The organism is Bacillus sp. z50 (assembly GCF_058313585.1).
The window spans coordinates 1,153,430-1,211,100 of the sequence record NZ_JBZFQL010000001.1; the positions used below are offsets into that span (position 1 = coordinate 1,153,430).

General features: G+C 38.6%; 60 protein-coding genes and 2 other annotated features (1 of these 62 cut by a window edge). Of the genes, 5 read left to right on the plus strand and 55 right to left on the minus strand.

What is annotated here, in order from left to right:
* The 6 genes from AC4G3N_RS05515 to AC4G3N_RS05540 form a co-directional block, all read right to left on the minus strand.
* Positions 1–1,474, minus strand: partial view of a RelA/SpoT family protein gene (locus AC4G3N_RS05515; protein ID WP_066105445.1) — the 5' portion only. 722 nt of this gene lie to the left of the window's left edge; 1,474 of the gene's 2,196 nt are visible here — the first part of the coding sequence; it begins with the start codon at positions 1,472–1,474; its stop codon lies off the left edge, out of view.
* A 215-nt stretch (positions 1,475–1,689) separates the two neighbouring features.
* The gene (locus AC4G3N_RS05520; RefSeq protein ID WP_066105448.1) at positions 1,690–2,202 is read right to left on the minus strand and encodes an adenine phosphoribosyltransferase; all 513 of its coding nucleotides are present in this window, start codon (positions 2,200–2,202) and stop codon (positions 1,690–1,692) included.
* The gene (gene recJ, locus AC4G3N_RS05525) at positions 2,193–4,562 is read right to left on the minus strand and encodes a single-stranded-DNA-specific exonuclease RecJ (RefSeq protein ID WP_491089851.1); all 2,370 of its coding nucleotides are present in this window, start codon (positions 4,560–4,562) and stop codon (positions 2,193–2,195) included. Before recJ ends, AC4G3N_RS05520 begins: the two co-directional genes overlap by 10 nt.
* Positions 4,563–4,629: 67 nt before the next feature.
* Positions 4,630–4,920 (minus strand): LapA family protein, encoded by a 291-nt coding sequence (locus AC4G3N_RS05530; RefSeq protein ID WP_066105454.1) that lies wholly within the window; start codon positions 4,918–4,920, stop codon positions 4,630–4,632.
* 262 nt (positions 4,921–5,182) lie between these two features.
* A complete protein-coding gene (gene secDF, locus AC4G3N_RS05535; protein WP_066105457.1) occupies positions 5,183–7,450 on the minus strand; it encodes a protein translocase subunit SecDF in 2,268 nt (755 codons plus the stop codon).
* 236 nt (positions 7,451–7,686) lie between these two features.
* Entirely contained in the window at positions 7,687–7,995 is a 309-nt protein-coding gene (locus AC4G3N_RS05540) for a post-transcriptional regulator (RefSeq protein ID WP_139063839.1), read from the minus strand.
* 131 nt (positions 7,996–8,126) lie between these two features.
* Between AC4G3N_RS05540 and spoVB the strand changes: the two genes are divergently transcribed.
* Complete coding sequence (gene spoVB / locus AC4G3N_RS05545; RefSeq protein WP_066105462.1) at positions 8,127–9,692, plus strand: stage V sporulation protein B; 1,566 nt, start codon at positions 8,127–8,129, stop codon at positions 9,690–9,692.
* A 7-nt stretch (positions 9,693–9,699) separates the two neighbouring features.
* Here the strand turns inward: spoVB and AC4G3N_RS05550 are convergent, their stop codons facing one another.
* Positions 9,700–10,350 carry a DUF421 domain-containing protein gene (locus AC4G3N_RS05550; RefSeq protein WP_066105465.1) on the minus strand — a complete coding sequence of 217 codons (651 nt, stop codon included), beginning with the start codon at positions 10,348–10,350 and terminating at the stop codon, positions 9,700–9,702.
* 148 nt (positions 10,351–10,498) lie between these two features.
* Between AC4G3N_RS05550 and AC4G3N_RS05555 the strand changes: the two genes are divergently transcribed.
* Positions 10,499–10,891 carry a TIGR04086 family membrane protein gene (locus AC4G3N_RS05555; protein WP_306821561.1) on the plus strand — a complete coding sequence of 131 codons (393 nt, stop codon included), beginning with the start codon at positions 10,499–10,501 and terminating at the stop codon, positions 10,889–10,891.
* A gap of 33 nt (positions 10,892–10,924) precedes the next feature.
* On the opposite strand, the gene yajC is transcribed toward AC4G3N_RS05555, so the two are convergent.
* The 10 genes from yajC to safA all read right to left on the minus strand — a co-directional run bounded on the left by yajC (position 10,925) and on the right by safA (position 19,964).
* Positions 10,925–11,215, minus strand: coding sequence for a preprotein translocase subunit YajC (gene yajC / locus AC4G3N_RS05560; protein WP_066105468.1), 291 nt, complete (start codon positions 11,213–11,215; stop codon positions 10,925–10,927).
* 37 nt (positions 11,216–11,252) lie between these two features.
* Positions 11,253–12,392 (minus strand): tRNA guanosine(34) transglycosylase Tgt, encoded by a 1,140-nt coding sequence (gene tgt, locus AC4G3N_RS05565; protein ID WP_139892612.1) that lies wholly within the window; start codon positions 12,390–12,392, stop codon positions 11,253–11,255.
* 23 nt (positions 12,393–12,415) lie between these two features.
* Positions 12,416–13,444 (minus strand): tRNA preQ1(34) S-adenosylmethionine ribosyltransferase-isomerase QueA, encoded by a 1,029-nt coding sequence (queA, locus tag AC4G3N_RS05570; RefSeq protein ID WP_066105476.1) that lies wholly within the window; start codon positions 13,442–13,444, stop codon positions 12,416–12,418.
* Positions 13,445–13,532: 88 nt separating this feature from the next.
* Positions 13,533–13,739 carry a DUF2905 domain-containing protein gene (locus AC4G3N_RS05575; protein ID WP_066105478.1) on the minus strand — a complete coding sequence of 69 codons (207 nt, stop codon included), beginning with the start codon at positions 13,737–13,739 and terminating at the stop codon, positions 13,533–13,535.
* Positions 13,736–14,722 (minus strand): Holliday junction branch migration DNA helicase RuvB, encoded by a 987-nt coding sequence (gene ruvB / locus AC4G3N_RS05580; protein ID WP_373925499.1) that lies wholly within the window; start codon positions 14,720–14,722, stop codon positions 13,736–13,738. The genes AC4G3N_RS05575 and ruvB overlap by 4 nt, the downstream gene beginning before the upstream one ends.
* 27 nt (positions 14,723–14,749) lie before the next feature.
* Positions 14,750–15,361, minus strand: coding sequence for a Holliday junction branch migration protein RuvA (gene ruvA, locus AC4G3N_RS05585; protein WP_066105483.1), 612 nt, complete (start codon positions 15,359–15,361; stop codon positions 14,750–14,752).
* Between the two features lie 148 nt (positions 15,362–15,509).
* Entirely contained in the window at positions 15,510–16,058 is a 549-nt protein-coding gene (locus AC4G3N_RS05590; protein ID WP_066105486.1) for an intercompartmental signaling factor BofC, read from the minus strand.
* Between the two features lie 297 nt (positions 16,059–16,355).
* Complete coding sequence (locus AC4G3N_RS05595) at positions 16,356–17,054, minus strand: metallophosphoesterase family protein (protein ID WP_491089852.1); 699 nt, start codon at positions 17,052–17,054, stop codon at positions 16,356–16,358.
* 226 nt (positions 17,055–17,280) lie between these two features.
* Positions 17,281–18,249, minus strand: coding sequence for a phosphotransferase (locus AC4G3N_RS05600; RefSeq protein WP_491089853.1), 969 nt, complete (start codon positions 18,247–18,249; stop codon positions 17,281–17,283).
* Positions 18,246–19,964: a SafA/ExsA family spore coat assembly protein gene (gene safA / locus AC4G3N_RS05605; RefSeq protein ID WP_491089854.1), complete on the minus strand. Its 1,719-nt coding sequence runs from the start codon at positions 19,962–19,964 to the stop codon at positions 18,246–18,248. Before safA ends, AC4G3N_RS05600 begins: the two co-directional genes overlap by 4 nt.
* A 170-nt stretch (positions 19,965–20,134) precedes the next feature.
* Between safA and AC4G3N_RS05610 the strand changes: the two genes are divergently transcribed.
* Entirely contained in the window at positions 20,135–20,674 is a 540-nt protein-coding gene (locus AC4G3N_RS05610) for a transcription repressor NadR (RefSeq protein ID WP_491089855.1), read from the plus strand.
* Positions 20,675–20,771: 97 nt separating this feature from the next.
* On the opposite strand, the gene pheA is transcribed toward AC4G3N_RS05610, so the two are convergent.
* The 26 genes from pheA to AC4G3N_RS05740 form a co-directional block, all read right to left on the minus strand.
* Positions 20,772–21,614, minus strand: a complete 843-nt coding sequence (gene pheA / locus AC4G3N_RS05615) for a prephenate dehydratase (RefSeq protein ID WP_491089881.1) — start codon at positions 21,612–21,614, stop codon at positions 20,772–20,774.
* A gap of 60 nt (positions 21,615–21,674) precedes the next feature.
* Entirely contained in the window at positions 21,675–22,127 is a 453-nt protein-coding gene (locus AC4G3N_RS05620) for an ACT domain-containing protein (protein WP_490996561.1), read from the minus strand.
* Positions 22,128–22,167: 40 nt separating this feature from the next.
* A complete protein-coding gene (gene obgE, locus AC4G3N_RS05625) occupies positions 22,168–23,457 on the minus strand; it encodes a GTPase ObgE (protein WP_491089856.1) in 1,290 nt (429 codons plus the stop codon).
* Positions 23,458–23,499: 42 nt separating this feature from the next.
* Positions 23,500–24,030, minus strand: a complete 531-nt coding sequence (locus AC4G3N_RS05630; protein WP_066105512.1) for a Spo0B domain-containing protein — start codon at positions 24,028–24,030, stop codon at positions 23,500–23,502.
* Positions 24,031–24,254: 224 nt separating this feature from the next.
* Entirely contained in the window at positions 24,255–24,545 is a 291-nt protein-coding gene (gene rpmA / locus AC4G3N_RS05635; RefSeq protein ID WP_066105513.1) for a 50S ribosomal protein L27, read from the minus strand.
* Between the two features lie 15 nt (positions 24,546–24,560).
* Positions 24,561–24,884, minus strand: a complete 324-nt coding sequence (locus AC4G3N_RS05640) for a ribosomal-processing cysteine protease Prp (protein ID WP_066105516.1) — start codon at positions 24,882–24,884, stop codon at positions 24,561–24,563.
* 10 nt (positions 24,885–24,894) lie between these two features.
* Positions 24,895–25,203, minus strand: coding sequence for a 50S ribosomal protein L21 (gene rplU / locus AC4G3N_RS05645; RefSeq protein WP_066105519.1), 309 nt, complete (start codon positions 25,201–25,203; stop codon positions 24,895–24,897).
* A 13-nt stretch (positions 25,204–25,216) separates the two neighbouring features.
* Positions 25,217–25,289, minus strand: a sequence feature (ribosomal protein L21 leader region).
* 51 nt (positions 25,290–25,340) lie between these two features.
* Positions 25,341–26,834 carry a ribonuclease E/G gene (locus AC4G3N_RS05650; protein ID WP_491089858.1) on the minus strand — a complete coding sequence of 498 codons (1,494 nt, stop codon included), beginning with the start codon at positions 26,832–26,834 and terminating at the stop codon, positions 25,341–25,343.
* Between the two features lie 57 nt (positions 26,835–26,891).
* On the minus strand, positions 26,892–27,758 hold the full coding sequence (locus AC4G3N_RS05655) for a M50 family metallopeptidase (RefSeq protein WP_491089859.1): 867 nt from the start codon (positions 27,756–27,758) through the stop codon (positions 26,892–26,894).
* The gene (locus tag AC4G3N_RS05660) at positions 27,751–28,542 is read right to left on the minus strand and encodes a peptidoglycan DD-metalloendopeptidase family protein (protein ID WP_491089860.1); all 792 of its coding nucleotides are present in this window, start codon (positions 28,540–28,542) and stop codon (positions 27,751–27,753) included. The genes AC4G3N_RS05655 and AC4G3N_RS05660 overlap by 8 nt, the downstream gene beginning before the upstream one ends.
* 119 nt (positions 28,543–28,661) lie before the next feature.
* Positions 28,662–29,465, minus strand: a complete 804-nt coding sequence (gene minD / locus AC4G3N_RS05665) for a septum site-determining protein MinD (protein WP_066105532.1) — start codon at positions 29,463–29,465, stop codon at positions 28,662–28,664.
* A 2-nt stretch (positions 29,466–29,467) separates the two neighbouring features.
* Complete coding sequence (gene minC / locus AC4G3N_RS05670; RefSeq protein WP_491089862.1) at positions 29,468–30,151, minus strand: septum site-determining protein MinC; 684 nt, start codon at positions 30,149–30,151, stop codon at positions 29,468–29,470.
* Between the two features lie 75 nt (positions 30,152–30,226).
* Positions 30,227–30,742: a rod shape-determining protein MreD gene (gene mreD / locus AC4G3N_RS05675; RefSeq protein ID WP_491089863.1), complete on the minus strand. Its 516-nt coding sequence runs from the start codon at positions 30,740–30,742 to the stop codon at positions 30,227–30,229.
* Positions 30,739–31,611: a rod shape-determining protein MreC gene (gene mreC, locus AC4G3N_RS05680; RefSeq protein WP_066105543.1), complete on the minus strand. Its 873-nt coding sequence runs from the start codon at positions 31,609–31,611 to the stop codon at positions 30,739–30,741. The genes mreD and mreC overlap by 4 nt, the downstream gene beginning before the upstream one ends.
* A gap of 55 nt (positions 31,612–31,666) precedes the next feature.
* Positions 31,667–32,683 (minus strand): rod shape-determining protein, encoded by a 1,017-nt coding sequence (locus AC4G3N_RS05685; RefSeq protein ID WP_066105546.1) that lies wholly within the window; start codon positions 32,681–32,683, stop codon positions 31,667–31,669.
* A gap of 162 nt (positions 32,684–32,845) precedes the next feature.
* On the minus strand, positions 32,846–33,535 hold the full coding sequence (radC, locus tag AC4G3N_RS05690) for a RadC family protein (RefSeq protein WP_139892620.1): 690 nt from the start codon (positions 33,533–33,535) through the stop codon (positions 32,846–32,848).
* 37 nt (positions 33,536–33,572) lie between these two features.
* Positions 33,573–34,181, minus strand: a complete 609-nt coding sequence (locus AC4G3N_RS05695) for a Maf family protein (protein ID WP_257469172.1) — start codon at positions 34,179–34,181, stop codon at positions 33,573–33,575.
* A 120-nt stretch (positions 34,182–34,301) separates the two neighbouring features.
* Positions 34,302–35,255: a hypothetical protein gene (locus AC4G3N_RS05700; RefSeq protein WP_139892622.1), complete on the minus strand. Its 954-nt coding sequence runs from the start codon at positions 35,253–35,255 to the stop codon at positions 34,302–34,304.
* A gap of 95 nt (positions 35,256–35,350) precedes the next feature.
* The gene (locus tag AC4G3N_RS05705; RefSeq protein WP_077248077.1) at positions 35,351–35,821 is read right to left on the minus strand and encodes a type II secretion system protein; all 471 of its coding nucleotides are present in this window, start codon (positions 35,819–35,821) and stop codon (positions 35,351–35,353) included.
* A gap of 94 nt (positions 35,822–35,915) precedes the next feature.
* Positions 35,916–36,416: a hypothetical protein gene (locus tag AC4G3N_RS05710; RefSeq protein ID WP_066105558.1), complete on the minus strand. Its 501-nt coding sequence runs from the start codon at positions 36,414–36,416 to the stop codon at positions 35,916–35,918.
* A gap of 31 nt (positions 36,417–36,447) precedes the next feature.
* Positions 36,448–36,954, minus strand: a complete 507-nt coding sequence (locus tag AC4G3N_RS05715; RefSeq protein WP_077248078.1) for a type IV pilus biogenesis protein PilM — start codon at positions 36,952–36,954, stop codon at positions 36,448–36,450.
* A 245-nt stretch (positions 36,955–37,199) separates the two neighbouring features.
* On the minus strand, positions 37,200–37,409 hold the full coding sequence (locus AC4G3N_RS05720; protein WP_077248080.1) for a type IV pilus biogenesis protein PilM: 210 nt from the start codon (positions 37,407–37,409) through the stop codon (positions 37,200–37,202).
* A 24-nt stretch (positions 37,410–37,433) separates the two neighbouring features.
* Positions 37,434–38,183 carry a prepilin peptidase gene (locus tag AC4G3N_RS05725; RefSeq protein ID WP_066105695.1) on the minus strand — a complete coding sequence of 250 codons (750 nt, stop codon included), beginning with the start codon at positions 38,181–38,183 and terminating at the stop codon, positions 37,434–37,436.
* A 608-nt stretch (positions 38,184–38,791) separates the two neighbouring features.
* Positions 38,792–40,513 (minus strand): sensor domain-containing diguanylate cyclase, encoded by a 1,722-nt coding sequence (locus AC4G3N_RS05730; RefSeq protein WP_180350012.1) that lies wholly within the window; start codon positions 40,511–40,513, stop codon positions 38,792–38,794.
* Between the two features lie 138 nt (positions 40,514–40,651).
* Positions 40,652–41,962, minus strand: coding sequence for a bifunctional folylpolyglutamate synthase/dihydrofolate synthase (locus AC4G3N_RS05735; protein WP_148630217.1), 1,311 nt, complete (start codon positions 41,960–41,962; stop codon positions 40,652–40,654).
* Between the two features lie 97 nt (positions 41,963–42,059).
* Positions 42,060–44,711 carry a valine--tRNA ligase gene (locus tag AC4G3N_RS05740; protein WP_139892626.1) on the minus strand — a complete coding sequence of 884 codons (2,652 nt, stop codon included), beginning with the start codon at positions 44,709–44,711 and terminating at the stop codon, positions 42,060–42,062.
* Positions 44,712–44,778: 67 nt separating this feature from the next.
* Positions 44,779–45,013, minus strand: a binding site (T-box leader).
* Positions 45,014–45,234: 221 nt separating this feature from the next.
* Between AC4G3N_RS05740 and AC4G3N_RS05745 the strand changes: the two genes are divergently transcribed.
* On the plus strand, positions 45,235–45,426 hold the full coding sequence (locus AC4G3N_RS05745) for a YszA family small membrane protein (RefSeq protein WP_066105566.1): 192 nt from the start codon (positions 45,235–45,237) through the stop codon (positions 45,424–45,426).
* Positions 45,427–45,515: 89 nt separating this feature from the next.
* On the opposite strand, the gene ysxE is transcribed toward AC4G3N_RS05745, so the two are convergent.
* From ysxE to hemA, 8 genes are all read right to left on the minus strand, one after another.
* Positions 45,516–46,538: a spore coat protein YsxE gene (ysxE, locus tag AC4G3N_RS05750; protein WP_140461961.1), complete on the minus strand. Its 1,023-nt coding sequence runs from the start codon at positions 46,536–46,538 to the stop codon at positions 45,516–45,518.
* 186 nt (positions 46,539–46,724) lie between these two features.
* Entirely contained in the window at positions 46,725–48,218 is a 1,494-nt protein-coding gene (locus AC4G3N_RS05755) for a LysM peptidoglycan-binding domain-containing protein (RefSeq protein WP_139892628.1), read from the minus strand.
* 271 nt (positions 48,219–48,489) lie between these two features.
* Positions 48,490–49,779 (minus strand): glutamate-1-semialdehyde 2,1-aminomutase, encoded by a 1,290-nt coding sequence (gene hemL / locus AC4G3N_RS05760; RefSeq protein ID WP_066105575.1) that lies wholly within the window; start codon positions 49,777–49,779, stop codon positions 48,490–48,492.
* 27 nt (positions 49,780–49,806) lie between these two features.
* A complete protein-coding gene (gene hemB, locus AC4G3N_RS05765) occupies positions 49,807–50,796 on the minus strand; it encodes a porphobilinogen synthase (protein WP_066105578.1) in 990 nt (329 codons plus the stop codon).
* A 17-nt stretch (positions 50,797–50,813) separates the two neighbouring features.
* Positions 50,814–51,593 carry a uroporphyrinogen-III synthase gene (locus AC4G3N_RS05770; protein ID WP_139892629.1) on the minus strand — a complete coding sequence of 260 codons (780 nt, stop codon included), beginning with the start codon at positions 51,591–51,593 and terminating at the stop codon, positions 50,814–50,816.
* The gene (hemC, locus tag AC4G3N_RS05775; protein WP_066105588.1) at positions 51,594–52,526 is read right to left on the minus strand and encodes a hydroxymethylbilane synthase; all 933 of its coding nucleotides are present in this window, start codon (positions 52,524–52,526) and stop codon (positions 51,594–51,596) included.
* Positions 52,527–52,539: 13 nt separating this feature from the next.
* Positions 52,540–53,370, minus strand: a complete 831-nt coding sequence (locus AC4G3N_RS05780) for a cytochrome C assembly family protein (RefSeq protein ID WP_066105591.1) — start codon at positions 53,368–53,370, stop codon at positions 52,540–52,542.
* A gap of 15 nt (positions 53,371–53,385) precedes the next feature.
* Positions 53,386–54,750 carry a glutamyl-tRNA reductase gene (hemA, locus tag AC4G3N_RS05785; RefSeq protein ID WP_066105594.1) on the minus strand — a complete coding sequence of 455 codons (1,365 nt, stop codon included), beginning with the start codon at positions 54,748–54,750 and terminating at the stop codon, positions 53,386–53,388.
* Positions 54,751–55,033: 283 nt separating this feature from the next.
* Here hemA and AC4G3N_RS05790 point away from each other — a divergent pair, with 283 nt between their 5' ends.
* The gene (locus tag AC4G3N_RS05790; protein ID WP_491089864.1) at positions 55,034–55,513 is read left to right on the plus strand and encodes a hypothetical protein; all 480 of its coding nucleotides are present in this window, start codon (positions 55,034–55,036) and stop codon (positions 55,511–55,513) included.
* Positions 55,514–55,810: 297 nt separating this feature from the next.
* On the opposite strand, the gene AC4G3N_RS05795 is transcribed toward AC4G3N_RS05790, so the two are convergent.
* The 4 genes from AC4G3N_RS05795 to AC4G3N_RS05810 all read right to left on the minus strand — a co-directional run bounded on the left by AC4G3N_RS05795 (position 55,811) and on the right by AC4G3N_RS05810 (position 57,670).
* Positions 55,811–56,047, minus strand: coding sequence for a DUF3953 domain-containing protein (locus tag AC4G3N_RS05795; protein ID WP_491089865.1), 237 nt, complete (start codon positions 56,045–56,047; stop codon positions 55,811–55,813).
* Between the two features lie 138 nt (positions 56,048–56,185).
* Entirely contained in the window at positions 56,186–56,374 is a 189-nt protein-coding gene (locus AC4G3N_RS05800) for a hypothetical protein (RefSeq protein ID WP_491089866.1), read from the minus strand.
* Between the two features lie 183 nt (positions 56,375–56,557).
* A complete protein-coding gene (locus tag AC4G3N_RS05805) occupies positions 56,558–56,926 on the minus strand; it encodes a hypothetical protein (protein ID WP_491089867.1) in 369 nt (122 codons plus the stop codon).
* 174 nt (positions 56,927–57,100) lie between these two features.
* On the minus strand, positions 57,101–57,670 hold the full coding sequence (locus AC4G3N_RS05810; protein WP_491089868.1) for a hypothetical protein: 570 nt from the start codon (positions 57,668–57,670) through the stop codon (positions 57,101–57,103).
* Position 57,671: the final 1 nt, after the last annotated feature.

Sequence of the window (57,671 nt, forward strand, 5' to 3'; positions counted from 1 at the left end):
TTTCAATATTTTCTTCTCTGCGTTGCTTTTTAAAGAATTGTCGTATTTTATTTCGCGCTTGTGAAGTTTTTGCCAGCTTCAGCCAATCCTGACTTGGGCCATAGGAATGTTTAGATGTTAATATTTCAATAATATCGCCGGTTTTCAGCACATAATCAAGCGTAACCATTTTGCCGTTTACTTTAGCGCCAATCGTTTTATTGCCGATTTCTGAGTGGACGCGGTAGGCAAAATCAATCGGTACAGATCCTTTTGGCAGCTCATACACATCACCTTTTGGTGAAAAAACAAATACCATATCCGCAAATAAATCCAGTTTGAGAGATTCCATAAATTCCTCTGCATTGGTAGAGGCATCCTGGAATTCAACAATCTCTCTGAACCAATCCAGCTTTTTATCCATTCGTTGTGTCGATGTTAGATCTTTGCCTTCTTTATAAGCCCAGTGTGCCGCAATCCCGAATTCAGCTGTTCGGTGCATTTCTGTCGTACGAATCTGTACTTCCAAAGGTTCACCCTTTGGACCAATAATGGTCGTATGAAGAGATTGATACATATTTGCTTTCGGCATAGCTATATAATCCTTGAAACGACCAGGCATTGGCTTCCAGCATGTATGAATGATACCAAGAACTGCATAGCAATCTTTAATACTATTTACAATAATACGGACTGCCGTTAAATCATAAATCTCTTCAAACTGTTTATTTTGAAGAGCCATTTTCCGATAGATACTGTATATATGCTTTGGTCGTCCAAATATATCAGCCTGAATAGAAACTTCCTTCAGCTTTTCCTTCATTCGGTCGGTGACATCTGATAGATACTCTTCTCGCTCCGCCCTCTTCTTTTTCATCAAATTTACAATTCGATAATATTGCTGAGGATTTAAATAGCGGAGAGCTGTATCTTCAAGTTCCCATTTAATCGTTGAAATACCGAGTCTATGCGCAAGCGGTGCAAATATTTCGAGCGTTTCATTCGCAATCCTACGCTGTTTTTCAACAGGTAAATGCTTCAGAGTACGCATATTATGCAGCCTGTCAGCTAATTTAATCATGATTACACGAATATCCTTAGCCATTGCGATAAACATTTTACGGTGATTCTCAGCTTGCTGCTCTTCCTTTGACTTATATTTAATTTTTCCCAGCTTTGTTACACCGTCAACCAAAAGGGCTACTTCTTCGTTAAAGGTTTCCTTAATGTCTTCCAGTGTTACGGAAGTATCTTCTACAACGTCATGCAAAAATCCGCCCGCTACTGTAAATGTATCCATCTCTAAGCCCGCCAGGATGGCAGCAACTTGAATTGGATGGATAATATACGGCTCACCGGATTTACGATATTGCTCCTTGTGAGCTTCTTTGGCGAATTCATACGCTTTTTCTAAGAATGCCACATCTTTATCATTCATATAGTTTCTTGCTTTATCAAAGACCTGCTCAGCGGTATAAATTTGCTCATTTGCCATGAAATCACCTTTTACTCCGTATTTCCACGTTTTTTGCTTATCGTTATCTATGTTAAACCATATAGGTTAATCGTTAAAAAGAGGATTGTTTCTATTATCATCAAAAAAAGTTTTCTTGTAAAGTAACGAACAAGATTTAATCTGTTGTTTCGCTATTATTCGCAATTTGATAATATAAAAAGCGCTCTAATAATTAGAACGCCATTACTATATGCTTAATATTCCATTAATGTGAGTATATCATAGCCGGCAAGTTTTTTCCTGCCCTCAAGGTACGTTAACTCAACTAAAAAAGCTAATCCTGCTACAACTCCGCCAAGCTCTTCAACCAATTTAATAGTCGCTTCCATTGTTCCGCCTGTAGCCAATAGGTCATCAGTAATCAATACTCTCTGACCTGGTTTGATTGCATCTTTATGAATGGTTAACACATCTTTACCGTATTCCAAACCGTATTCAACTTTAAAGGTTTCTCTAGGCAGCTTGCCTTCTTTACGCACTGGCGCAAAGCCAACTTCCATTGCATAAGCTACAGGGCAGCCGATAATGAATCCACGTGCTTCCGGTCCTACAATAATATCAATTTCTTTCTCTTTAGCAAACTTTACAATTTGATCTGTTGCATATTTATATGCCTTCCCGTTATCCATAAGTGGGGTAATATCTTTAAATTTAATCCCTGGCTTAGGCCAATCCTCTACGATCGCTATATATTGTTTTAAATCCATTGCTCAGTTTCCTCCTTGTTTTCCATGTGGGATCGAATCAACTTGCCAAGGTAATCATAAAGCTGATTGAATGAAGCGTATAGAAGCTCTTGTTCCAACGCCATTCTTGCTTGTCTTTCTTGATAGGTCTTAGATTCTTGGAGATCCCGTTTCATACTGGTCCTTACCAAATCAATGAGTCCGTTATTTATTGTAACAAACTCGAGCTCAAAAAACACCTTTGTCATAAAATCAATATTTTCTTTTGACCAGCCTTTATGAATATTCAGCATGGAACGCAGTTCTTTATATGAAATAGGTCCTTTTTTTGCCAACAAGGCATAATACCATTTAAATTGGTCTCTTGTTGGAAACGCTGAGAAATAATCATTTTGAGTGGTACGAAAGTAAACATACACTCTTTTAGGCAATTTTCCAATAAAAAGTGCTTCAAATATATCTTTTTGTGAAGGTAAATCTGCTAAAACTACATGATAGCCGTCTAAAGTTTCCTGTTGAGCTGCTTCTAAAGAGGTAATATGGATAATTTGATCATTCTCTTTAGTAAATTCCGTCAGCCACACCCTACTCTCTTCCTGAAATAAGATGATTTTGCGTGGAGACGGCACTGTCTGAACATGTATTTTCCCCTTATCGCTGCGACAATCAAATAACTGCCACCCTGGTACAGAAAGATCCTGTAAAAACAATTGGGGCTTTTTTATATTATTCCATTCATTTATCGCCAATTCCCCAATTACAGATACCTTGGCCTGCGGAGATAAATGATCAAGGAACTCTCCTAATCCAAACCCAATGGTATCTAACCCAGCATCATTTTGTTCGAGCTGAAGTTTAAGATGAGTTTTATCTGCCCCAATTTTCCTGGAAGTTGTTATTGAGGCATCCTCAATCAAAATCCGCGGTTTTGGGTTTTGCATCCCGTACGGTGCAAGCTGAGACATTTGCTGAATAAGCGTTAATGAAATTTCATCAATCGCAACTAAGCTATCTATCTCAGTAACAGGCTGGAAATCTTCTTCTGTTAGAATTTCATTAGCCTGATTGATCAATCGTTGTCTCAATTCCTCAACATCTTCTATTTTCAATGTCATACCAGCAGCCATAGGATGGCCCCCAAAATGAGGCAGCAGTTCTCTGTTTAAAGATAAGTTTTGAAAAAGATCAAATCCTGGAATACTGCGTGCAGAACCCTTTGCTGTTCCTTTCTCACGATCAATACTTAATACGATCGTCGGACGATAATACTTTTCTACAAGCTTACTGGCTACAATCCCTACTACACCAGTATTCCATCCTTCACGGGCAATAATTAGGACCGGATTGGTTTCAGGTGGATAGTTATTCTCCAATTCCTCAATCGCTTCCTGGGTCATTTCTTTTACGATTGATTGCCGCTCTTTATTCAATAAATCTATTTCGTCGGCTATCGAATCAGCTTCTTCCTGACTTTCTGTAAGTAAAAGCTCTACAGCTGGATCTGCCGATTCCAATCTTCCTACAGCATTTATTCTCGGTGCCAATCCAAATCCAATGGAATCCTCATTTAAGGAATCGCGCTGAATACCTGCTTTTTGACAAAGGGCAAGGATTCCCGGTCTCGTTGATTTCTTTAATGCCTGAATCCCTTTAATCGCAATTAATCTATTTTCATCATGAAGAGGAACCAAGTCAGCTACTGTTCCAATTGCAGCAATGCCAATCAACTCATCAGGCAACTCACCAAGTAAAGCATGGGCCAATTTCATTGCCACACCTGCACCTGCCAACTCTGAAAACGGATAAGTTTCACCCGGCTTTTTGGGATGAAGGATAGCTAATGCCTGCGGTAACTCAGGACCCGGTTCATGATGGTCCGTCACAATATAATCCATTCCCAATTCTTTCGCCACTTGAGCCTCATGAATGGCCGAAATGCCACAGTCTACTGTGATAAGTAACGTAGTTCCCTGTTCTTTTATGAATCGAAAAGCCTCTTCATTTGGGCCATAGCCTTCTGTAAAGCGATTTGGAATATACCATGACACATGTTCTGCTCCCATTATTTTAAGCGTGAGCATTAAGATGGTCGTACTGCTGACCCCATCGGCATCATAGTCTCCGAATATAGTAATCTTTTCGTTGTTTTTTACAGCTTTCACAATCCGTCTCACAGCTTCTTCCATACCTGATAGTAAAAACGGATCATAGAAATCCTGCTGGGCTGCATACAAAAAAGACCGCGCTTCTTCTACGGTCTTTATTCCTCTGTTGACCAATAATGTAGCCACAATACGAGGCTGTTCAAGTTCTTGCATGAATAGATTTATAATGGTTTCATCAGCTTTTTTTAAAAGCCAACGTGTTTTTGATTGTAACATATTGTCACCCCTGACCTATCTATTATAAAAAATATCTATCAAAGGTTCAATGAGTGATTCTAAATATTTATGATTTTGGGTGAGTGTTAAGATCATTGTCAGCCAATTCATTATAAGCGATCCGTTCATTTGTTAGTTCTTTTATCTGCTTAGTCAGAGAGATAATACGGACTGCCATTACAGAACCAACAATGATTCCACCCATGGCAACAGATCCTAAAATAACCAAAATCAAGGGCCAATGAGCCGTTCCAAATACATAATTAACATCCACCTTATCCACATTAACAACAGCAAAAATAGCAACGATAAGAGCAAATACTATCCCAAGAATCACGTACCACTGAAGTTTTTTCATATTCCTACTCCTTTATAAAGTATTATGAAAAATTTTAATAAATCATGTATATAGTCTTAATCCCCTTATCTTACAAAGAAAAAACGTACTCCATGTTTGTTAGTCTATTGTTTACCTTTACTAGATCTTGCATACACAGCAAAAAAAGCACACAAAATAATCAGTTATAACACATAAAGTCTTTTTGTGAACTGGTGTAAGCTACCATAAAAACAGCCCGCTTCTCAAGAAAAAGAACCGGGCTGTTTTGTATGAAACATCATTAAACTTGTGGTTGATCGTTGTTTACGCGCTTTTCTTTATATGTTTTGATAACACCTTTCTTCTTCAGCTCTTTGCCTTTTAGGATTCCATAAATAGGGGCTGCAAGCAGAATAGAAGAATACATACCAGTTACCAAACCGATTAATAGAGCAAGGTTAAAATTAAAGATTGATTCGCTTCCAAGGAACATCATCGCCAACACAGTAACTAACACAGTTAGAACAGTATTGATAGACCTGACCATTGTTTGGCGAACACTGATATTGATAATCTCATTAATTTCTTCCTGAGTCTTAATGCGTTTTTTCATTTGCATATTCTCACGAATACGGTCAAACGTAACGATTGTATCATTGATCGAATACCCAATGATGGTTAATACAGCGGCTATAAAGGTTAAATCCACTTCGATTCTAAAAATACTAAATATCGTTATTATCATAAACGCATCGTGCAGGAGCGCCAATATAGAAGGTAGAGCCATTCTCCACTCAAAGCGTAGGGTCGCATAAATAACAATACCAATTGAAGCAATCGCTACCGCAATCAGCGCATTTTTGGCTAACTCCTTACCTATTGTCGGGGATACCGTACTTATATTCGGATTATGCCCATACTTGGAATCAAAGTAATTGTTTAGCTCTGCAATTTCATCTTTTGAAAAGACATCTTTCGTCCGCACAACAGCCGACTTGTTACCCTCACCTGCCATAACGATATCTTGCGAATCAATTTCGTTTTCAGTAAGATCTTTTTGGATTTCATCTACTGATAGTTCTTTATCAGCATTGATTTGAATTCTGGACCCACTGGAAAAATCGATACCTGTATTTAAACCATTTACAAATAAGGATCCTACTCCAATTATGGTTAATATAATAGAAAAGATAAAGAATTTCTTTGCAGGCTTAATGAAATCCCATTTATCAAACTTCGTAGGTAAATATTTATCCTTTTTAAATTCGTTTAAATCATGAATGTCGCTTTTCTTAACCCCAAACCAGCCTGGGCGATTGTTAAGGAAGTTACTGTTCACCCATAAGGACATAATCAATCTTGTACCATACACAGCCGTTATAAAGCTGACTAATATACTGACAATCAAACTGGTCGCAAAGCCTTTGACTGAACTGGTTCCAAAATAAAACAGAACAGCTGCTGCAAGTAAAGTGGTAATATTGGCATCCATTATTGTAGACAAGGAGTGCTTATTCCCCTCTTTATAGGCTGCCTTAATGGAACGTCCTTTACGAATTTCGTCCCGGATCCGTTCATTTGTAATAATGTTCGCATCGACCGCCATCCCCACCCCAAGTATGAGGGCTGCTATACCTGGCAATGTAAGAACAGCATTCATCCAATCAAATACGAGAATGATTAAATAAATATAGGCAGACAATGAGACAACTGCAATCGCGCCTGGGAATCGGTAATAAGCAACCATAAAGATAAAGATAGCCAGGATCCCAACAATTCCAGCTAATAGCGTTTTATTTAATGCTTCTTCACCGAATTTAGCACCTACAGATGTTGAATAGATCTCATTCAGTTTAACCGGCAGGGCACCTGCATTTAAAATTTCAGCGAGGTCTTTAGCCTCTTCTACAGTAAAGTCACCTGAAATAACGGCTGTATCTGAATTGATCACTTGATTCACGTTTGGTGCTGAAATAAATTTAGGATCTTCTTTTGTGATTTCTTCTTTATAGGAATCTTTTCCTTCTTCAAAATCCAGCCAAATAGCTAGTTGATTCTCTGGCGCCATGGCTAAAATATCCCTTGTAACTTGTCCAAATTTATCTGCATCTTTTAATTGGACCTGTACAATAGGTTGATTGGTTTGGCTATCAAAAGATTGGCTGGCTCCTCCTTCTTTTAAATCCCCGCCATCCATTCTTACTTTATCGTTCACATCACGGAAAGTTAGATTGGCTTGCGTTGATAGAAGTTCCCTTGCTTTCTCCTGATCATCTACGCCTGCTAGCTGTACACGGATCCGATTATTGCCTTCAACTTGAATGCTCGGTTCACTGACACCGAGAACATTAATTCTTCGGTCCAATGCGCTGGCAGTAGCCGCCATTGCTTTTTCATCAATTTTTTGTCCATCTTTTGCTGGCTCCACTTTATAAAGAACTTCAAACCCGCCCTGTAAATCAAGGCCCAGCTTAATGTTTTGCATGATATTAGATGTTGTACCAACAAAGGTAACTCCTAATACGATTACAATAAGGAAGAAAGCCAGGATTCTACTTCTCTTAACCATTATGTAAATAGCCCCCTAATCATAATATCCCGATTGAAGCAGCATGGAAGGACGCTACTTTAATAAAACGTGATTATCCGATTTACTCGGTTCCTATGTTTTATTCCAGTTGTTTCAATCTTTTAAAATTTGATTTTACCGTTCTTATTATGAAAGATAGAATACAAAGTGTCAATTTGATTTCATATGAATTGGAAATTAATGCATGGATATATACCGCTTATATTTCTATAAAATCATGAAAATAAATCTTTGAATTCTTCAAGCCCTGAAGCCATATTTTTCTTCATAGCCTCACCTTCTTTTAATGCCTCTATTGTCGCATAATTCATATAATGTGCCACTTTGACACTCATAATATCTTGAAAAATTTCATATGCCCTTATTTCAGGATTAGGTTTCTTCCATTTTTTATTCGTTAAATACATCCAAATATCGTTTCCCTGAACCTCCGGATAACCTAACAATTGAAATTCTTCTTGTTTACTTTTTAAAGCTGGTAACATTTCTGAACGAAATTTCTCATACGGATGCTGTCTGTCCAATTTAATCGTCCTCCAACCCTCATTTTTCATAGATATTCACTTTTTCTGTGAAGCTTGTCATGGTTAGTCCATTTGCATGCATATAGATAATTGTATATGATTGCTGCTTGTTTGAGAAGGAGGGGAATTGAATGTCCAAGTTTATAAGGGGAACTGTTATCTTATTGATTGCAGGATTCATTACGAAGATCTTAGGATTTATTAATCGAATTGTGATTGCCCGCTTTATCGGTGAAGAGGGCGTCGGTCTATATATGATGGCATTGCCATCATTATATCTAGTGATTGCAATCGTTCAGCTTGGAATGCCCATTGCAATCTCAAAATTTGTGGCAGAGGCAGCAGCAAAAGGGGATCATCATAAAACAAAGAAAATACTGGTTGTGTCCTTATGTGTGACCGGAAGTCTTTCTCTAATTTTCACCCCATTACTATTTATGTTTGCTCCATACTTATCAACTCATGTATTCACAGACTCCAGAACTTTACTGCCTTTATTGGCGATTGCACCAATTGTACCAATAACGGCTGTTTCAGCTGTCTTGCGCGGATACTTTCAAGGGAAACAAAATATGAAGCCCTATGCGATTTCAAATATTATTGAACAAATTGTACGTATTTCAATGATAGCCGCATTGACGAAAGCCTTTTTGCCCTATGGAATTGAATATGCAGCTGCCGGTGCCATGGTAGCCTCAGTCATTGGAGAAATTGCCTCTTTGCTATATTTAATGTTGATGTTTAAATTTAAAAAGAGTTTCAGAATGAGAAAACAATTTTTCAACTATGTTTCATCTGGTAAAGATACATTAAAGGAGCTTTTATCCATTGCCATTCCTACTACAGGAAGCAGGATGATCGGATCTATTACTTGGTTTTTTGAACCGATTGTTGTGGCAAGGAGTCTTTTGGCAGCAGGGGTTGCGACTGGCGTCGCTACTGCACAATATGGTGAACTGGCAGGGTATGCCGTACCATTACTTATGCTTCCTTCCTTTATCACCCATTCACTGGGTACATCATTAGTCCCTGCTGTCAGTGAAGCCTATTATAAAGGAAATATCAAACAAGTGATTCACCGGCTGCAGCAGTCGCTCCGATTTGCTTTTTTAAGTGGCTCCCTAGCCGTGGTCACTCTATATGTACTTGCTGAACCAGTCATGCAGGTCATGTATCATAATGACCATGCCAGCATATATGTACGATTTATGGCACCCTTTTTTCTGCTCTTCTTTTTTCAAGGTCCTCTTCAGGCTACGTTGCAGGCTCTTAATATGGCCAGAGCGGCTATGTTTAACAGTCTAATTGGATCAATAACAAAAATCATCTTAATCCTCACACTCGTAACACAGCCGAATATCGGGATTATGGGAGCTGCTATTGCCATCTGTGTATCTACTGTGCTTGTTACTCTTTTACATTTCGCTACTGTTATGAAGAAAATCCACTTAACCATTTACTTGCATGAATACATCATGGCTCTTGTCGTCATGTCCATCTCCGGATTAATCGGACACATGCTCTATGAACAATGGTTAATCGGAATCCCTATGATTCAGCGTTTGATTATTTCGATAGCCGTTATCGTAATTGTTTTCGCAATCGGTTGTTTATTGACAGGCTTAATACGAAAAAAGGAAATCAGGAGAGTTCCTATTATTGGCCCTCTATTATCCAAGATTGCATTATTTCCATAACAATGAACTACTCACTGTTATTAATATATAGGTCGTCATCTTCTAAACTGCAAAACAGAATTTGTTTTACGTCTGTATAACCTTTTTTAGCTAATTCCTGAATTAGCCAGCTCTCTGATTTTCCAATCTCTCTAAGATTTTGCTTTTGTATCACTCCATCTTGAATGAGAGCAAAGATTGGACCTGGCTGTTTATTTTTTTTAATTGATTTTTTCTTGTAAATCGATAATTTCCCGGAAGGCTCAAAAATGGCAAATTCAACATCACTCATTTTTTCTACTTCTTCATCGCGTAACTGTATAAGCAAATCATCAAAATTATAACGCAGCATTCTCATTGCATTTTTGTCAATTTTTCCATTATGTATAATAATAGATGGCTTTCCATCAATCAGTTTGCGGATGAATGGCACTTTAAGTGATATAAAGGCAAGTATAATTTGAATAATGGATATGACTGCTATCGGCAAAATCGCTTTCCACATACTATCATCAGGATTTTCAATAGCTATAACAGCTATATCCGCCATCATCATAAAAACGACTAAATCTAGAAGACTTAGCTCTCCTATTTCCCGTTTCCCCATGATCCGAAAAACCAACAAAATAATAACATATAAAAGGCTAGTACGCCCTATAATTTCCAAATATTCAAGCAACCTATATTCCCTCCAATCAAATACATCTGTTAGTTTGCTGTTAAATAGAAAAAAATAGTCATTTGATTGACTGGTTGTACAAAAATACATTCTAAATAAAAATAAACAGAATAAATTATTTATAGAGATCCAATAGAAGATAAGGAGGTTGACCATAATCGAAACAAAAAACATAGGTTCTGCCATTTTGTACGGAGTTGTAACCATCTTTATTATGGCTGCTTTGTTCAGCTTATTATTTTCTTTGCTACTTAGATTCACCAGCATTTCTGAATCTTCTCTAACGTATATCATCATGGCTCTCTCTTTTTTAACTTTGTTTATTGGGGGATTTATATCCGGTGGAAAGGGGAAAAAACAAGGATGGCTGCTCGGAGGCAGTACAGGCCTAATCTATACTTTAATTGTTTTCCTCTATCAATATCTGGGGCTTGAGACCGTATTTACATCCACGCAGCTAATCTATAATGGCTGTTTTATTATCACGGCTATGATGGGTGGAGTACTGGGGGTAAATATGAACGGCGGATCACGAAACTAAAAAAACCTAGCCATTCGGCTAGGTTTTTTCATATTAATCTTCTTTCGTTGTTGTTACTGGACTTTCTTTTTTCTCAACTACTTGAGAAACAGATCTTCTATCAAATGTTAGACGAGAACCGTCTGGACTCTTGATAATTACTGTACCTTCATTAATAGAATCAACAGTTCCGTGAAGACCGCCGATCGTCACGACTTTATCTCCTCTTTGTAAGGCAGCTTGCATTTGTTCAGTTGCTTTTTGTCTCTTTTGCTGAGGACGGATTAAGATAAAGTAGAAAAACACCAACAGCAAAATCGGTAGCAAAAATTGGGATAATACCATATTATTTTCACTCCTTTCATTACATTAGTAAGAATGGTTAGAAGTTTTTTGCATTTGGTTTATTGAACCCATAATTCTCAAAAAATTCTTCCCTAAAGTCTCCAAGCCGGTCTTCCCTGATGGCTTGTCGAACTTGCTCCATTAAGTTTAGCAGAAAATATAGATTATGATAAGAGGTTAAGCGAATTCCGAATGTTTCGTCACATCTAATAAGGTGGCGAATATACGCTCTTGAATATGTTTTACAAACATGACAGTCACAATTCGGATCCAATGGACCAAAATCCATAGAATATTTGGCATTCTTAACGACTAGTCTTCCTTCAGAAGTCATCAGTGTACCGTTACGGGCAATTCTCGTTGGCAATACGCAGTCAAACATATCAACTCCACGGATTGCTCCATCAATTAGGGAGTCCGGAGAACCAACACCCATTAAATAACGTGGTTTATTGGACGGCAATAACGGAGTAGTGAATTCAAGAGCACGATTCATGACATCCTTCGGCTCCCCTACACTTAATCCGCCAATAGCATATCCCGGAAAATCCAAAGATACTAAATCGCTGGCACTTTGGCGGCGAAGATCTTCATATTCTCCACCCTGTACGATTCCAAATAGCCCTTGATCATTTGGTCTTTCATGCGCATTCAGACAGCGCTCTGCCCATCTGGATGTTCTCTCAACGGATTTTTTCATATATTCATGTGTTGCTGGATATGGAGGGCATTCATCAAATGCCATCATAATGTCAGATCCTAAAATATTTTGGATTTCCATAGCCTTTTCAGGAGATAAAAATAATTTATCACCGTTTAAATGGTTACGGAAATGCACGCCCTCTTCTTCAATTTTTCTGAATTGACTCAGACTGAAAACCTGGAAACCGCCGGAATCAGTTAAAATTGCACGATCCCAGTTCATAAATTTGTGTAACCCACCTGCAGCCTTAATGACCTCTGTACCTGGTCGCAGCCACAAATGATACGTATTGCCTAATATAATATTGGCACCCATTTGTTTCAATTCTTCTGGTGACATCGTTTTAACTGTAGCCAAAGTTCCTACAGGCATAAACGCGGGTGTTTCAAAAGTTCCATGAGGTGTATGAACCCTTCCCAGTCGGGCTCCTGTCTGTTTACATGTTTTAATTAATTCATAACGGATTGCTGTCAATCGTGATACTCCTCTCAAAAATCTTACTTAATAAACATTGCGTCGCCAAAGCTGAAAAATCTATATTTTTCACGAACGGCAGTATTATATGCATTTAATACATGTTCACGCCCAGCAAGAGCGCTAATCAACATAATCAACGTGGACTTAGGAAGATGGAAATTCGTAATCATTCCATCAATAGCTTTAAATTCAAATCCAGGATAGATAAAAATATTAGTCCATCCACTTGCCTCAGCAAAGCTTCCATTGTGATCGCGGGCAATCGTTTCAAGAGTACGTGTGGAGGTAGTTCCCACCGAGAATATATTACCACCCTCTGCTCTAACCCGATTTAATAGCTGAGCTGTTTCAGCATTCATTTGATAAAACTCAGAATGCATATCATGCCCTTCAATTGTATCGGATGAGACAGGTCGGAAGGTTCCAAGTCCAACATGAAGCGTGATAAAAGCTAAATGTACACCCATTTCTTTAATCTCTGCAAGCAGTTCTTCCGTAAAATGCAGTCCGGCTGTAGGGGCAGCTGCTGAACCTTCTTCCCGTGCATATACAGTTTGATAGCGGTCTTTGTCCGATAACCGCTCTTTAATATACGGAGGCAAAGGCATTTCGCCAAGTTCCTCTAATACTTCATAAAAGATTCCGTCATATTTAAATTCAAATTCCCTGCCGCCATGCTCCATCTCTTTTACACAAACAGCTGTAAGCTGGCCGTCACCAAACACAACCTCTGTTCCAACGCGAATACGTTTCGCTGGTTTGGCAAGCGTTTCCCATACGTCCCCTTTAATTTGCTTCAAAAGAAGAAGCTCTATATGAGCACCTGTATCCTTCTTCTCGCCGTGCAACCTGGCCGGCAATACCTTTGTATCGTTTAGAACGAGGCAATCTCCAGGTTTCAAGAATTCTTTAATATGCTTAAATTGCGTATGATTCACATCACCTGTCTCTTTATCAAGGACCATCAATCTGCTTTCTTCGCGTTTTTCAAGCGGAGTTTGCGCAATTAATTCCTCAGGCAGATGAAAATCAAATAAATCTACTTTCATGGTGACACTTCCATTTCTTTAACTAGTAATCATGCAGCACACTCAAATGGCGGAATTTACATCTCTATCTATGACGACAACATTTAATTCATTTAAAACGGCTGATGATATAAAAAAATACTGATAATAAGATACTGACAATAATAGACGTCATAATAGGAAAATAAAATGTAGTATTTCCTTTTTTTAATAAAATATCACCCGGAAGCCGTCCAATTTTAATGAATTGCATTAAAAAACCAACCACAAAAATGGCCACACCTATCATCATAATCGTTTTTGGTAAATGATTCATGAATTTGGCACTTCCAAATTGAAATGGCGATACACATGTTCAGTCACAATCCGGCCGCGAGGGGTACGCTGCATAAATCCAATCTGCATCAAATAGGGCTCATACACATCCTCTATCGTTCCGGATTCTTCCCCAATTGTAGCTGCAATCGTATCCAGCCCTACAGGTCCGCCTTTAAACTTCTCTATAATTCCAAGCAATAACTTTCTATCAATCTGGTCAAGTCCAACCTTATCAACCTGCATTAATTCCAAAGCATAATCAGCTAAACCAAACTGAATATCTCCGTCGCCACGTACCTGTGCAAAGTCACGCACTCTTCTAAGCAATCTATTTGCAATCCTTGGCGTGCCCCTGGACCTGCGGGCAATTTCGCTCGCCGCTGATTCCTCAATAGCCGTATCCAGTACCTGGGCTGTACGTGTCACAATTTCCCGCAGCTGTGACTCAGTATAATACTCCAACCTGGATATGACACCGAAACGGTCACGTAATGGTGCTGATAAAGCACCTGCTCTTGTTGTGGCTCCCACAAGGGTGAAAGGAGGCAAATCCAATCGAACAGAACGCGCTCCCGGTCCTTTACCGATTACGATATCGAGGCAAAAATCCTCCATCGCTGGATACAATACCTCCTCAACAGATTTTGGCAGTCGATGGATTTCATCAATAAATAAAACCTCACCAGGCTGAAGAGAACTTAAGATAGCAGCTAAATCGCCAGGGCGTTCAATAGCAGGTCCAGATGTAGTCCGAATTTCCACTCCCATTTCATTCGCAATGATTGTGGCCAATGTCGTTTTACCAAGTCCCGGTGGGCCATACAGCAGCACATGGTCAAGCGCCTCTTCTCTCATTTTGGCTGCTTCAATAAATACACGTAAATTCTCTTTTACTTTATCCTGCCCAATATATTGTTCAAGTGAATGGGGTCTCAGACTATATTCAAACGTCTCATCCTGATTTTGTGCATGCAGGTCCATGATTCGCTCTTCCAAGTTGTCCACCTCCTATTTCAACATAAGCTGTAATGCACCTTTTATATATTCTTCCGTTGTTTTCTCCTCTTTTTCAAGCTTCGGCACCAATTTCTTAACTTCTTTCTCGGAGTAACCAAGTGCCTGCAAAGCAAGCAATGCTTCTTCCAATGCAATATTCTTGGTGGAGTAGCTCAATTCTTTTCCATCTGCTGTTTGGAATAAATCAGGGAATGCATCTGGAGAAACATCTTCAAGCTTCCCTTTTAGGTCAAGGATCATTTGTCTTGCGGTTTTCTTTCCAATGCCCGGAAATTTAACAAGAAACTTCTCATCCTCAGATTCAATGGCTTCCACAACCTGATCGACTCTTCCACTCGCGAGTACAGCAAGCGCACCTTTTGGCCCGATACCTGTGACATTTAATAATTTTATAAACAGTTTCTTTTCTTCTCTTGAACTAAAACCGTACAGTGCCTGTAAGTCTTCACGTACATAGTGATGTACGTATATTTTCTTTTCCTCGTTCGTTCCGGAAAATACAAATGGATTTGGCGCATGAATTAAATAACCAATCCCGTTATTCTCGACTACTATATATTCAGGACAGACATAGTCTATCCGACCTTTTATAAAATCGTACAACGTTTACCTCTCCTCTAATTCGACTGTAAACCATTGTACCATACTACATTTAACCATTATACACTACCAGCACAAATGTTTGATTTTTTGATTTTTAAGAAAACAGCCAAAAGAGCTGTCGCAGGCAAACGATCAGCTCTTTTATAAATTATTGAAGCGTTTTAGACGTCGGTGTTGAATAAGATTTATAAACTTCCAAGAACTTAAGATATCTTTCTTTATTTACGATTCTAACACCATTCTGCAATTCAGATTTTTCAGTGGATTCCAGCTTCTTTAAATCAATTTGATAGAAAGATTGAATGATTTGATCCCTGGCAGGCTTGCCGTTAAAAATAGTAATCGTTCCATCAGATTTAATCCCAAAATACCCATTTCCCTTTAATAAGGGAGAAATATCATCAACATACGTTTGGAATACAAGCTGCTGATCGTTTTGGTCCACCAATAGCCACTTATCATATTTTCTCCAAAAATCATCCATGGAAATAATCGTTTCCTCGATTTTTTCTTCACTCATCTCTCCATCCAAATATACTCGCTGAAGAATGACTGTTCGCTGGATTGGAGCAATTCCAAGGACCGGACTATCCTGACCGGCATCGTTTCTAACCGCAACACCTACGTGATCATTCATACCTGGAATGACTATTAAACAAAACAAACAAGCCACCAGGAAAAAGTACCGTCCATTCATCTAACCCACCTCACTAAGATGTAAATCAACTCTCCACCAGTATCCCCAAAAAATTGAAATTAATACGAAAAGCTGAGGCGACTGTTCAGGAGCGACAAGCATAAGTAAGAGGCACGCAGGGGACGTCCCTTCCCCGAAGTGGCTATACTTATGACTCGAGGGCCTAGGAGCCGAAGCTGGATCTCACGAAAAGCTGAGACGACTGCACTAAGGACCAAGGACTAAGAACGCCACGTCCTGCAGCAAAATCTTTGTGACTATTGTTTTCTAGAGAGCGGTCCGCTCTTTGTTTATATGTTACCGAATGACATCTTCGTAAGTTACTTGACCTTCTTTTATTCTAATTACATAACCTCTTAACAAATCTATTTCATGAGAGCAAGCGCAATTAAATACATAGGTGTCACCTAATTTGTCCGCTCCAAAATCTTCATGAATATGACCACCTAAATAAATGAGGGGGTTCAGGTTCTCTATCTCCATGCGTAACGACTGGCTTCCCACTCGCTCCCCTCCTGTTATTCTGTCCTGTTTCTCGAATAGCGGAGTATGAGCCACGATAACCAACGGTTCTTTACTTTTTAGTTGTAAGGTGTTTATTTGCTTACGAAATGCTGTTTTCAGTTGATCCTCAGAAAGCTCTCGATTTGTGAAAAAAGGTGTTTCCTTGATATATTCAAAGCCCGTAAAGTGAATACCCATATGCTCAACGACTTTACCGTGTAAATTTATGCCGCTCTTTATTTCCGAGTCTACCCAGTCATCGTTTCCTAACACATAATATATTGGAATATCCAAATGTTTAAAAAGACTCGAGATTTCTTGGGCAGATTCCTCCTGGATTGCTTTAAACATCTCAAAAGTGACACTAAATGGTTTTGGATATAAGTCACCCGGGAGAATTAACACATCAACATCTTTTTCTCTTATGACTTCTATGATATGTTTATAGATGTTTCTGTTACCGTGTATATCAGCGACCGAAAGTATATTCATATTGATTCGTTCTCCTCTATCTATTCTAATCATTTGGTTTATTATACTGATTTCAGCTGATTACTGCGGTCTTTTCTGCTCATATTCATTAGTAAGTATCCTTAGCCTTCAGACAGATATTGCTTCTTTCCAAGCTCATGACAAAAAAGATGAACATCCACGACGCTCATCTTTCAATTATCTATTGGTTATTTCACTATTCCTTGCATTTTTGCACGATTAATTTTTACAAAAGCCTTATCTTCGACTTCAATTCTCTAAAAAAATAGATTCTCTTCGGTAAATCTTCCACGGTAATATCCCAAAGGGAGTCGAGACGACGGTTGGAACCCCATAATTGATCACGGCAGATGCGATTCCATTCTCTATAAATATCTGTTGGAAAACCAAGCCCAATCAAAAAGAATGGATTATCCCGATATTTTTTAAACTGAGGAAAAGTAAGAATCTCTTTCAATGAGCAATTATTAAAAATTAGCAATCTGTTGGCATACTGCAAATAATCTATCATAGGCGGTGCTTCAGCCATCAAATCAAAATCAATAAGGAGAAGCTCACCATCATCTTTTCTAAAAAAATTGTGATGCGCCAGGTCGCCGTGAATGATAACAGGATCTTCATCCACTTCCTCAAGCTCGTATGGACCCAGCTTATCCAATGCCCATTCTCCCATTCTTAAATATTCGGTCAGCATCGAGTCAGGAATAACTCTATTGAGCATATTTCTATTAGATGTAAATTCTTCGAATCGTTCTCTCCATTTTGACACTTGTGAAAAAGTGTATTTTTTCACTGTCAAATCATTGATTATTGTAGCAGAGGCCTCATGCATCTTATTTAACAATGTCAAACCTTCTAATCGCTCCGAATAATTTTCATACGTAAAGCTTCTTGGATGCTTCGTTAAATATTCTATAAAACCGATTGATTTACCTTTGCATTCAAACGGCTTAATTTCATCGGAAAACACATAAGATCCATTGAACCCTGCTTTTCGCAGCTTTTTTAAAAATTCGAGTTGCATGAGTAATCTTGTTTGATTTACAAATTGTTTGGCGATAAATATACCCTTATTTGTACTAACCTTAATCAACCTTGGTTTGATAGCTTTCATCTCATAAACTACGATATTTTGTTGACTTAAATAAGCAAGGAGGCAGTCTTTTAGACTGCCTCCCTCCTGCTCCCTCATCATGATTGACCTTCTTGCTCACTGCTCTCTTCCTGTGTCCTTGGCATATCAAATGCTGCCGGCTCGATATGCGGTATCACATGCTGGCCATTGGGATTGTAGGAAGGAGATCCTGGTTCAAACTGCTGACCCCCATACCTTTGATGAAATTGGGAATCCTGAAAAAATGGTTGTTGAGCAGCCTGCTGATACATAGGGTTAGTCATGCCTTGTTGCCCAAACTGCCCCATTGGTTGGCTCATACCTTGCTGTTCTAATTGATTCATTGACTGACTCATGCCTTGGTGGTCATATTGATCCATTTGCTGACCCATTCCTTGGTGATCATACTGGCCCATTTGCTGACCTGTACCTTGTTGGTCATACTGACCCATTGAATGACCCATTCCTTGGTGGTCATACTGACCCATTGAATGACCCATTCCTTGGTGGTCATACTGGCCCATTGAATAACTCATGCCTTGTTGATCATGCTGACCCATTGAATGACCCATTCCTTGTTGATCATGCTGACCCATTGAATGACCCATTCCTTGGTGGTCATACTGGCCCATTGAATGACTCATACCTTGGTGGTCATATTGATTCATTGGCTGGTAAAATGTCCCCTGTGTTCCTGTATCAGAACAGCCGCAGCCTTTCGGTATATATCCATCAAACGGAATATATTGCTGTTGCTGCTGCTTATGATGATGATAATCCATCATATGGTTTGACGATTCCATCCCATAATGGGAAGATTCATGGCCATGATGCCCAAACCCAGGTTGTTGAAAGTATCCCTGTGTTCCTTGTACAGGGTAATGACCATGTGATGACATGCTTCCCCCTTGATGCTGAGGGTAGTACCCTCCCTTGTTACCCATAAAATGGGATGAATCGTGATACCCATGGTGAAAGGTAGAACTATCTCCGAAATCGTCATCATAACCCCAGTAAGGCTGCTGCATATACGGTTGCTGATAAGCCGGTCCAGTCATATATGACTGATTAAAATAAGGCGTTGGATAGGCCATGCATGGATGCATCATAACTGGCGGGCAGCATGGATCATAATATGGAATCATAGGCGGACAATATTCCGGCATATACTGCGGCATTGGTTGCGGTTTTGGCATTGGCATTGGCTGTGGCTTCGGCATTGGTTTTTCCATTTTCTTCGGCTTTTCTTTTATGACTGGCTTCTCTTTGACTTTAGGTATCTCCTTAATAATAGGCATAGGAGGAGGTGTTTGCATTTCCATTTTGGCCATATTCATTAAATAATAGTTGTTGATATCAATTTCTGGTACAACAGGTTTTACAATGGCCTGTGGGGCGACATACGGCATTTTAGGCTTTTCTTTAACAGGCTTTTCTTTTTTAATATCCATCGGTTGAATTGGCATCTCCTTCACTGCTGGTGGTGGTGGTGACACAATCGGCATTTCTTTCGGTTTACTCGGAACTGTTTCGGTCTCTGCTTTTATACTTTCCTTCACATTTGAACTCCCACCTGAAATAGGAACTTCCTTTACGGTTCCAAAATTAATCTTTGTATTGCCTCCTTTTTTTACAGATGGAGACGTATTATCTGGTATTTTAATTTTCATGCCAGGCATCAGCATATCCGGATTGCTGAGCTGTGAATTCATTTTCTTTAATGTTTCAAAATTTACTCCATATTTCTTAGCAATCTTCCATAATGTGTCGCCCTTTTGGACGATGTGTATTTTCACGCATAATCCCTCCCTACGCATATGTCCATATATACTATGATTGATTGGGCAGATTGCTATTGATTCAAGAAAATTTATGCGGAATTATTCTTGTTTATGATGGAAATCCCTCTATGTTACAATAAAGACAACCAGTATTTTAAAATAACACCTAAGCAAGGGGGGCATAAGTGATGATCCAGAAAAAATATACAACAGAGGAACGGCGTAAATACATCCTATCCATTTTAAAAGAACGTCATGAACCGATTACAGGAAGTGAGCTCTCTGTTATTTGCTCAGTCAGCCGCCAAATTATAGTTGGAGATATTACCTTGCTTAAAGCACGGAATGAACCAATCATTGCCACGCCAAGTGGGTACATTTATATACATCAAATCGATCCAAAATTGGAACGGAAAACAAGGATTATAGCGAGTCTCCATACACCTGAACAAGCGGAAGAGGAACTAATGCTTTTAGTGGACTGCGGTGTTACGGTGAAGGATGTAAAAGTGGAACATCCTATGTACGGTGACTTAACAGCATCCATTATGGTCAGCACCAGACAGGATGTCCGGCAGTTTATCGCCAACCTAAAAAATACAAATGCCTCTCTCTTGTCCCAGTTAACCAATGGTTTACATCTTCATACCATTGAAGCTGCAAGTGAAGCGGAGCTTGAGCAAGCAGTACAAGCATTAAGAAATGCAGGTTTTTTGAAAGAATAAAAAGATATGCTGCGCAACTTTAATTATGTGAAAGAACAATATAAATAGGACCCCTGCTGAATATAGCAGGGGTCCTTCGTTTAATCTTAAGTGATAATTAATAACTATAATAACTGCCCATAACCGTGACTTGGCAACCCAAGGCTTCCATTTCAGCAATGGCGCCAGGCAACAGAATATCATCCATCTTTTGTTCGATATCGATAATGAAGAAATAGTTGCCAAGTCCTGTTTTTAATGGTCTGGACTCGATTTTGGAAAGGTTAAGCTTCCTCCACGAAAAGGCTGATAACACTTGATGGAGAGCTCCGGCATGGTCAGCTGGAAGCAATACCATAATCGTTGTTTTTTCTCCTTTTTGTTGAATAGGAATCATATTTTCCGATAACGGCTTATGGCCCAGAACGACAAATCGTGTATGGTTATGAGAATAATCATGTATATCCCATTTTACAATCGAAAGTCCATATTCTTCAGCAGCCATTTCATTTGCAATCGCTGCTGTCAACTCATCCGGATGCTCTTGAATATAGTGAGCGGCTGCAGCAGTGGAGGTAATACTTTCACATCGTACGCCTTTCATATCTCCATGCAGGAATTTGTGACATTGGGCTATCGCATGACTGTGCGAAATAATCCGATTAATCCTGGTTAACTCATTGACATGAGAAGGATGAACCATTAAATGCTGGCGAATAGGGGCGGAAAACTCTGCAACTATCGGAATCGGGACTTCATGAATCAAATAATCCAGTGTGATATTGACTGATCCCTCCAAAGCATTTTCTAATGGAACAACCGCATAATCAACCAGCTTAGCTTCCACAGCATCTATACATTCAGGAATTGTCATAAATGCCTGCCTTTGTCCATAAGGAAATAATTTTGATGCTGCCAAATCACAAAATGTAGCTTTTGGCCCTAGATAGGCAATACGTATGTCCACAGTGTTCTCCCCCTGCTCTAAACCTCTCTGTTTCTCTATCTATGTATTTATTTTTCAAGCTCCTGAGCCTAATATTTCAACCTTATCCACGAATTCAAGCCTTTTTAAACGGTTTATAAATTCGTTCATTTCCATATGCATCTCACCTGTATTTAACGATAAGGTTACATTTGCACGTCCCTGAATCGGAATAGTTTGATGGATGGTCAGCACGTTGCATCCCGAAGATGCAACGATACCGAGTAATTCAGAAAGCGTGCCTGACCTGTCTTCCAAATGGAAAAATAGCGTAATAATTTTTTCTTTTACAACTGAATGAAAAGGAAAAACTGTATCTCTGTACTTATAAAAAGCACTTCTGCTTAAATCGACGCTTTTGACAGCCTCCCAAACAGAAACAGCCTTTCCTCTTTCAATCATTTCTTTAGCCTGCAAAGTTTTCTGCATCGCCTCAGGCAATACATCTTCCCTGACTAAATAAAATTTCTTATCAGCTTTATTATGCAAGCAAGTTCACCCTCTTTTGAACCATCCTTAAACTTTATGCTTAATCTACAAACTCAAATTCATATTCCATTAAACGAACTATATCTCCGTCAACTGCTCCGCGCTGTCTAAGAGCTTCATCCACACCCATTGCTCTAAGCTGGCGGGCAAAGCGTTTAATAGATTCATCACGGCTGAAGTCTGTCATCTTGAATATTTTTTCAAGCTTATCGCCAGTAACAACAAAGGTACCGTCCGACTCTCTTGTAATAGTGAATTCTGCTTTCTCTGCCTCATGTTTATAGAGAACACGGTGGACACCGCTTGTCTCTTCTTCATGCTCAAGTGGGAATTCCGGAGTTTCCTCAATTTTATCGGCCACAGCAAACAGTAATTCACGCAAGCCTTCATGAGTAACCGATGAAATCGGGAAGACTGGTACATCATCTTCTAGCTGCTCTTTAAAAGCCTTTAAATTCTCTTCAGAATCAGGCATATCCATTTTACTTGCTGCGATAATTTGCGGCCTTTCCGTTAGGCGTAAATTATACTCTTCAAGTTCCTTATTAATTGTCACATAATCTTCATAAGGATCACGGCCTTCCTGACCGGACATATCAATGACATGGACGATTACACGCGTACGCTCAATATGGCGCAGGAATTGATGTCCAAGCCCAACACCTTCATGAGCCCCTTCAATCAGTCCAGGTAAATCAGCCATAACGAAGCTGCGTCCATCACCAGTTTCAACCACACCTAGATTAGGGACAATCGTAGTGAAATGGTACTCAGCAATCTTTGGCTTTGCAGCTGAAACAGACGATAGCAATGTGGATTTACCTACACTCGGAAATCCAACCAAGCCTACATCTGCCAGTAATTTCAATTCCATAATTATATCACGTTCAACCCCTGGTTCACCCTTCTCAGATAGTTCAGGAGCTGGGTTTGCAGGTGTAGCAAAACGAGTATTACCACGTCCGCCTCGTCCGCCCTTTGCAATAATGGCACGCTGGCCGTGTTCGGTTAAATCTGCAATAATTTCACCAGTATTGGCATCTGAAACAACTGTGCCCGGAGGAACTTTGACAATCATGTCAGCTGAATTCTTACCATGCTGATTTTTAGACATTCCATGTTCCCCTCGGGGTGCTTTAAAATGCCTTTTATATCGGAAATCCATTAGTGTGCGAAGTCCTTCTTCTACTTCAAATACAACATTTGCTCCATGGCCTCCGTCTCCACCGGCCGGACCGCCCTTAGGTACATACTTTTCTCTTCGGAAAGCGACCATTCCATTGCCGCCATCTCCACCTTTAACGTAAATCTTGACTTGATCCACAAACATGGGTGGTAACACCTACTTTCTGCTTTTGCAACTCTTTGATTGTTATCTTACCGTTATTTCAAAATAAAAAGAATTAATATCCTCTGTAATGCCCGATATTTTTAAAGGCTCTTTTACCTGAAACATTTTTATTAATTCTTCTTTATTGTTTACTGGTCCCTGAAAATCAAAACCAATCTTTAATGAATCCTCATCTGTTTTGCTGAGCAGGATGGTTAAATGCAGGATATCTAGTGCTTCTATTTGCCTATTCACTTCATTGAAAAACTTCTTCATCCAATTGGTTATCAATTCATCCAATTCCGGATAGCCTTTTATATCATCCATAATTTCATATGTAATATGGAATTTGTAATGAAGCCACTTACCTGTCAATAAAAGTTCGGAAAGCATCGGCATATTCATATTTGAAATTTTTGCTTCCTGTTGTGCTTCAATAATGATTTCATCTACAAGACCAGATACTCTATCCATTTTACCTAATGCCATATTTCCTTTAATCAGCTGTATTTTGTTTAACCAATCATGACGTGCATGCCTCAGTAATTCTACAGTCGTCCATTTTGTTTCCATCTTAATACATTCTCCTGTCGGATTGGAATAATGAGGTCCTGGAAAAATCGCAAATCATCTATTACAGTATAACAAATTTAGCGAAGTTTCAGGAGAGGAATATATTCGCCAGCAGTAAATAACTTGGGGTACATACGGAAGTATAATGGTTTTAACCAAAAAACTCATATCTAAAAAAGAAAACTCCAACCAACAAGGTTAGAGCTTCTTTTGACTGTTACTTATTATGCTTCTTGTGCTACTGGGTAAACGCTGACTTGCTTCTTGTCACGACCCAAGCGCTCAAATTTAACAACTCCGTCAATTTTAGCGAAAAGAGTGTCGTCTCCACCGCGGCCAACGTTCAAACCTGGATAGATTTTTGTACCACGTTGACGGTAAAGGATAGAACCACCACTTACGAATTGTCCATCAGCACGTTTAGCGCCAAGACGTTTAGAAATGGAGTCACGACCGTTCTTTGTAGAACCTACTCCCTTTTTGGAAGCGAAGAACTGAAGATCCAATCTTAACATGTATTCCACCTCCTGTTAGCTAAGAATAATTTTCATGTATCTACCATAGTCACGTTCAATCGTTTGTAAGGAAACAAGCATGCCTTCGAGTAACAATTGTACCTTGTCATCGCTATCCGTTTCCGGAAAATGGACTTCAAGAAAACCGCCATCTTTACCTGCCTGTTTAATGATGGGTTCAACAGTAGTTAAACTCATCACGGCATTTACAGAGCCAAAAGCTACTGCAGATACCCCTGCACAAACGATATCCTGACCTTTTTGTGCAAAATCGGCGTGTCCTGATATACTGAACGAAGAAATTCGCTCATCAGCTCGCACTACCTTTACTTTAATCATACGCGTCGCCTTAGAAGCTAATCTTTTCGATTGTTACTTTTGTGTAAGGCTGACGGTGACCTTGTTTTTTACGGTTGTTCTTTTTCGCTTTGTATTTGAAAACGATGATTTTCTTTTGTTTGCCGTGTTTTTCAACTTTACCTGTTACAGTAGCGCCTTCAACAACTGGGCTTCCAACTTTCACATCTTCTCCACCTACAAAAAGAACTTTATCGAAAGTAACGATGCCACCTTCTTCAACGTTCACTTTCTCAACGTAGATAGATTGACCTTCTTCTACTTTCACTTGCTTTCCACCAGTTTCGATAATTGCGTACATACCTGCACCTCCTTAATTGTCTAAGACTCGCCGACGGCAGGCGCCATAATGGACTTATTACCTGACGTGTGCGGTTGTAGCATGGGTGCTACAAACTTAACATAAAAATACTATCATAATCAGACAAACATTGTCAATCATGATTTACTAACATACGGATAATAGGCTTGTTTTTTTATTCCTTCCTCTGTACGCTTCATGCGCTCTTCAAGATCCTTCTTATTTCCGAGGGCTCGAATTTCAAAACGATTGGCCCCTGTCATTCTTCCCTCCGTCACAAATATATTTTTAGTGCCTGACAGGATATGTATTTTCACCGCATGAATATTATCCTTGATATACGTGTAAAAGGATGAATCAACCACAACCCATACAGAATCATCCAAGCTATATTTTAATGCCTCTAACTGACGTTCCAATTCATATATCGCGCTCTGACGGCTTTTTATTAATCCTGTTCCGCTGCATTCCAAGCAGTCTTCCTGAAGAATTTCATATAGATCTGGACCTTCTTTTTTGCGTGTTAGTTGCATGAGTCCCAGTTCGGTAAACCCAATGACTACAGAACGCAGCGGATCATCTTTTAAGGCTGTTTCCATCGCTGCCTGTACTTGATGGCGATGCTCAGGAGATTTCATATTAATAAAGTCTATTACAATAATCCCAGATAAATTGCGCAGAATCATCTGTCGTCCCACTTCTGTTGCGGCGAGTATATTTGTATCTAAAATCGTTTTATTTATGTCATACTTTCCAGTAAACTTACCCGTATTTACATCTATCACATGCATGGCTTCTGTTTTTTCAAAAAGTAAATACGATCCGTTCGAAAGCCAGACTACCTTTTTGACTGCTTTCTCCAATTCTTCAGTAACGCCGTGGGAATCATACAGATCCACTTTATCCTTTTGAAGCTTTGTTTCCCATGCTTCAGGTAGTACAGAACGGAGTAATTGCATTCCTTCTGCAGAATTAGTCCACAGCTCCCCAGTTGTCCCAGCTGTCCAGCTTTCTATCAGATTTAGAATGCGATTTTGATCGCTTATAAGTGCTGGCGCTTTACTTTTTGACGCTTTTCTTTGTAATTGCTCATAACGTTCACGCATCTCGCTAAGCCTCGAGATAAAGGCTTCTTCATCCGCCTCCAAGAATGATGTACGAACAATCACACCTTCATCCTTTTGCAGATGCTTGGCTGTTATGTGTTTCCACTTCTGAACAGTCTTCCTATCTGCTTTTTTAGAAGTACGGACAAAATGTTCACCCTTTATATAAACGATTTCCGGTGAAGACACTTCAATTAACGCACTTATTTTAGCGCCTTTCGTTCCTTCTGGATCCCGCAGAATGCGTACAAGCAGTTTTTCACCTTGCTTTACATATGTTTTTGCCTGAGAGTCTAAATGGTAGTTCGGTGTTTCTTCAAATGGCAAATAGGCATTCTTATCAAACCCAATATCAACAAAAGCTGCGTTCATACCCGGTACAATTTCACGAACAATTCCAATGTAAACATTGCCGGCAAATGGGCCCTGCCCTTCTCTTTCAATATGTATCCTCATCAGCTTATCATCTTGCAATAAACCGAGACGTCGTTCTTTTCCTTGAAAATCAAGCACTATTTTTTTCATTAAAAAAATCCTCTCGTTGGCTCATTAATCTTACTTTAACGAGTCAGGAGAGGAGCGTCAATAAGGATACAAAAGTTCTCCAATAGGCCGATATGCCAATTTTGATGTAAAACAGGCATGTAAAACCTCCGCTTCATCCAGCTTCCCTAATTCTTCATCCTTGTTTTTCACGATTATAATATGCTTATTGTCTCTACGGAAATCCTCAAGTATTTTATAAATCTTTATATCCTTTTCCGCTTCCAGCCGTGATATCGCTCTAATATCCTTATTATGCCCATAATGTCTTTCCATCAAAAATCGTAAAAATACAAATTGACGGTGTTTCCACTCCTTCCATAAAGAAAAGGTCAGAAAGCCAACAACCATCCACCAATTCATATTTAGCGGATTAACAGCGACCAATCCGATTAAAGCAAGAAACAGACTGACTCCGGAAATGATAATAATTAGGCGGTGTGCATGCAGGAAGGGCATCCGCTTGCTTAATAAAACAAACAACGCTTTTCCTCCATCCAGGGGCCAGATAGGGGCTAAATTTATAAATAAAACAATAAAGTTATATAGAATTAAACTGGTATAGATATAATCTGATATAAAGCCTATTGTGTAAAAAAGATAAGTCAGCAGCAAAATCCAAACATGCTGCAAAGGGCCGGATGCCAACACAATTAATTCCTCATGCCATGGCCGGTTTCCATGCTCATCTGTCTCCAGCTCTCCGCCAAAAGGCAAAAGTGTAACGGATTTTATCCTCCAGCCAAATAACTGCGCAGCAATAGCATGACCCAGCTCATGACATAATACGATTGCAAACATTAAAAGCAATTCAGTAAACCTGGCTGTCAACACACCAAGAGCAAGTAACAACCAGGTTAATGGATGAATGCGTATTTTCGTAAGCACAGGCCATATTTTATTCAAACGAGATCACCTCATTAGGATCAATAAACTTTCCATTGGCTTTCAATGCAAAGTAAAACTCCCCCTTGTCCGGCTCATCCGACGGTGATACTATTCCTACCTTCGTTCCTTTCTTAATTTGTTCATACAAATTGACGTTTATCTCCTGCAGGTGAGCGTACCATGATTCACTCTTATCCGGATGCTGGACAATAACTGTTTTTCCGTGTGTCTCCTTCTCACCTGCGTAGATAACGACCCCCTCTTTAATCGTGTCAACCGATGTACTATTGGATGTTTTGATTAAGACCCCCTGTCCATCCTTCACAAAGCTTTTCATAATGGTGCCTGTTGCCGGCGTGGCAAAACGATTATCAGCAGCATTATTATTAGGTTCATTCACCGATTCCTCAGGCAAAAAAGCAAATGGCTTTCCGACTGTATCCTCAAACCAGCTAGATACTGACGCAAATTGAAATTCCTTCTGATAGACTTGGTCAAGGGTAGTTTTCGCTGTTTGGGTCCATGGAGCAGAAGTTCGATAAATAATGGCCATGCACAAAACCAAACAAACAGAAGCAAGGATACGAAATAAGATCCAATCTTTGTTTACAATAGGCGGCTTTTTATGCTCACTCACCCCTTCTTCATATACGAAAACATTTTCAGAACCCCATTCTTTCTCATCTTCCATTTCCGGCCATGTCGGTCTTTCGTTCCTCTTACTGGCATTCATCATTCTTTCCCGTTTTTTTCTTCTCTCGGCAATGCGCTTACGAACTTCTGAGCTACTTTGGCTGCCCATCCTTTCACCTCTCTTATACAGCTCTTTTCTAAAAGATATGTATAGTCGGTCCAAGCTATGCCATGCAGACATACAAAAAAGGACCTCTAATCAGTTTGATTAGAGGTCCTCACTTACTATTACTTAACACCAAATAGTTTTTTTATCCGCTTAAACATTCCTGTTTTCTCATCTTCAAGTGGTTTGAGCGGGATGGATTCACCTAAAATACGTCTTGCAACGTCTCGATAGGCAACAGATGCTCGATTATTCGGGTCAAACACAATCGGCTCTCCCTGGTTTGAACCCTTAATTACGTCATCATCATCAACTACAATCCCAATCAAATCAATGGATAGATGAGTAGTAATTTCATCAATATCTAGCATATCGCCCATTTTTAGCATATGATTTCGAATACGGTTGATGACTAGTTTTGGAGATTCGACATTTGGTTCCTTCTCCAATAACCCGATAATCCGGTCCGCATCTCTGACTGCAGATGTTTCAGGTGTTGTTACAACAATTGCTTTATCAGCACCAGCCACTGCATTTTTGTACCCTTGTTCGATACCGGCTGGACAATCAATAATGATATAATCAAAATCTTGTTTCAAAGTATCAATTAACTGCTTGACCTGTTTAGGATTTACGGAGGTTTTATCCGCTGTCTGTGCTGCAGGCATTAAATAAAGACGATCATCAAAACGCTTATCTTTCACAAGCGCCTGATGGATTTTGCATCTTCCTTCAATCACATCTACCAAATCGTAGATAATACGATTTTCAAGGCCCATTACTACATCCAGATTTCTCAAACCTATATCAGTATCGACCAAACAGACTCTTTTCCCCATTAACGCTAAGGCAGTTCCGACATTGGCAGTAGTAGTCGTTTTCCCTACTCCACCTTTACCGGATGTTATTACTATGGCCTCTCCCATGGCTATACGCCCTCCTCAAATAAGGATAAATTAGGTCTCACTTTACATAAAACTTGTAATCTATCAAAAATCATCTCACCAGATTGATCTAAATAAGCACATTCCATTTTGTGGTCATCCTGCTCATCATAATCAAAAGAGTTATATAAAACATCTCCAATAACGATTTGGGATGGCTTAAACACAGATGCAGACACGACACATTCTTTATTGCCGTGTATACCTGCCAGCGCCTTCCCCCGCAGTGTACCCATAATAAAGATATTACCGCCGGCTTTAACGGTCGCACCGGGATTTACATCTCCTATTAAGAGCATGTCACCCTTCACTTCCAAAACTTGACCCGAACGGACAACCCTCACGATTTTTGTCACAGCCACTTCTTCAGCCAATCTTTTGGCTTCTTCATGCAAAATGACATTAGATTCAACATTATTAACAACCATGTATCCCTTTTTTTCTACTAAATCGACCAAAGCTTTCGCTTGTTCGTCCGTTAAATAACGATTACCGGTATGTATGGTGACATGGATACTTGATGTTGTTTCAATCGTTGAATTATGAATAGACAATTTTTCATCCAAATCTCTTAAAGCTTCAGAAATAGATGAGTGATCATCAATCACAATCGTTAAACCTTGTTTACTTCCTTTGATCATAACATGCTGAACATTCTTCTTTCCCATGACGTCGTGCTCACCTCAATGCAATTTAATTCGACATGAGCGCTGACAATTCCTTTTTTATAGAATCAATACCGTTTAATTATCCTCTTCAACAGTCCATTTTTTAATCCACTTTGCAAATACATAAGCGAACAGGATTAGGAAGATTAGATTCAAAATTAAGGTAGGCAGCAATCTCATACGTGCAAATTCAATGAACGTCAATGAAGTATAACCAATTAAGGTATTCACCTCATAGACGATAATTTCTAAAATAGATATAGCAAGCAAACATACAGATGAGACTATCCCAAGATTAATTTGCAGTACTTTCATCAGTTGAGTTGCGAAGTACACCATTAACGGCAAAGTAAATAAATAAACACCCAATACTTCTGTATAGACGACATCATAGAAGATTCCCATAACAAAAGCATATATGATTGCCATGTTCCTTTTTCCGTATACCCCTAAAAACACTAGAAAGATAATAATAAACCTTGGCACCAAGATGTAGGGTGTTGTATATAATTTCGCCGAAAATATTTCAACAAAAATCCCTTCAGATATAAAAACAAGGACAGCTAAAAGGAAGATTTTAAACCTTATCACAGGTCATCCCCCTCAGTGCTATCTGTATCTACAGTAGTCATTGTACGTTTTACAATCATTACGTTATTCAAATCATAGAAATTAGCTGCCGGCTTAACCAAAGCTGTTTGGGTTAATCCGTATTGATCGATAACGACCTCCTTGACCGTACCTATGACTAAACCTTCTGGGAACACCCCTCCAAGCCCGGATGTTGTCACATTCTCACCTTTTTTAATTTTAGCATCATAATGGAGACCTGTTAATAGCAAGGCTTGCTTATCTTCGTCATATCCTTGAATAAATCCATAAGATTTTTCTTTACTTTGCACCATTGCTGAAATACGGTTTTGTGGATCTAGAGCTGTCATTAATTGTACTGTAGAGGTAAATTGAGAAACACTTTTGACCTTTCCAATCAATCCCTCAGCAGTAATTACAGCCATATTTTTCTCAATCCCATTTACACTGCCCTTCGAGACCGTCAATGTTTCATGCCATCTCTCCGGACCTCTGCCAATGACAGTTGCATGAGAAACTGTATGATCACTTAAATCTTCTTTTTTCTTAAGTATATTGCTTAATTCCTCATTTTCTTTTTTCAAATCATATATCTCTGTTTCCAACTTCACATATTCTTCCAGGCGTGATTTAAGATTCTTATTTTCTTCATATGTATTCCTTAAATCTGAAAGATTCTCAAAAAAGCCCGCTACAGCAGAAGCGGGCTTATGGAAAATTGTTTGAACAAAGCCGGCCGAGTCCTTCATAAACTGTTCAGGCCAGCTCAATTCATCCCTTTCCCGAAGTGAGAACCCAATCAAAGCCACCAGAAAGATGATGCTAATCAGCAAGATAATCAATTTTTTGTTTAAGAAAAATTGTGGCATATCCTTGCTCCTCTATCATTATTATCCTCTTTCAGGATTTTTGCGTTCTATTATATTATCTTGAATCTTTTACTTTTGATTTGAACAAATGAATATGATCAAGTGCCTTACCAGTACCAATTGCTACACAATCCAATGGATTTTCAGCAATTAGAACAGGCATTTTTGTTTCTTCACTGATCACTTTATCCAGGTTGCGTAATAATGCGCCACCACCTGTTAGAACGATTCCGCGATCCATGATATCAGCAGCAAGCTCAGGCGGAGTTTTTTCAAGCGTATTTTTAACCGCATCTACAATCGCATACACTGTGTCATGAAGAGCTTTTGCAATTTCATCAGCAGTGATTTCAATTGTTTTTGGTAAGCCTGTTAATAAGTCACGGCCGCGAATCTCCATGTTTTCAATATCTTCAGGATCACCAGCTGAACCGATTTCAAGCTTAATAGCTTCAGAAGTTCGATCACCAATCATCAAATTGTAGTTTTTACGGATATAGTTAATAATCGCTTCATCCATTTCGTCTCCTGCGATACGAATAGATTGGCTAGTCACAATACCGCCCAAAGAAATAATCGCGACTTCAGTTGTACCGCCACCGATATCTACAACCATGCTGCCTGTTGGTTCCCAAACAGGTAAGTTTGCTCCAATAGCAGCTGCAAACGGTTCTTCAATTGTATAAGCATCACGTGCCCCGGCTTGTCTAGTTGCGTCAACAACAGCTCTCTCTTCAACGGCTGTAATTCCGGATGGAACACATACCATTACATATGGCTTACGTGCAAATAAACCTTGGTTTTTTAACGCTTGTTTCATATAATATTTCATCATGGTTGCAGTCGTATCATAATCAGCAATAACGCCATCTTTCATAGGGCGCAAAGCCACAACATTACCAGGTGTACGGCCGATCATATTTTTCGCATCATTACCGACAGCAACAATGGATTTTGTATCTGTTTGAAATGCAACAACGGAAGGCTCACGTACTACAATGCCTTTTCCTTTAACATAAACAAGTGTATTGGCGGTTCCTAAATCAATTCCTAAATCTCTATTTCCAAGCATCTTTTAATATCTCCCTTTCTGAAACATATTCCATATTAGGTACGAGTTTTTTTATTTTCTTTTTCATATCATAAAGTTAAGTTCTTCAGTAATGTAATGAAAAATAAATTCTTTAAAAAGCATACGTAATATTATAGCTCATCCTCATGTGAATTCCTAGTATTATAAATATCCTTTTTCTTTAAGACTTACATATTTTTTCTCTCCGATAACCAAATGGTCTAAAAGTTCTATTCCCATAATTTTCCCACATTCAGCTAGACGTTTGGTTACTTCTATATCTTCTCGACTTGGAGTGGGGTCTCCTGAAGGATGGTTATGCAAGCATATTATAGATGCTGCTGATCTGCGGAGAGCTTCTTTGAAGACTTCACGGGGATGGACAATTGAGGCGTTTAAACTGCCGATAAAGATTGTTTGTTTATGGAGTATTTGGTTTTTCGTATTTAAATATATACATACAAAATGTTCCTGTGATAAAAAACGCATATCATTCATACAATAATTGGCACAGTCCTCTGGCGAACGAATCACGTACCTCTCTTCATTCGTCAAATTGCTGATTCTTCTTCCTAATTCCATAGCTGCAGCAAGCTGCACAGCTTTTGCTTCCCCAATACCTTTAATGCTAGTCATTTCTTCAATACTTGCCTCTTTCAAAAGACGCAGCCCGCCAAACTTAGCCAAAAGTTGGTTAGCCAGATTCATCACTGAATCTTCCTTTGTTCCAGTCCTTAAAAGAAGTGCCAGTAACTCTTGGTTTGACAGACTTTCCGGTCCAAATTGGATAAACCGTTCTCTTGGGCGATCATCCTTTGGATAGTCTCTTATCATGATTTGCGTTGTATCCATCCATATTCTCCATTCCATTGACGGAGTGAGGCTGTTCTTAAGGATGTACTAACTTTTCAAGTTCCCTCTTAAGTCTGGAAACCGGGAGCCCTACAACTGAGAAGTAGTCACCTTCGATTCTCTTCACCAGCAAGGAACCAAATCCCTGTATCCCGTAGGATCCCGCTTTGTCAAACGGTTCTCCGGTCAATACATATTGTTCAATTTCTTCTTTTTTTAATGGCCAAAATTCTACATCTGTTTTTTCATAAAACAAGATAGAATCTTGCCCTCTTAATAAGGCAACTCCTGTATAAACCTGGTGTACATTACCGGATAAACGATTCAGCATGGAAATTGCTTCATCTTTATTTTTCGGCTTACCAAGGATGTCACCATCCATTACTACAATCGTATCTGCGCCTATCACAACGGAATCACGGTTAGTTTCAGCGATAACAGTTGATTTTATGCGTGCTAATTCCATCACTATTTCGTGAGGTTCCATTCCATCCTGATAGGTTTCGTCTGCATAACTTACTTTCACCTGAAATGGTATGTTCAGCATTTCAAGCAATTCTTTTCTCCTTGGGGAAGAAGAAGCCAAGATTAAATCCAATCCTTTTCGCCACCTGCCATAAGAATTTATATAGATAGGGAGATACATATTCATCCTAACAGAATACGACACCATTCTCAATTCTTAAAACAAAATAAAAAAGAGTACCCCGAAATGTGAAGTACCCTTTTAAACACAAAATGTATTTTTTATTTCCCGGAAAATACATTATAATCTATACCATTCATCAAAAAATTGAAGTATACATTTTTGAAGCTGCATTAAGGATGCTTCTTCTGGTTTAGATTGATAGGTAGACCAAGTTTTATTCATACTTTCACTTAAATTATGGAGATTTTGCAATTCTTTCGGAATATTCTCCAAATTAATAGACTTTATATCTGGCTTTTCTTTCGTTTCACTTTGTAATAGGCCCTCTGAAGCCAATTGTGTGTATTGACCGGTGTTGTGAATCATATTATGGATGACCTCTGTTTCTTTTGGTGTGTAAGCTTTTTTTGTTTGGCCCTGAAAACGGATTTCCTTCCAATACGTATCGACACCTTCTCCTCTATATAAAAGTGCCAATTTCTTTGTATCCTGCAACGTAGCCGCTGCTCCTATATAAATAAAATATTTATCCTCCTGTTTAAGAATGATAGCAGGAATTCCATCCCCTTCAATAAGCGAGGCACGTTGTTCTGCAGCCTGTTTACTCGAGTAGACGCCTCCCTGGACGACAAAAGCATTCATATCCTTGACCATTTGCTTCTCCTGAGGCGCTTGTTTATTGGAACCAAGCAGAGGAACAGAGTCCGGTACTTTAACAGTTTCCTCTCCGCCGCCGAATAGGACAATTTTTAATATTACAACTCCAAATAATGTCCCGATTATAAGTGCTACCAAAACAGGAATTCCCGCTGCAAGAACTGGTAATTTATTCATTTTTACATGGTCAAGAAAAGCCGTTTTTTGTGCCAGCTTTGTTTTTGCCTCGTTTTTTTTAACAGATTTTTCTTCGGGTACTGCCCAAAGAGACGGTTCTTGTTCATCCTCAACCGTGCTGGCAATTTCTTGGATCGTATCCAAAGTATCTGGATCTTCACTTGGAATCCATTTGTATTCCTTTTTTTCGCCATTTATGTTTACGATGATTGTTCGTTCCCGGGTTGGCTTATCCATTCCTTTGCCTCCGCGTTTTTTGTTCATCTTATCATTCCGTAAAAAAAAAAGAACAAGACTCTTGTCGTCTTGTCCAAAAAGGTTTCGCCAAATTTCTAGGATTCTCTATCCTCAACATTCTCTTCACGTATTTGATCAAGAGGCAACGGCAAATAACCTTCACCTTGCTTTTCACCGCATAATTTACGTTTCATTCCAATTAAACAGATGGATACCGCTTTCCCATCCTTAAATAGTACATAGGAATCTGTATGATTTAATCCCCATTTATCTCCTGTATCCGGACCAATGATGACATCCAAAAAACCTGAGGTAACAAGTTCGTTATATGTTACTGGATTTACTAACGGTTCTTTATTGAATTCTTTATTCTTATAATAAACCGTACTGGCATTACGCATGATATAGGCCTTAGAGACGAAGGCCTGCTTTCTCGCCTTTTGTATGACATCACCAATCACCAGGACAGCCATTGAAGCTATAATACCCAATATGACAATAACCGCCAATAACTCAATTAAGGTAGCTCCATTTTCATTAGACTTCCTATTTATATTCCTTATCATTTAACTCACAACCTGAATGCTTCTATTAAACTACTCATCATCTTTTTTTGAATCCTCATATACATCCGGTGCAATGCTTAATGGATTATCTTTATTAGCTGGAGGAGGCACCTCTATATCCGGCAATTGGTTTTGCAAATCTAATCGCATTCGTTATGATTTCAGTTGATGATAAATCCTTTAGATAATAGGCCGCTTCTTCTGCTTTATCAAACCGTACTTCGAGTTTAATAGCACCATTTTCCGCATAAGAAAAGGTTTCAATAAATCCTCGTTCCGACAAAAATCCAATCAAATGTTTTAAAAGAAGTACTGTTTTAACAGGGTATTGGTTTGCCCATTTAACCTTTTCTGTTAATTGAGCAACAGAATTGCTATTCTCCTGAGATACAACCTTCTGCTGTTCCACTTCAATCATTTGAGCAGTCATTTCATATTCTTGTTCTAATGCATTCAACTGGCTTTGATTGCTCTGATATTGCCAAAAGTAAAGGATTCCGCAGAGAATACCGAGAAACACTGCAGATAAGATAATCAGGAGTACACCACGGTTTTTGCGCTCTTTTTTTGGCAGCAAGTTAATTTCTACAAGCATCATCTCACTCCTTTAAGAGCCAATCCCCCGGCTAAAAAAAGGACTCCGGCAATTCAGGTTCCTTATTGGTTTGTATATATCCCTTTGGAATACTCACCACAGTTTGATCATATCTATTTTTTATGTCAGTGATCACTTCAGTTAGATAAGGATGATCACCGGTTATGATTATTTTAGTGACCTGATGCTGCTCATGGCTTAAGGAATATTGATAAAAGCTTAGCACCCGATCAATTTCTGTATAAGTATCCTCCAACAATTGCATATAATCTTCTTTGTCACTGGAATATTCCATGATTTGCTGATCTTCATTTATACGCAATAGTTCCCATTCACTACTTTGCCCTGTAATAGGGATATTTTTCATAAAGATCGGCTTATCATTTACAAAAACACTTGTGTTGACGGTATGCAAATTAAATTCAATCAGTAAGAGATGGTCTTTCGAATCTCTTTTTCCTGCATGAAAAAACAGCCTGTACAGCGACAAAGGCGAAATATCTGCTTCTATAGGATAAAGCTGAGATTTTTCAAGCAAAGTGGCGTACTCCGATACCACCTCTTCTTCAGCAGCGAATAACAGAATTTCCTTTTTTCCTCCGTCTCTTCCAACAGAACCACATCAAAAATGGGTTCCTCAAATGGAAGATGTATACTCGTTCCCATTTCCAAATATAAGTATCCCTTGATTTCATCATCTTTAATATCCTTTGGAATGGCAACCTTACGAATGACCAAACGGGAGTCTGGTACTAAAAACCGCACCTGACGTTTCTGTATTTTTCATTTAACAACACAATCACCTAAAATATCCTTTAGAAGGTCAAAATCAGTAATAATGCCGTCCTTTATAACACCGGCAGGTAAAAAATGCTCACCGCATTTATGAACAATCGGTGGGTCCAGCTGTTTAAGTTCTACATAACGAATCACATGGTCTTTTAATACCAGGTTCACAACCCGATTGCTGCCTGAAAATAAAGTAAAAGCCATTATAACTTCTCCCTTCCAAATCAATCACAAAAATTGTAAATACCAGTCTAGCAAGAACTCCCCAAAAAAGTAGGCCACCAGTGTACCAACGACGATGAACGGTCCAAATGGAATCGGCTTCCGCCGCTTCACAAGACCGATTAACATCCCAATGACTCCAAAGACAGCTCCAAAAAAGGTGGAGAATATAAAGGCGAGAATAACTCCCTTTACTCCCATCACAAATCCAATTAAACCGAATAATTTAATATCTCCGCCACCCATGCCGCCTTTGCTGATTACAGCGATAAAAAATGGGATTCCAAACCCGACAATAGCACCAGCTATACCGTCCCACCATGGGTCCAAAGGAATAAATACCCGAATAAACAAAAAAACAACTGTAAAAAACAGCAGAATTTTGTTCGGTATAAGCATGTACGTAATATCCGATATAAAAATAATGATCAGCAGGGAAATAAGTGCCCATGCCACAAACAATTCAGCAGTCCAGCCCAGCAGCATCGGAGCTGCCATAAATAGAATAGCCGTTGTCAGTTCCATCATCGGATAAATAGGTGAAATGCCCGCCTTACACTTACGGCACTTCCCCCCTTGAAACAAGTAAGACAATACAGGGATAAGCTCTATCGGTGTCAATGTATGGCCGCAGGCCGGACAAGCCGACCTCGGAGCCACAATCGATTCCTTCGCTGGAATCCTCAAACCTACCACATTATAAAATGAACCAAAGATGAGACCGGTGAGGAAGATTAAGAGATAGAGAGTAAACATTACAATCATGTAATATTTTCCATCTAATTCTTCTCGAAGTGCTACAAATTTTTTCATTGGCATTGACGTATATTCATATTGGGTATCCCCTAAAAGATCCTCAAGCTTTGTCGGGTAATAATTTTTATTATCGTAAATCTCCAAAACTCTTATTTTTGGAGTGCTTTCCGCTCCATGTGTTACGTTAGGAGCCTGCAATACCGTTGGAAATAAAATAATAATAGCAATTGCTAGTTTTAGCCGTCTTTTCATATACCCACCCCTCTAGCCTGTATTTTAAATAGAATCTATTCTTCACTCATACAAATTACCTATATTATCACTTATTATACATTCTTTACCATTATATTGTATATTTTTCAATAAATTATCTGCTCTATTTATAAATATTAATCTTATAGGATATTGTTGATTTACAGAGATAGGTAGATTTAACCTCATCTTTTTATCAAAATAGTAATAAATCCTTGAATTACTTCGATTTCTCTTTCAAAACTTTTATCAGCTGTTCCATATATGAAACTCACTTCCAAACAAATAGCTTTAGTCTATTTCTCTTGAACAAAAAAGACGTATTCCTCCTCTCTAGTAGTCGGAATACGTCTCTTTTATTTAATATATTGCGCCACTTTGTTACGTCCGGCGCGTTTTGCTCCTGTATACATAGCCCGGTCTGCATGACGGATTAATGAGTGAGGATCATCCGCATCAATTGGAGCGGTTGAAACTCCAATTGATGCAGTTACTCTTACATGAACCCTCCTGCTTTCACTACCTAAATCAGATACTAATTCATACGGCTTTGTTCCAATTTTTTGACGTACCAGTTCGGCAAATTTATAGCCTTCCTCCACTCCTGCACCAGGGAGGACAAGCACAAATTCTTCACCGCCATATCTGGCTGCAATCCCTTTAAATTGTACGAGTGAAGACAAACGTTCTGCTACCTGGCATAAAACTTCGTTCCCACCCAAATGTCCGTAAGAGTCATTTATTGACTTAAAGTGATCCAAGTCTATTAAGATAAGAGTTAATGTATCCAGCTTTCTTCCCCTTATCAGGATAAATTGTTCTTTTAAGTAATCTTCCAGAAAATAGTTGTTATATAGATTTGTTAAAGAGCAGCGTTCACTTTTGGCTTTTGTTTCTTCATAATGCTTCGCATTTTCAATAGCTGAAGCCAGATATGTAGAAAGAATATCTGCAATCGTTATCTGACTGTTTTCAAAAAAGTTTCTTTTCGAAGATATATGAAGGACAATCCCTTCCATTTGCTCTGCATTTAAAACCGGAACAATCAAGACGCTTTCTGCCCAATCAGGAATACCATGGTTTTCGTATTTCTTCAGGGAGGCAGAGCTCTGAATCAGCAATGTTTTTTTTGATTTCCATACTTCTCCTAACAAGCTGTCTGTTGCCGAGATTAAATTCAAATGGGGCATACCAGTCTCATTTTTACTTTCATAACGAACCATACGAAGGCGATTATTGGCTTTGCTATCCACACTAAGAATATAGGTTTCGTCCACTGGGAAAATCCTTGAAATTTCACCCAAAAATAAATCCAGTACTTGCTTGACTTCTAATCTTTCTGTCAATCTGTGACCAATTTGGCTCGCTTTTTGCAAATCTTCATTCATATGGTCAGCCCGATAATACAGTCTCATCACAAGAGCCAAACTCACAAGCGGTACGCCAACAATAATAATGGCTACCACCCCCAGCTCCTGATAGGTTGAATACAATAATAAACCGATTGGAAAGATGATAATACTGGATACGATATCCGCAACCTGATCTTTTGCAACAAACTCTACTTTTGCCTTATATACAAACACATCTATGAGTAAAGCACAAATAAAATTAGATAAGAACCAGACAATTTGGTGGATTACAATTAATGAAAATACACTTATATCCGATAAGTCCAAATTAGAATGCTGACCGCCAAGCAAATAATAGATTAATCCGCTTGTTAATGAATTAATAAAAAACATTAAAGAATTCATCGGAATGCGGAAAAGCTCATCCTTGCTTATTTTTATTCTATAGAGCAATGTTATTACTCCGATTTGCGAAAGGATTATTTCAACAAATAATCCGTACTCAAGGAATAGAGCCAAGGATACACCCTGAAGGAGAAAAATTGGCAATCCATTTATCATAATAGGGTAATACGTAATAATACAAAGCAGTAATAGGAACAGAAGAATATCAATCGAAAAAAAGCTTCCTAAAATAGGATACTCCGTATATGAAATATATAAACTTGCAGGGACGATCAATAACCAAAGTATCCAAATAATGAAGCGTTTTTGTTTTGTAACCATTACCGCCCCTCCGTTCAGGAATTTCATCCATCTTATGTCAAATTTTATCAAAAATTCTGACATCTGTCACACAAGTATTTACAAAAACAGGTCTTATGGAGGATTGTCATGAACATCATTACTTTTACATGAATTTAGTTATGACTTTCGAATAATTTCATTGACGATATATGGACGAATAGACGCCAAAAAATATAAAGAGCCTGTGACCAATAGCATATCTCTGTCTTTCATTTTGGCTAATATCTCATTTATTCCTTCTACCCAATCTTTTTTTACATCCTTATGAGGGTGTCGGCTATGTTTAAAAAGCTCCTCTGCCTCATTCATTCGTTCTAATGGAATCTCCGTAAAAGTTATACTTGCTGCCTTTTGTTCAATCATCTGAATCATCTTTGTATAATCCTTGTCCTTTAAGGCCGCAAACAAAATATGTATATCACAATTTGGGTAACGATCATCAATCGTTGAAAGCAGAGAGTTTATACCTGACACATTATGTGCGCCGTCCAGGATGATTAGCGGCTGGTTCGACACAATCTCAAAACGCCCTTTCCATCTGGCAGATGCCAGTCCTTTTCTGATACTTTCTTCCCGAATCGAAAAGCGATACGTTTCACTAAGTAATATTGAACTGATGACAGCAAGCGCTGCATTCTCAACTTGATGGCTTCCAAGCATGCTAATATGTAAATTCTCCAGTAAGTATTCTCGCCATTTAACCGTGAAAACTTCCTGATTTTTAGGGTGAGAGCGGTTCAAAATCTTAAATTCTTTTCCTAGCGTATATAAAGCAGCATTCATTTTCTCTGCCTGTTTTGTTAGGGGCTCTAATGCTTCCTCATCTTTTACACCTGTAACAACTGATGTTCCATTCTTGATAATACCTGCTTTCTCTGTTGCAATTTCACCCAAAGAATTTCCGAGAATGTTGGTATGCTCTAAAGAGATGCTGGTAATGATCTCCAAAAGCGGTTCAATTACATTAGTGGAATCAAGTCTCCCCCCAAGTCCGGTTTCAATAATAAGAATATCCGGTTGCTCATTTTTAAAATGCAGAAAAGCTAATATAGTCGTTACTTCAAAAGCAGTTAGATAATCCCCTTTTTGCTCTGATTCATTTATTACAGGGAGGAGGTAATTTAATAATTCAACTAGCTTATTGTCCGAAATCATTTCCTCATCAATCATAATTTGTTCGTTCAGCTTTTCAAGATAGGGAGATGTAAAGGTACCTACCCGGTAGCCCTCTGCCACCAAAATATGTTTTAAAAATGTAAGCGTAGAACCTTTGCCATTTGAGCCTGCTATATGTATACAAGGAATGCTGCGCTCCGGATTTCCCAATTTACGTAAGACTCTTTCCATTCTTTCCAGGCCAAAATCCATCCCAAGTTTTGCTGTACGGTCTGCAAGAAACTTCTCTGCCTGTTGATAATCCTGTATCATTTTTTTCACTCCTCAACCATTGCGCTATGTATTAGTATGACATGATTGAACAAAAACACCCTGTTCAAATGCTTCGAACAGGGCGCAATAAAATGTCTTAAGCCAATTCTTCTAAATCCTTCAGGCGGCTTTGTACAGCCTCACGTTTTTCAACATAGTCTGCCAGCTTCGCTTTTTCTTCTTCAATCACCTTTTCAGGCGCTTTTTTCATGAAGCCTTCATTGGATAGCTTTTTCTCAATTCTTTCTACTTCTTTTTTCCATTTTTCAAGTTCTTTTTGAAGACGTTTTTGTTCCTCTTCAATATTTAATAGACCTTGCAATGGAAGAATTAATTCAACACCCGTTACGATAGCTGTCATCGCTTTATCATCAGCAGGGATGTCTGTACCAATTGTTAATTCCTCTGGATTACAGAAGCGCTCGATATAGCTGCTGTTTTTCTCAAGAACAGCTTGTGTTTCTGCATCTTTCGCCTTCAAAGAAAGCTTGATTTTTTTGCTGAGCGGCGTGTTCACTTCTGCGCGAATATTACGTACTGTACGAATGATTTCGACAAGCAATTTCATTTCATCAGAAGCTTTTTCATCCGTTAAGTCCGGATTTACAACAGGCCAAGATGCTGTTGTGATGGACTCCCCTTGGTGAGGAAGGTTCTGCCAAATTTCTTCAGTGATGAATGGCATAAATGGATGTAACAATCGCATCGTTTGATCCAATACGTACGCAAGGATAGAACGTGTTGTAAGTTTAGCTTCCTCGTCTTCTCCATATAGAGGGAGCTTCGCCATTTCAATATACCAATCACAGAAATCATCCCAAATGAAGTTGTATAATGCACGGCCAACTTCACCGAATTCATATTTATCTGCCAGTCTTGTTACAGTTTCAATCGTTTCGTTTAGACGAGTTAAAATCCATTTATCCGCAACTGATTTTTCGCCTGTTAAATCAATCTCTTCATATTTCAGCCCATTCATATTCATCAAGCAGAAACGGGATGCATTCCAAATTTTATTGGCAAAGTTCCAAACAGATTCTACTTTTTCATAGCTGAAACGTAAATCCTGACCTGGTGAGCTTCCAGTTGTTAAGAAATATCTTAATGAATCCGCACCATATTTCTCAATAACCTCCATTGGATCTACACCATTACCAAGAGATTTACTCATTTTCTTGCCATGCTCATCACGTACAAGTCCATGAATCAATACATCTTTGAATGGACGCTCTCCAGTGAATTCAAGTCCCTGGAAAATCATTCTTGATACCCAGAAGAAAATAATATCGTATCCAGTCACAAGAGCTGCTGTTGGATAATAACGTTTAAAGTCTTCTGAATCTGTATCAGGCCAGCCCATTGTGGAAAACGGCCATAACGCAGAACTGAACCATGTATCCAATACATCTGTATCCTGCGTCCAGTTTTCGATATCTGCAGGATCTTCCATTCCTACATGTACCTCGCCTGTTTCCTTATGGTACCAAGCCGGAATGCGGTGACCCCACCAAAGCTGTCTGGAGATACACCAGTCATGGATATTATCCATCCAATTCAAATATGTTTTCTCAAAGCGTTCCGGTACGAATTCTACTTTACCTTCAGTGGATTGCATTTCAATTGCACGCTCTGCCAATGGTCCCATTTTAACAAACCATTGTGTAGATAAATAAGGCTCTACAACAGATCCGCTTCTTTCAGAGTGTCCAACCTGATGGATATGCTCTTCAATTTTGAACAACACTCCCTGATCCTGAAGATCTTTCACAATTTGCTTACGGCAATCGAAACGGTCCATACCTTCATATTTGCCAGCCTTCGCGTTCATCGTTCCGTCTTCATTCATAACTAGAATGCGTTCAAGATTATGACGATTACCTACCTCGAAGTCATTAGGATCATGTGCTGGTGTAATTTTTACAACGCCGGAACCAAAATCCATCTCTACATAATCATCGCCAACAATCGGAATTTCTCTTCCTACGATTGGCAGGATAACCGTTTTTCCAATCAGGTGCTTATAACGGTCATCTTCCGGGTGAACTGCAACTGCTGTATCGCCAAGCATTGTTTCCGGACGAGTTGTCGCAACTTCAATATGCCCGCTGCCATCTGCAAGTGGGTAGCGCATATGATAAAAAGCACCCTTAACCTCTTTATGAATTACTTCAATATCAGAGATCGCTGTTTTTGTACTTGGATCCCAGTTAATAATATATTCACCGCGGTAAATAAGGCCTTTTTCATAAAGTTTTACAAACACTTCACGAACAGCTTTTGAAAGTCCCTCATCTAGAGTAAAGCGTTCACGAGTATAATCAAGGCCCAATCCAATTTTTGCCCATTGCTCACGGATATGAGATGCGTATTCCTCTTTCCATTTCCATGTTTCTTCAACAAATTTCTCACGTCCCAAATCATAACGTGAAACACCTTGATTGCGCAGTTTTTCTTCTACCTTCGCTTGAGTTGCGATTCCCGCATGGTCCATACCTGGCAGCCATAATACGTCATAACCCTGCATTCTCTTCATTCTTGTCAAAATATCCTGAAGCGCAGTATCCCATGCATGACCTAAATGCAGTTTACCCGTTACGTTTGGAGGAGGAATTACAATCGTATAAGGTTCTTTTTGTTTATCCTGTCCCGCTTCAAAGAATTTACCCTTTAACCACCAATCATAGCGTCCTTTTTCGATTGATTGAGGATCGTATTTGGTTGGCATACCAATATCCGTTTGTTGCTCCATTTTTCATTCTCCTTTACTTTCATAATTGGTGAAAAACGCAATAAAAAAACCGCTTCATCCTCTATATAAAAAGGACGAAACGGTATGTCTCGCGGTACCACCTTTGTTCCAATACAAATAACTGTTGTATCGGCACTTCATTTCGTTAACGGCTCTTCACCGGTTATCCGCTACTATTGACGTTCACGGAAACAGCTCCCGGGCGACCTTCTGCGATTACGGTTACTGAAGGAATCTTACAGCCGATGGATTCCTCTCTCTTACAGTCTTAATCACATACTCTTCCCATTCAAAGCTTTTCATTGTTATTTTGGTTTCTCATAATCGGAAATCATTTTTTAATACTGTTATCATACATAAGTATGCATCTACTCGTCAATCATTGTTTCCCATTTTTCTATATTTTATTCAAGCCTATGTCCAAGGTGTCATCGTCAATTCTCATTCTTAGACGCTTTAAATAATGCTGTACAGACACCCATTCAGGGGTAATTTTATATTCTATCATAAAGGGGGAATTTACATGCGAAAAAAGGTAACTCAATACAATATGCCTCCGTGGATTCGAAATACAAGAAATGTCTTACAGCAATTCTCCATTCCCTTTGCCGTTTTTCAAGGAATCCGGACATTCTTTTTTCCGACCACTTTTGATTTATTTCTGCTATTATTACTGATTGGTCTTGCTTTAGCCTTCCACTTTGATATTCTGTAATCTTTTATAACTATTCATTTAGACCAGGTAGGTTTGCCTGGTTTTTGTTTGATACAGCCTATCATTTTATTATGTTGATGCCATATCTTTTATTTCTCTTCCTTCGCCTTTTTGCTTTCTTCTATTTGTTCCATCCTCATAATAATATATTCAATGTTTTTTAATAACCAATACTGCCTTTGGAATCTTCGGCAAAATTGTATTTCATCCTGTTTACCTTTTTTTCTGGAGTATTGTTCTACTACCTTGATACAATTAGCCGGATAGGCTAAATAGGATAAGAATAAACGCAGCTCACCCTCCTTGTAGGGAAAATACTTCAGATAAAGATAGATCCACTCAACTATTTCTTCACCCTGGATTGGATAAGTTTTTAACTGCTTAACGACAAAAGGCAATAAGTCGAAATAGGCAGGTGCGGTTTTACTCTGTTCAAAATTGATAAAATGGCCATAACCATTTTCACTATATAAGAAATGATGAATTGAGATATTTCCATGGGTCACCACACTGCGTACTTTTTCTTCTTCCTTTGTTAGGTCAAACCACTCCTTCAGTTTATTTAAGGAATACGTCAGAGCCTGAGACAAGTCATAAAAGCACATACTAAACAACTGCTCAAACGGAGACATATACCACTTCTTTTCGATGGTTGTTACCATTTCACGAATAAATTCCTTTTGCTCCTCCCACTCCTTGACTGTTTTTTCATAATGCTCTTCCCGTTCCTCTTTCGTAATGTTAATTTCTTTGCCAGATAGCGTATGCATTCTTGCCAATTCCCTGAACATCTGCTGGTGTCGTTCTGCCCGTTCCTCTATATGTTCATCCGGCAGCCAAGGCATAAGGTAACTGATTTTATCATGAGTTAATACTCCATATCTGCCATCAACTGTTGGAAAAATCGGAACAATTCGGTTATATCCATTTTGATATAGGTTCTGCACATTTTTGATAAAATCAATGCCTTTGGTTGCCGGGATGGTTTTAATCGCAAATATACCATTGTTCGTATATACTTTTTTTACTTTTCCAAAATCCTCGTAAAATTCAAGTTCCAATTGATAGTTTCTTAGAAACTCAGATATCCACTCCTGATCTTTTCTTAACATTCCTCTGGCACCCTTTCTGCATGTGCCCTTTTTGGAAACCAATGAAATCTATTTCAGCTGCCCTATCATAAGTCATTATTTTTTAATGAGCTATGCAGCCATGTTTCTCACAGTTAAATTGCATTGTACTATTCCTATTAAAAAAGCAGAGCATATAATGCTGTGCTCTGCTGTTAACTAGACCTATTATTTATAAGAAGCAGCAGCTTCAGGAATATAAATTACCTGACCAGCTTTTAGATCGGATGTTAATTCCAACCCGTTTATTCTCGCGATATGCTGAACGCTCGTTTTATATCGATCTGCCAGAACATCAATATTTTCTCCATTTTGGACAATACAGACTCTTACTTTTGATTGTTGTGATTCTTCCTCCTCTGTAAATAAATCGTATAACAAAGATTTAGACTTACCTTCAGTTTGATCTTCGTTCTCCTTCCCATTCTTTCTTTTAGAATCAGACGATTGATACTTTTTCTCTACATACTGATTGGATGTTTGTTCTTTTTTCTGTTGACGTATGCGAGAAACATTTGTTTCCGGTTCTACTGCAGCTTTATTCAAATCTGGTGCTACATTCGCTTGAGATTGGTGCGGCTGTACTCTGTCATATTCAGGACTTTCCTCTTTTTCATATTCTGAACTTTCCTCTTTTTCATATTCTGAACTTTCCTCTTTTCCATACTCGGCAGTAAAAGGAACGACTTCCATTAATTCCGGAGGACCCTCATCAAATCTATTATCATATGGAATGGAAAAAGATTGGTTTTCATCTTTTTGCTTTTGTCTGTCAACTAATTGGTCCGGTTCAAAAGCAAAAGGGCTATAGTCCTTGTCTGTATGATCTGACTCATCATTCGGCTGTGTTTCTTCATAATCGGCTGGTTGATGCAGTCGGGGTGACAATTTAGTTTCAACATAAAAATGGTCATCCTGGTTATGATTACTCTCTATATAAGAAGTTGGGTTCTTGAGATAAATCTCAGGCGAATCTGCCAAATCCTCCTGCTCCTGATCCTCATCCTCAGAATTTTCCCGATATAAATGCACCTCTATCTGTTCTTCCTCTTGCTCATTATGGACTTCTGCCTGAATAGTAATCTCCTCTGCTGACTCCTCAAAATCTTCGTTGATTTTATTCCATGTATGAGTATGATGCTCTTCCTGAAATCGCCCGGATGTTCCATTTTGATAGTTTGAAGTCTCTTCCCGTTCCTCTGTCTCTGTCACTTGCGTCTGCTCTTCAGGCAAATTATCGTAAACTCCACCAATCCATAAATCTGCTCTAATTTGCAGATATCCCTTTTCTGGCAGCTTATAATCAAAGGTATGCACACCTATATTAAGCTCATCCATTTCCCGAACTCTTTCTGCAGGAATCGTTATATCTACAGGAAATTGCTGATGGAATTCAAATAAATGATGCTCCCTTTGTTCGATTACAGAAACATAGCGCCGAAACGGATCTTCTGCTCCTTCTTCCTGTCCTGTTGCCTCAGTGGCCTTATATTCCCCCATTAAATCCAGAGTCCCTTTAAGAATCACATACTGTTCTACTTGATGAGCTGAAACATTTGGTTCAAGCGAAATGGAATACAGTTCCTCAACTTCCTGTCCCCTTTGAAACCACACACTCTCTTCTAATGAAAATCGTAATGACGATGCATGATCCTCAGACACCCAATTTCCTCCCTTCAGCCCTTTTCATCTAAATGCCATTATCAGCCTATGCTGCAGATACAGAAAATATGTGCTTTGTTAAACGTATGTCTGGAGAATAAAAAAATTCCCCCGAGAGCATACTCGGGGGAATCTACTAATCACTTTATCTCATTCAAATTGGAGCATGGACTCTCGCCTAAAACAAAGGTAAGCAGCAGTAAGAAGTCGATTAGTTCAACTAATGCTCCGTGTGGAATGAAAGTAATTCCTCAACGGACATTGTTTCACTTTATCGTTTAATTGCTTTAAACGCTTTTTGGGCAGCCTGTATAGTCTTTTGAATATCTTCATTACTATGTTCAACTGAAAGAAAGATTCCTTCAAATTGAGAAGGCGGCAAGAATACACCATTTTCCGCCATTTCTTTATAATAATTCGCAAAAAATTGAAGATCTGATTGTTTTGCAGACTCGTAATCTTTAACCTGTTCATTAGTAAAGAAGAAGCCAATCATAGACCCTGCTCGATTACACGTTAAAGGTACTTGGTAGGTTTCAGCTGCTTCCTTAAACCCTGCCTCTAAGAGATCTGCTTTTTTAGTAAACTCTTTATACGTATCCTCATTAAGCTGGATTAACGTTTCATAACCGGCTGTCATCGCAATCGGATTTCCTGATAATGTACCGGCTTGATAGATGGAACCGCTTGGCGCAATTTGGCTCATGATCTCTTTTTTACCGCCGAATGCTCCTACTGGAAGTCCTCCGCCAATTACTTTTCCTAGACAAGTTAAATCTGGAGTAACATCGAAATGACCTTGCGCACATTGATAATCAACACGGAAACCGGTCATAACTTCGTCAAAGACTAATAAAGAACCGTGATTTTCAGTAATTTCTCTTAATCCCTGCAAGAAGCCTGGCAGTGGAGGGACTACTCCCATATTTCCCGCAACTGGCTCTACAATTACAGCTGCTATATCTTCGCCATATTGGTCAAAAGCAAGTTTTACACTCTCAAGATCATTGTATGGAACTGTAATGGTATTTCGCGCAACGCCCTCTGGAACACCAGGGCTATCTGGCAAACCAAGTGTAGCAACTCCTGAACCTGCTTTGATAAGCAATGAATCTCCATGTCCGTGATAACATCCTTCAAATTTAAGGATCTTATCTCGTCCTGTATATCCTCGTGCCAGACGAAGTGCGCTCATGGTTGCTTCTGTACCGGAGGAAACCATCCGTATCATTTCAATTGATGGGACACGATCAATTACAAGCTGTGCCAATTTATTTTCCATTAAAGTTGGAGCACCAAAGCTTGTACCAGTTTCAGCAACCTTTTTAATCGCCTCTACTACCCGGTCATTTGCATGGCCAAGAATCAGCGGTCCCCAGGAAAGAACATAATCAATATATTCATTGCCATCAATATCATAGATTTTTGAACCCTTTCCTCTTTCCATAAAAATCGGATCCATATTTACAGATTTAAAAGCACGGACAGGGCTGTTTACGCCGCCCGGCAATAAATTGATGGATTCCTGGAATGCTTTCTTAGAATTTTCATATGAACGCATATGCTGCAATCTCCTTTATATATGGAATTAATTTGATTCTTTTAACCATTTTGCTGCATCTTTTGCAAAGTAAGTAATGATTAAATCTACACCGGCACGTTTCATACCAGTTAGCATTTCCATCACAATAGCTTTTTCGTCAATCCAGCCATTTGCACCAGCTGCTTTAACCATGGAATACTCTCCACTTACATTATAAGCTACAAGAGGCAGATTTACTGTATTCTTCACATCGCGAATGATATCGAGGAAAGCAAGAGCTGGCTTCACAATGATAAAATCCGCTCCCTCCTGAACGTCTGATTCAGCTTCACGCAAGGCTTCAATACGGTTGGCATAATCCATTTGATAGGATTTTCTATCACCAAATTGAGGTGCTCCGTTTGCTGCTTCACGGAATGGACCATAAAATGCGGATGCATATTTAACGGCATAGGACATGATTGGGATGTGCTGATAGCCTGATTCATCAAGACCCTGGCGAATCGCAGCCACAAATCCATCCATCATATTGGAAGGAGCAATAATATCCGCTCCTGCTTCCGCCTGGCTGACAGCTGTTTTAACCAAAAGCTCCAGACTTTCATCGTTTAAGATTTCATCATTTTCAACCATACCGCAGTGACCGTGGCTTGTATATTCACATAAACATGTATCAGCTACAACAAGAATTTCAGGATAGTTTTCTTTTACAAAACGAATCCCTTTTTGGACAATCCCATGTGTATGAAAAGCACCTGTCCCACATTCATCCTTATTTTCCTGATCCGGTACTCCAAAGAGAATGACAGATTTGATACCAAGTGAAGCCACTTCATCCATTTCCTCTTTCAAACGATCCATGGAAAATTGATAGATTCCTGGCATAGAAGTAACGGGGTTCTTTTCATTTGTACCTTCCGTAATAAAAATCGGATAAATAAAGTCTTCTACATGTAAATGTGTTTCACGCACAAGCGCTCTCATAGATTCATTTCTTCTTAATCTTCTGTGTCGATTAAATTCAATATTGGCCATTTTAAGGTCCTCCTATATTACGAATAATACTGCCTTAATTCTTTCATCATTTCATCTACGGTATATTGCTCCGGACATAATGTGACAGCCACGCCCAGTTCTTCGGCTCTTTTCCTCGTGACCGGTCCGATTGCAACTGTCACTTTATCTATCAAACAGTCAAATAAATGATGTTTTTTCACGGTCTTCATAAAATGATTTACTGTCGAAGGGCTCGTAAATAATAGAATATCTATCTTTTTATTTGTAAGTACATCCACCAAGGCTTGTTCACTGTCTTCTGGCATACGGTTGCTGTAAATAACGGACTCCTCTGTATGTATACCTGCAGCTATCAGCCCATTAAATAGATAATCTCTCGCCAAATCACCCTTTATAATGAGCACAGATTCGCTCGTATCCACTACTTCCAGAAACGCAGGCAAAAAAGATTCAGCTACATATTTCGGTGGGATAAAAGTAGGCTGCAGACCATGTTCCTGCAAGGCTGCTTTCGTTTTTTTACCAATGGCTGCTATTTTAGGATAGATTCCTTCAAATTCCATTTCGTTCAGCATCTCACAAAATAGATCAACACCCGGCTTGCTTGTGAAAACGATCCAATCAAAAGATTCCAGCCTGCTCAGCTTTTCTTTTACTGATTCAAGCCTATCTGCATCAACCTTTTGAAACGAAAGAAGAGGCACCTTAATTGGTACCCCTCCATGCTCAGCAATCATGGCACACAATTGTTCGGCCTGCGCTTCTTCTCTTGTAACCAATACGCCTTTACCCGAAAGAAACAAGGAATGCTTCATTTAGCTTTCCATCTCCTCTTTAACCTTTTCAATTAAAGTCTTTGCTCCCCGTTCGATTAGGCGATTGGCAGCTGTTATACCTAAGCTTTCAGGATCATCTCCTGAAATTTGTTCACGATAAATGGTACGCCCATCAGGCGTTCCGACGAGTGCCTGGAATTGTAAGGTCCCTTTTTCGTCTTTATATGCAAAACCTGCAATTGGAACCTGACAGCCACCCTCCATTTTATTGAGGAAGACACGCTCCGCTGTAACAGCTTCTTTTGTATCCTGACAAGTTAATTTAGCTAATTCCTGCAATAGCTCATGATCGTCTGCTCTGCATTCAATCGCCAGCGCCCCTTGGCCAACTGCAGGTATGCAAGTATCTTCATCAAGGAAATCACTGACAACATCCTTTTTCCAGCCTAATCTCGAAAGACCTGCTGCCGCCAATACGATTGCATCATATTCTTCATCTTTTAATTTTTGAATACGTGTATCCACATTCCCTCTAATCCACTTGATTGTTAAATCCGGACGTTTTGCCAACAATTGAGCACTTCTTCTTAAGCTGCTTGTACCGACAATCGCACCTTCCGGAAGTTCTGCAAGCGTTAGATTATTTTTTGAAATCAACACATCACGATGATCCTCACGCTCTGGAATACAGCCAATTGTTAACCCTTCTGGAAGCTCTGCCGGCATGTCTTTCATGCTATGAATGGCCATATCAATTTCCCCATCTAGCATGGCTTGTTCGATTTCTTTTACAAAAAGACCTTTTCCTCCGACCTTAGAGAGAGTTACGTCTAAAATCCTGTCACCCTTTGTCACAATTTCTTTCAATTCAAATTCAAACGGTAATCCCAGATTTTTCAGCTGGTCAATAACCCAATTAGATTGTGTCAATGCTAATTTACTTCTACGTGAACCGATAATGATTTTTCTCATGATTTACCCTCCATCAATAGACATGAAATGCTGATATGCTGCCGAAAAAGAAGAAATTCACTAGCACTAACAAGAATGAACCAATATTCCAATAAGCGAGTGATTTCCCATAAATCCGGTTGTTAACTTTAAGATATAAATAGATTCCATATATAATTAGGCAGGCAAATGAGCCAAGAATTTTACTATCATACCAATTAATATCCGAAACGATTATATAGGCCCATTCAAGACCTAGTATTAATGATAATAATAACAGAGGTACACCGATTGCTACCAGTATATAAGACAGCTGTTCCAGTTTCGCCAGATCTCCCAGCCTGTTCAGCCTTTTCCCCCATTTCTTTCGCTTTAATAAATCGTACTGTATTAGATACAAAATTGAAAAGACAAAGGAAAGAGCAAACGCTGCATAAGATAGAATGGCAACTGTAATATGAATCATGGATAGCTCAGATAACACCTTAGTTTGCGCTTCTGCCGTAGAATAGGATTCTAATGTTGAGAATATATGAATGACCATCAAACCAAACCCTATTACATTTGTAAAAAACATAAAAAAATCTGTCCGTATTATCCGGTTTAGGATGAGTGAAAAGGTAATCAATATCCACACGTAAAAATATAATCCTTCAAATAAGGTAAGAACCGGGAATCTTCCCACTTCAAACATATATAGACATAAAAAAATTGTTTGCATCAACCAAACAATCGAAAGAAACCAGAAGGCTGCCTTATGAGCCTTCCGATTATTTTGTAAAAAATCTATGAAATAGAATAAGACACTAAGTCCATATAATATAATTGTAATTTCTTGCAATCTATTTAAATTAATATCAATCATATATCCCATCCTTGCTTAATATGGTTGTGACACCACTTTCAAGACAGGTCTATTTTGCTGGACCGATGTTTTAGATTGGAATGGCATTGCCGCCTTAAATTCCTGTTCTTCTACAAGCTCCTCAATATTGAAGATCGAGACAAATGCCTGTAAAGCAGCCTCTGGATTCTTCATTTCTGCCATATCTTTTGCATAAAGAATCGGATCTTTAAGCATCTGATTAATGATGCTCTTCGTATGCTTATTAATAACCTTCCATTCTCTTTCACTTAGGCCTGGTAATTTACGCTGCATACTCTCCATTGTTTCTGCCTGAATATCTAATGCTTTCTCGCGCAATGCAGAAATCACAGGAACAACACCAAGCATTTTGATCCATTGATTGAATTCAACCAGCTCACTTTCAATCATGATCATAATTTGTTCTGCTGCTTCTTTTCTTTCTGCCAGGTTCGCCTGAACGATACCTTCTAAATCGTCTATATCATAAAGAAAGACGCTGTCCAGTTCCATTAGTTTAGGATCTAAATCACGCGGTACGGCAATATCAACCATAAAAATCGGACGGCCTTTTCTTAAAATGTTGATATTTTCCATCATTTCTTTTGTAATTACATATTCCTTTGATCCAGTCGAACTGATTAATATATCTGCATCAAGCAGGGCACATTGCAATTCCTGAAGCATTTTTGCCTGTCCAGAGAATTTAGATGCCAATATTTCGGCTTTTTCCAAGGTTCTGTTAATTACCGTTACTTGATTGGCACCATTGCTATATAAATTTTCAATGGCAAGCTGGCCCATTTTCCCGGCACCGACTACGAGGATTTTCTTATCCTGAAGCGAACCAAAGATTTTTTTACCAAGCTCAACCGCTGCATAGCTGATTGATACCGCATTTTTATTGATTTCCGTTTCAGAGTGAGCTTTTTTGGCAAGCGTAATCACCCGTTTAAACAGATTATTAAACAATACTCCGACGGTATTTTCTTCCTGTGCCTGCTGGAAGCTTTTCTTCACCTGTCCAAGTATTTGAGTTTCTCCCAATACCATGGAGTTCAATCCACAGGCAACCTGGAATAAATGATTAACTGCTCCGTCCTGCTCATAAACATATAAATAGGAGGAAAGTTCATTTTGGTCAACCGCGAACCACTCTGCTAAAAATTCTTTAATATAATATCTGCCCGTGTGCAGCTGATCCACTACTGCATAAACCTCTGTCCGATTACAGGTGGAAACAATGATATTTTCAAGGATACTTTTTTTCTTACTTAATGATTTCATCGCTTCCGGCAGCTGTCCCAATTCAAAACTGACTTTTTCACGGATTTCAACAGGAGCAGTTTTGTAATTAAGACCGACAACAATTATATGCATTTCCCCTGTCACACCCCCATCTGAGCATATTCTTTTGCAAGTATATCATTGGTGTATATGAAAAATTTTCCACAAATTGTGAACATTATCGTAACTCTATATCAATTAAACATGTAAATGAGAAATTCTCATGAAATAAAAACCTGGTATAATTAATGTATAATAGGTTAAATCTTAATTGCCAAAATGTTTCTCTGACAGTATTATGTGTAAATTAAATCACTAATTGTACATTATCAAAGATTAGAATAATTATCAATAATAATAAACCGGGAGACTACATATGAAAGAATATCGTTATTTTTCAAGCACTATTTTGATTGGCTTTGGTCTTTTTTATTTTTTAAAATCAATTAACTTTTCCCTATTGTCACCTTATTATTCATGGGGATCTCTTTGTATTATTATCGGATTAGCCTTTCTTGCTGAAAGCAGGTTTGGCAGTCATTCTGATTTTATACTGCCTGGAATCTTGCTCACTGGATTCGGTTTACACCAATACATAGCCGTCCATTTGGAAAACTGGCCAGCTGAGCATACAGCCCTATTTTTATTTATTAGTTTGGGTCTTTTATTGCTTCATCTAAAAAAAGGAGCTGGTAAAGGCCCGGGGATTTTATTCCTTGTTGTCTCTATCATCTTTATATTCCATGAGAGAATCTTAACTATACTGGGCTTGGTTCATTTTGTTGATTTCTTTAATCACTACTGGCCTGTTCTTTTAATGCTCATTGGCGGATTCATTCTATTTAAGAAAAAATAAAAGCAGATAGCATGTCAACCCTACCTATTGTGGTCAGGGTTGCTGCATTAGGCTATCTGCCTTTCTTTTTTATAATCTCTTTTCGTAACTTGTTACTATTAGAAAAAAAAGAGAGACAACTTTTACTGTCTCCTTGTTTCACTAAAGCCCTCATAGTTTACGTACAATTGTTCATGATATTTGGTAAGCAATAGGCTGCATTCTTAAAGATTCCGTTTCCATTCTCTTACATTTATCTAGATGAAAAAGCCACTTCCAAAAAGAAGTGACTTTCTTGTTATTCCGCTAAAGCCCCCGTTAGCTCAATAAGAATCCATTTATTGAAACATAAAAAGGAAACATAGAACCAACGATACACATATAAACCCAAAACCCTTTTTTACCTTTTTGAAGTTCACCTAATCCCATCACTAACATCAAAAAACCTAATAGTAAAGTCATATAAGAGCTAAAATCATAGTTTTCAGTTATCTTACTATAAACAGATAAACTAATAATACTTATTGCTAAGATAATTCTTAACGTTTGTAGCATATTTCCCTCCCACAATACATATGTACATATTAAAAAAATACCTTTTCCACTTTGCTTTTTGCAAAAATTCGCAAATCTCTTATAGAGCTAAACTGCCCCGATTATGGAGAATTAGAAATTTACTAGGAATATTGATCACTATTCAAATATATGAGGTTTTTCTGCTTTCATAGATATGTGACCACATTCGGTGCAAACATTAACAAGTATCTTAGAACCACCTTTCCAATCCAGTTTTTTAGCTGGTTGCAAAGTGCCTCCAAATCCTGCCCATCTAGCTTCTCCTATTGCTGCACTACCGCATTCTAAACACTTCCGTTCCGTCATTTTTTCGCCTCAATTCCGTTATTTTTGATATAATAATTTATTCCATTACCTAGACATTTTTGAGCACAAGTTAAACAACACACTTCATTTAACCTGCTCCGTTACTACCATAAGAAATTCAACAAAAAAGAGCATTAATCCTTCTTCTTGGATCAATGACCCCGTTAGTTGAATACTATCCTTTTAGTCTGGGGCGGAATTTAATTCACTAATTCCTCTCATAATGCCTCTTATAATTAACTGCCCTAAGATATAAACAACAGAAATGAATATAATTGCGAAGTCTCTTCCGAAAGGTTTAAACCAACTTCCATCATCAACAATAAAAAAATAGCCAAACAACAAAGAAATAACTGTCATTATAAAATTGACTCCAAGAAACAAAGGGAATTTTATGTTTCTCGATGTTATGCCTACAACAATTATGAACAATAGAAATACGGGAAATAAGAAAACAACATCGTGCTCCCCAAGATGACAGTAGTTATATTCGTATAAATGAAATAAGAATGGAACTGGAATAAGTGCTAAAATGATTTTAATAAAATTCATTTTATGTATGCCTCCATATAATCTAAGTTAATATTACTATTTCAACATCTTTGTCAGGATTCCTTCTTCAACTAAACTGCCCCTTTAGCCTAATAAAAAAGACCGTCAATCTGACAGCCCTGATCTTCTGCTATTGCTTGATTTGTTAAATTTCACAATAAACAAGGTACTTTTTCAATCGCTTTTAATTTCATAACTTCTTACTTTCTCATTTTCATCAAACTCTAGGATTAACCATTCACTATCAATGGGGATTAACCCTCTTTCATCACCTAGATAATATACAATATTATCTTTTTCCTTAAAATAATTTGTTTCGGTCGCTGTTCCTAACAACACTGTTACTTCATCCTTTGTCATCTTTACCAAATCGTATTCTTCAAATAAATTATCAACCATATGTACTCTTGATGACTCATCACTCAGCCATCTATCAATGTTAAAGTGTGATTTGTATTCATTAATACCTAACATAATTCCGCAACATAAAGGAAGAAAACCAGCAACAACCATTGTACTTATAAATTTATTTTTATAATCTCCAATGCCCCCAAAATTATCATCTGAAGCTTTCCACAAAGCTAATTGAAAGGCTAATAACAAGAGTAAAGGCAAAATAATTGCCGTAACACTTACAATGTTGTACGAAGAATGTGCAAGTCTAATAATAATGAAGTAACCAACATAGAGGAATACATAGAATATGCAGTATAACCCAAACAACCACGACCATATGTTTTTCATT

What these genes read in the sequence shown, in the direction of transcription:
- AC4G3N_RS05520 (WP_066105448.1), bottom strand. Translation starts at nt 2,202, where the DNA reads ATGGATTTAAAACAATATATAGCGATCGTAGAGGATTGGCCTAAGCCA.
- recJ (WP_491089851.1), bottom strand. Translation starts at nt 4,562, where the DNA reads ATGTTACAATCAAAAACACGTTGGCTTTTAAAAAAAGCTGATGAAACC.
- AC4G3N_RS05530 (WP_066105454.1), bottom strand. Translation starts at nt 4,920, where the DNA reads ATGAAAAAACTTCAGTGGTACGTGATTCTTGGGATAGTATTTGCTCTT.
- secDF (WP_066105457.1), bottom strand. Translation starts at nt 7,450, where the DNA reads ATGGTTAAGAGAAGTAGAATCCTGGCTTTCTTCCTTATTGTAATCGTA.
- spoVB (WP_066105462.1), top strand. Translation starts at nt 8,127, where the DNA reads ATGTCCAAGTTTATAAGGGGAACTGTTATCTTATTGATTGCAGGATTC.
- yajC (WP_066105468.1), bottom strand. Translation starts at nt 11,215, where the DNA reads ATGGTATTATCCCAATTTTTGCTACCGATTTTGCTGTTGGTGTTTTTC.
- queA (WP_066105476.1), bottom strand. Translation starts at nt 13,444, where the DNA reads ATGAAAGTAGATTTATTTGATTTTCATCTGCCTGAGGAATTAATTGCG.
- AC4G3N_RS05575 (WP_066105478.1), bottom strand. Translation starts at nt 13,739, where the DNA reads ATGAATCATTTACCAAAAACGATTATGATGATAGGTGTGGCCATTTTT.
- ruvB (WP_373925499.1), bottom strand. Translation starts at nt 14,722, where the DNA reads ATGGACCTGCATGCACAAAATCAGGATGAGACGTTTGAATATAGTCTG.
- AC4G3N_RS05590 (WP_066105486.1), bottom strand. Translation starts at nt 16,058, where the DNA reads ATGAATGGACGGTACTTTTTCCTGGTGGCTTGTTTGTTTTGTTTAATA.
- AC4G3N_RS05595 (WP_491089852.1), bottom strand. Translation starts at nt 17,054, where the DNA reads ATGAATATACTTTCGGTCGCTGATATACACGGTAACAGAAACATCTAT.
- AC4G3N_RS05600 (WP_491089853.1), bottom strand. Translation starts at nt 18,249, where the DNA reads ATGATGAGGGAGCAGGAGGGAGGCAGTCTAAAAGACTGCCTCCTTGCT.
- obgE (WP_491089856.1), bottom strand. Translation starts at nt 23,457, where the DNA reads ATGTTTGTGGATCAAGTCAAGATTTACGTTAAAGGTGGAGATGGCGGC.
- AC4G3N_RS05630 (WP_066105512.1), bottom strand. Translation starts at nt 24,030, where the DNA reads ATGGAAACAAAATGGACGACTGTAGAATTACTGAGGCATGCACGTCAT.
- rpmA (WP_066105513.1), bottom strand. Translation starts at nt 24,545, where the DNA reads ATGTTAAGATTGGATCTTCAGTTCTTCGCTTCCAAAAAGGGAGTAGGT.
- AC4G3N_RS05640 (WP_066105516.1), bottom strand. Translation starts at nt 24,884, where the DNA reads ATGATTAAAGTAAAGGTAGTGCGAGCTGATGAGCGAATTTCTTCGTTC.
- rplU (WP_066105519.1), bottom strand. Translation starts at nt 25,203, where the DNA reads ATGTACGCAATTATCGAAACTGGTGGAAAGCAAGTGAAAGTAGAAGAA.
- AC4G3N_RS05650 (WP_491089858.1), bottom strand. Translation starts at nt 26,834, where the DNA reads ATGAAAAAAATAGTGCTTGATTTTCAAGGAAAAGAACGACGTCTCGGT.
- AC4G3N_RS05660 (WP_491089860.1), bottom strand. Translation starts at nt 28,542, where the DNA reads ATGGGCAGCCAAAGTAGCTCAGAAGTTCGTAAGCGCATTGCCGAGAGA.
- minD (WP_066105532.1), bottom strand. Translation starts at nt 29,465, where the DNA reads ATGGGAGAGGCCATAGTAATAACATCCGGTAAAGGTGGAGTAGGGAAA.
- minC (WP_491089862.1), bottom strand. Translation starts at nt 30,151, where the DNA reads ATGGGAAAGAAGAATGTTCAGCATGTTATGATCAAAGGAAGTAAACAA.
- mreC (WP_066105543.1), bottom strand. Translation starts at nt 31,611, where the DNA reads ATGCCACAATTTTTCTTAAACAAAAAATTGATTATCTTGCTGATTAGC.
- AC4G3N_RS05685 (WP_066105546.1), bottom strand. Translation starts at nt 32,683, where the DNA reads ATGCTTGGAAATAGAGATTTAGGAATTGATTTAGGAACCGCCAATACA.
- radC (WP_139892620.1), bottom strand. Translation starts at nt 33,535, where the DNA reads ATGGATACAACGCAAATCATGATAAGAGACTATCCAAAGGATGATCGC.
- AC4G3N_RS05695 (WP_257469172.1), bottom strand. Translation starts at nt 34,181, where the DNA reads ATGTATCTCCCTATCTATATAAATTCTTATGGCAGGTGGCGAAAAGGA.
- AC4G3N_RS05700 (WP_139892622.1), bottom strand. Translation starts at nt 35,255, where the DNA reads ATGGATAAGCCAACCCGGGAACGAACAATCATCGTAAACATAAATGGC.
- AC4G3N_RS05705 (WP_077248077.1), bottom strand. Translation starts at nt 35,821, where the DNA reads ATGATAAGGAATATAAATAGGAAGTCTAATGAAAATGGAGCTACCTTA.
- AC4G3N_RS05710 (WP_066105558.1), bottom strand. Translation starts at nt 36,416, where the DNA reads ATGCTTGTAGAAATTAACTTGCTGCCAAAAAAAGAGCGCAAAAACCGT.
- AC4G3N_RS05720 (WP_077248080.1), bottom strand. Translation starts at nt 37,409, where the DNA reads ATGGCTTTTACTTTATTTTCAGGCAGCAATCGGGTTGTGAACCTGGTA.
- AC4G3N_RS05725 (WP_066105695.1), bottom strand. Translation starts at nt 38,183, where the DNA reads ATGTTTACTCTCTATCTCTTAATCTTCCTCACCGGTCTCATCTTTGGT.
- AC4G3N_RS05730 (WP_180350012.1), bottom strand. Translation starts at nt 40,513, where the DNA reads ATGGTTACAAAACAAAAACGCTTCATTATTTGGATACTTTGGTTATTG.
- AC4G3N_RS05735 (WP_148630217.1), bottom strand. Translation starts at nt 41,962, where the DNA reads ATGATACAGGATTATCAACAGGCAGAGAAGTTTCTTGCAGACCGTACA.
- AC4G3N_RS05740 (WP_139892626.1), bottom strand. Translation starts at nt 44,711, where the DNA reads ATGGAGCAACAAACGGATATTGGTATGCCAACCAAATACGATCCTCAA.
- AC4G3N_RS05745 (WP_066105566.1), top strand. Translation starts at nt 45,235, where the DNA reads ATGCGAAAAAAGGTAACTCAATACAATATGCCTCCGTGGATTCGAAAT.
- ysxE (WP_140461961.1), bottom strand. Translation starts at nt 46,538, where the DNA reads ATGTTAAGAAAAGATCAGGAGTGGATATCTGAGTTTCTAAGAAACTAT.
- hemL (WP_066105575.1), bottom strand. Translation starts at nt 49,779, where the DNA reads ATGCGTTCATATGAAAATTCTAAGAAAGCATTCCAGGAATCCATCAAT.
- hemB (WP_066105578.1), bottom strand. Translation starts at nt 50,796, where the DNA reads ATGGCCAATATTGAATTTAATCGACACAGAAGATTAAGAAGAAATGAA.
- AC4G3N_RS05770 (WP_139892629.1), bottom strand. Translation starts at nt 51,593, where the DNA reads ATGAAGCATTCCTTGTTTCTTTCGGGTAAAGGCGTATTGGTTACAAGA.
- hemC (WP_066105588.1), bottom strand. Translation starts at nt 52,526, where the DNA reads ATGAGAAAAATCATTATCGGTTCACGTAGAAGTAAATTAGCATTGACA.
- AC4G3N_RS05780 (WP_066105591.1), bottom strand. Translation starts at nt 53,370, where the DNA reads ATGATTGATATTAATTTAAATAGATTGCAAGAAATTACAATTATATTA.
- hemA (WP_066105594.1), bottom strand. Translation starts at nt 54,750, where the DNA reads ATGCATATAATTGTTGTCGGTCTTAATTACAAAACTGCTCCTGTTGAA.
- AC4G3N_RS05790 (WP_491089864.1), top strand. Translation starts at nt 55,034, where the DNA reads ATGAAAGAATATCGTTATTTTTCAAGCACTATTTTGATTGGCTTTGGT.
- AC4G3N_RS05795 (WP_491089865.1), bottom strand. Translation starts at nt 56,047, where the DNA reads ATGCTACAAACGTTAAGAATTATCTTAGCAATAAGTATTATTAGTTTA.
- AC4G3N_RS05800 (WP_491089866.1), bottom strand. Translation starts at nt 56,374, where the DNA reads ATGACGGAACGGAAGTGTTTAGAATGCGGTAGTGCAGCAATAGGAGAA.
- AC4G3N_RS05805 (WP_491089867.1), bottom strand. Translation starts at nt 56,926, where the DNA reads ATGAATTTTATTAAAATCATTTTAGCACTTATTCCAGTTCCATTCTTA.
- AC4G3N_RS05810 (WP_491089868.1), bottom strand. Translation starts at nt 57,670, where the DNA reads ATGAAAAACATATGGTCGTGGTTGTTTGGGTTATACTGCATATTCTAT.